Annotated in this window: 57 protein-coding genes (2 of these 57 only partly in view); 27 read left to right on the top strand and 30 right to left on the bottom strand. The window is 62.3% G+C overall.

What is annotated here, in order from left to right; genetic code table 11:
* The 11 genes from MOP87_RS09715 to MOP87_RS09665 form a co-directional block, all read right to left on the bottom strand.
* Window positions 1-529: the 5' portion of a WecB/TagA/CpsF family glycosyltransferase gene (locus MOP87_RS09715; RefSeq protein ID WP_027916335.1), read on the bottom strand. It extends 230 nt beyond the left edge of the window; only the first 529 of its 759 coding nucleotides appear in the window; its start codon is at window positions 527-529; the stop codon falls past the left edge of the window.
* Window positions 529-1716 carry a glycosyltransferase family 2 protein gene (locus tag MOP87_RS09710; RefSeq protein ID WP_242810460.1) on the bottom strand — a complete coding sequence of 396 codons (1188 nt, stop codon included), beginning with the start codon at window positions 1714-1716 and terminating at the stop codon, window positions 529-531. Before MOP87_RS09710 ends, MOP87_RS09715 begins: the two co-directional genes overlap by 1 nt.
* On the bottom strand, window positions 1713-2915 hold the full coding sequence (locus MOP87_RS09705; RefSeq protein WP_027916337.1) for a glycosyltransferase: 1203 nt from the start codon (window positions 2913-2915) through the stop codon (window positions 1713-1715). Before MOP87_RS09705 ends, MOP87_RS09710 begins: the two co-directional genes overlap by 4 nt.
* A 49-nt stretch (window positions 2916-2964) precedes the next feature.
* Complete coding sequence (locus tag MOP87_RS09700) at window positions 2965-3969, bottom strand: DUF535 family protein (protein WP_027916338.1); 1005 nt, start codon at window positions 3967-3969, stop codon at window positions 2965-2967.
* 9 nt (window positions 3970-3978) lie between these two features.
* A complete protein-coding gene (locus tag MOP87_RS09695) occupies window positions 3979-4965 on the bottom strand; it encodes a glycosyltransferase (RefSeq protein WP_242810459.1) in 987 nt (328 codons plus the stop codon).
* Window positions 4962-5486: a serine acetyltransferase gene (locus MOP87_RS09690; protein ID WP_027916340.1), complete on the bottom strand. Its 525-nt coding sequence runs from the start codon at window positions 5484-5486 to the stop codon at window positions 4962-4964. Before MOP87_RS09690 ends, MOP87_RS09695 begins: the two co-directional genes overlap by 4 nt.
* A gap of 8 nt (window positions 5487-5494) precedes the next feature.
* Window positions 5495-6448: a glycosyltransferase family 2 protein gene (locus tag MOP87_RS09685; RefSeq protein ID WP_033695182.1), complete on the bottom strand. Its 954-nt coding sequence runs from the start codon at window positions 6446-6448 to the stop codon at window positions 5495-5497.
* The gene (locus MOP87_RS09680; protein ID WP_027916342.1) at window positions 6441-7058 is read right to left on the bottom strand and encodes an acyltransferase; all 618 of its coding nucleotides are present in this window, start codon (window positions 7056-7058) and stop codon (window positions 6441-6443) included. Before MOP87_RS09680 ends, MOP87_RS09685 begins: the two co-directional genes overlap by 8 nt.
* A 104-nt stretch (window positions 7059-7162) precedes the next feature.
* Complete coding sequence (locus MOP87_RS09675) at window positions 7163-8629, bottom strand: GMC family oxidoreductase (RefSeq protein WP_242810458.1); 1467 nt, start codon at window positions 8627-8629, stop codon at window positions 7163-7165.
* Window positions 8626-8838, bottom strand: a complete 213-nt coding sequence (locus MOP87_RS09670) for a twin-arginine translocation signal domain-containing protein (RefSeq protein ID WP_242810457.1) — start codon at window positions 8836-8838, stop codon at window positions 8626-8628. Before MOP87_RS09670 ends, MOP87_RS09675 begins: the two co-directional genes overlap by 4 nt.
* 40 nt (window positions 8839-8878) lie before the next feature.
* A complete protein-coding gene (locus MOP87_RS09665; protein ID WP_028687785.1) occupies window positions 8879-10255 on the bottom strand; it encodes an oligosaccharide flippase family protein in 1377 nt (458 codons plus the stop codon).
* 95 nt (window positions 10256-10350) lie between these two features.
* Between MOP87_RS09665 and MOP87_RS09660 the strand changes: the two genes are divergently transcribed.
* The 3 genes from MOP87_RS09660 to galE all read left to right on the top strand — a co-directional run bounded on the left by MOP87_RS09660 (window position 10351) and on the right by galE (window position 15564).
* The gene (locus MOP87_RS09660) at window positions 10351-11886 is read left to right on the top strand and encodes an O-antigen ligase family protein (RefSeq protein WP_242810456.1); all 1536 of its coding nucleotides are present in this window, start codon (window positions 10351-10353) and stop codon (window positions 11884-11886) included.
* Window positions 11883-14480, top strand: a complete 2598-nt coding sequence (locus MOP87_RS09655; protein WP_242810455.1) for a cellulase family glycosylhydrolase — start codon at window positions 11883-11885, stop codon at window positions 14478-14480. The genes MOP87_RS09660 and MOP87_RS09655 overlap by 4 nt, the downstream gene beginning before the upstream one ends.
* A gap of 106 nt (window positions 14481-14586) precedes the next feature.
* Window positions 14587-15564 (top strand): UDP-glucose 4-epimerase GalE, encoded by a 978-nt coding sequence (gene galE, locus MOP87_RS09650; protein ID WP_028687783.1) that lies wholly within the window; start codon window positions 14587-14589, stop codon window positions 15562-15564.
* Window positions 15565-15604: 40 nt separating this feature from the next.
* Here the strand turns inward: galE and MOP87_RS09645 are convergent, their stop codons facing one another.
* The 8 genes from MOP87_RS09645 to MOP87_RS09610 all read right to left on the bottom strand — a co-directional run bounded on the left by MOP87_RS09645 (window position 15605) and on the right by MOP87_RS09610 (window position 23388).
* Entirely contained in the window at window positions 15605-16411 is an 807-nt protein-coding gene (locus MOP87_RS09645; RefSeq protein WP_027916348.1) for a CpsD/CapB family tyrosine-protein kinase, read from the bottom strand.
* A gap of 10 nt (window positions 16412-16421) precedes the next feature.
* Window positions 16422-17984: a Wzz/FepE/Etk N-terminal domain-containing protein gene (locus MOP87_RS09640; RefSeq protein WP_242810454.1), complete on the bottom strand. Its 1563-nt coding sequence runs from the start codon at window positions 17982-17984 to the stop codon at window positions 16422-16424.
* 19 nt (window positions 17985-18003) lie between these two features.
* Complete coding sequence (locus MOP87_RS09635; RefSeq protein ID WP_027916350.1) at window positions 18004-19119, bottom strand: hypothetical protein; 1116 nt, start codon at window positions 19117-19119, stop codon at window positions 18004-18006.
* A 25-nt stretch (window positions 19120-19144) separates the two neighbouring features.
* Entirely contained in the window at window positions 19145-19702 is a 558-nt protein-coding gene (locus tag MOP87_RS09630) for a polysaccharide biosynthesis/export family protein (protein ID WP_027916351.1), read from the bottom strand.
* Window positions 19703-19931: 229 nt separating this feature from the next.
* Window positions 19932-20108, bottom strand: coding sequence for a hypothetical protein (locus MOP87_RS09625; protein ID WP_165919238.1), 177 nt, complete (start codon window positions 20106-20108; stop codon window positions 19932-19934).
* Window positions 20109-20428: 320 nt separating this feature from the next.
* On the bottom strand, window positions 20429-21847 hold the full coding sequence (locus tag MOP87_RS09620) for a TIGR00366 family protein (RefSeq protein ID WP_242810453.1): 1419 nt from the start codon (window positions 21845-21847) through the stop codon (window positions 20429-20431).
* A gap of 152 nt (window positions 21848-21999) precedes the next feature.
* A complete protein-coding gene (locus tag MOP87_RS09615) occupies window positions 22000-22656 on the bottom strand; it encodes a CoA transferase subunit B (protein WP_027916352.1) in 657 nt (218 codons plus the stop codon).
* Window positions 22657-22689: 33 nt separating this feature from the next.
* A complete protein-coding gene (locus tag MOP87_RS09610) occupies window positions 22690-23388 on the bottom strand; it encodes a CoA transferase subunit A (RefSeq protein ID WP_023535422.1) in 699 nt (232 codons plus the stop codon).
* Window positions 23389-23529: 141 nt separating this feature from the next.
* Between MOP87_RS09610 and MOP87_RS09605 the strand changes: the two genes are divergently transcribed.
* Complete coding sequence (locus MOP87_RS09605; RefSeq protein ID WP_028687781.1) at window positions 23530-24435, top strand: LysR family transcriptional regulator; 906 nt, start codon at window positions 23530-23532, stop codon at window positions 24433-24435.
* Entirely contained in the window at window positions 24423-25244 is an 822-nt protein-coding gene (locus MOP87_RS09600; protein ID WP_028687780.1) for an aldo/keto reductase, read from the top strand. Before MOP87_RS09605 ends, MOP87_RS09600 begins: the two co-directional genes overlap by 13 nt.
* 21 nt (window positions 25245-25265) lie before the next feature.
* Here the strand turns inward: MOP87_RS09600 and MOP87_RS09595 are convergent, their stop codons facing one another.
* From MOP87_RS09595 to lexA, 4 genes are read right to left on the bottom strand one after another with little or no spacing between them, the layout of a single operon-like run.
* On the bottom strand, window positions 25266-28346 hold the full coding sequence (locus MOP87_RS09595) for an error-prone DNA polymerase (protein WP_278187640.1): 3081 nt from the start codon (window positions 28344-28346) through the stop codon (window positions 25266-25268).
* Window positions 28343-29761: a DNA polymerase Y family protein gene (locus MOP87_RS09590; RefSeq protein WP_242810451.1), complete on the bottom strand. Its 1419-nt coding sequence runs from the start codon at window positions 29759-29761 to the stop codon at window positions 28343-28345. The genes MOP87_RS09595 and MOP87_RS09590 overlap by 4 nt, the downstream gene beginning before the upstream one ends.
* Before the next feature lie 6 nt (window positions 29762-29767).
* Complete coding sequence (imuA, locus tag MOP87_RS09585) at window positions 29768-30388, bottom strand: translesion DNA synthesis-associated protein ImuA (RefSeq protein WP_027916357.1); 621 nt, start codon at window positions 30386-30388, stop codon at window positions 29768-29770.
* On the bottom strand, window positions 30388-31005 hold the full coding sequence (lexA, locus tag MOP87_RS09580; protein ID WP_027916358.1) for a transcriptional repressor LexA: 618 nt from the start codon (window positions 31003-31005) through the stop codon (window positions 30388-30390). Before lexA ends, imuA begins: the two co-directional genes overlap by 1 nt.
* A 93-nt stretch (window positions 31006-31098) precedes the next feature.
* Between lexA and MOP87_RS09575 the strand changes: the two genes are divergently transcribed.
* The 5 genes from MOP87_RS09575 (at window position 31099) to MOP87_RS09555 (ending at window position 37849) form a co-directional block, all read left to right on the top strand.
* Window positions 31099-31785: an HAD-IA family hydrolase gene (locus tag MOP87_RS09575; protein WP_242810450.1), complete on the top strand. Its 687-nt coding sequence runs from the start codon at window positions 31099-31101 to the stop codon at window positions 31783-31785.
* Window positions 31769-32347: a hypothetical protein gene (locus MOP87_RS09570; protein ID WP_242810449.1), complete on the top strand. Its 579-nt coding sequence runs from the start codon at window positions 31769-31771 to the stop codon at window positions 32345-32347. Before MOP87_RS09575 ends, MOP87_RS09570 begins: the two co-directional genes overlap by 17 nt.
* 112 nt (window positions 32348-32459) lie before the next feature.
* Window positions 32460-34973 (top strand): excinuclease ABC subunit UvrA, encoded by a 2514-nt coding sequence (gene uvrA / locus MOP87_RS09565; RefSeq protein WP_028687775.1) that lies wholly within the window; start codon window positions 32460-32462, stop codon window positions 34971-34973.
* 75 nt (window positions 34974-35048) lie between these two features.
* Entirely contained in the window at window positions 35049-36698 is a 1650-nt protein-coding gene (locus MOP87_RS09560) for an MFS transporter (RefSeq protein ID WP_027916362.1), read from the top strand.
* Window positions 36695-37849: an HlyD family secretion protein gene (locus MOP87_RS09555; protein ID WP_242810448.1), complete on the top strand. Its 1155-nt coding sequence runs from the start codon at window positions 36695-36697 to the stop codon at window positions 37847-37849. The genes MOP87_RS09560 and MOP87_RS09555 overlap by 4 nt, the downstream gene beginning before the upstream one ends.
* Before the next feature lie 278 nt (window positions 37850-38127).
* On the opposite strand, the gene MOP87_RS09550 is transcribed toward MOP87_RS09555, so the two are convergent.
* A complete protein-coding gene (locus MOP87_RS09550; protein ID WP_242810447.1) occupies window positions 38128-38439 on the bottom strand; it encodes a hypothetical protein in 312 nt (103 codons plus the stop codon).
* Between the two features lie 970 nt (window positions 38440-39409).
* On the opposite strand from MOP87_RS09550, the gene MOP87_RS09545 reads away from it, so the two are divergent.
* The 7 genes from MOP87_RS09545 (at window position 39410) to MOP87_RS09515 (ending at window position 47017) form a co-directional block, all read left to right on the top strand.
* Window positions 39410-40705 (top strand): MFS transporter, encoded by a 1296-nt coding sequence (locus tag MOP87_RS09545; RefSeq protein WP_028687876.1) that lies wholly within the window; start codon window positions 39410-39412, stop codon window positions 40703-40705.
* Between the two features lie 98 nt (window positions 40706-40803).
* Window positions 40804-41112 carry a hypothetical protein gene (locus MOP87_RS09540; RefSeq protein ID WP_027916365.1) on the top strand — a complete coding sequence of 103 codons (309 nt, stop codon included), beginning with the start codon at window positions 40804-40806 and terminating at the stop codon, window positions 41110-41112.
* A gap of 570 nt (window positions 41113-41682) precedes the next feature.
* A complete protein-coding gene (locus MOP87_RS09535; protein WP_042139876.1) occupies window positions 41683-42792 on the top strand; it encodes a 3-deoxy-7-phosphoheptulonate synthase in 1110 nt (369 codons plus the stop codon).
* 36 nt (window positions 42793-42828) lie between these two features.
* A complete protein-coding gene (locus MOP87_RS09530; RefSeq protein WP_027916366.1) occupies window positions 42829-43110 on the top strand; it encodes a peptidylprolyl isomerase in 282 nt (93 codons plus the stop codon).
* Between the two features lie 178 nt (window positions 43111-43288).
* Window positions 43289-44059: a 3-hydroxybutyrate dehydrogenase gene (hbdH, locus tag MOP87_RS09525; RefSeq protein ID WP_028687875.1), complete on the top strand. Its 771-nt coding sequence runs from the start codon at window positions 43289-43291 to the stop codon at window positions 44057-44059.
* A gap of 75 nt (window positions 44060-44134) precedes the next feature.
* The gene (locus tag MOP87_RS09520; protein ID WP_027916368.1) at window positions 44135-44410 is read left to right on the top strand and encodes a peptidylprolyl isomerase; all 276 of its coding nucleotides are present in this window, start codon (window positions 44135-44137) and stop codon (window positions 44408-44410) included.
* A 132-nt stretch (window positions 44411-44542) separates the two neighbouring features.
* On the top strand, window positions 44543-47017 hold the full coding sequence (locus MOP87_RS09515) for an autotransporter outer membrane beta-barrel domain-containing protein (RefSeq protein WP_088523774.1): 2475 nt from the start codon (window positions 44543-44545) through the stop codon (window positions 47015-47017).
* Between the two features lie 42 nt (window positions 47018-47059).
* On the opposite strand, the gene MOP87_RS09510 is transcribed toward MOP87_RS09515, so the two are convergent.
* Window positions 47060-47683: a LysE family translocator gene (locus MOP87_RS09510; protein ID WP_242810446.1), complete on the bottom strand. Its 624-nt coding sequence runs from the start codon at window positions 47681-47683 to the stop codon at window positions 47060-47062.
* A 128-nt stretch (window positions 47684-47811) separates the two neighbouring features.
* Between MOP87_RS09510 and MOP87_RS09505 the strand changes: the two genes are divergently transcribed.
* Window positions 47812-48633, top strand: a complete 822-nt coding sequence (locus MOP87_RS09505; RefSeq protein WP_027916371.1) for an AraC family transcriptional regulator — start codon at window positions 47812-47814, stop codon at window positions 48631-48633.
* 97 nt (window positions 48634-48730) lie between these two features.
* Window positions 48731-49342 (top strand): LysE family translocator, encoded by a 612-nt coding sequence (locus MOP87_RS09500; RefSeq protein WP_242810445.1) that lies wholly within the window; start codon window positions 48731-48733, stop codon window positions 49340-49342.
* On the opposite strand, the gene MOP87_RS09495 is transcribed toward MOP87_RS09500, so the two are convergent.
* Window positions 49323-50015 carry a metallophosphoesterase gene (locus MOP87_RS09495; RefSeq protein WP_242810444.1) on the bottom strand — a complete coding sequence of 231 codons (693 nt, stop codon included), beginning with the start codon at window positions 50013-50015 and terminating at the stop codon, window positions 49323-49325. The two genes, MOP87_RS09500 and MOP87_RS09495, sit on opposite strands and share 20 nt — an antisense overlap.
* A 114-nt stretch (window positions 50016-50129) precedes the next feature.
* On the opposite strand from MOP87_RS09495, the gene MOP87_RS09490 reads away from it, so the two are divergent.
* Both MOP87_RS09490 and MOP87_RS09485 read left to right on the top strand, forming a co-directional pair.
* A complete protein-coding gene (locus MOP87_RS09490) occupies window positions 50130-50870 on the top strand; it encodes a carbon-nitrogen hydrolase family protein (RefSeq protein WP_110607418.1) in 741 nt (246 codons plus the stop codon).
* Window positions 50867-51109, top strand: coding sequence for a hypothetical protein (locus MOP87_RS09485; RefSeq protein ID WP_027916375.1), 243 nt, complete (start codon window positions 50867-50869; stop codon window positions 51107-51109). The genes MOP87_RS09490 and MOP87_RS09485 overlap by 4 nt, the downstream gene beginning before the upstream one ends.
* Here MOP87_RS09485 and MOP87_RS09480 read toward each other — a convergent pair.
* A complete protein-coding gene (locus MOP87_RS09480; protein WP_059184048.1) occupies window positions 51094-51612 on the bottom strand; it encodes a methylated-DNA--[protein]-cysteine S-methyltransferase in 519 nt (172 codons plus the stop codon). The genes MOP87_RS09485 and MOP87_RS09480 overlap by 16 nt on opposite strands.
* 135 nt (window positions 51613-51747) lie before the next feature.
* Between MOP87_RS09480 and MOP87_RS09475 the strand changes: the two genes are divergently transcribed.
* Window positions 51748-51918, top strand: a complete 171-nt coding sequence (locus MOP87_RS09475; RefSeq protein WP_023533860.1) for a hypothetical protein — start codon at window positions 51748-51750, stop codon at window positions 51916-51918.
* Between the two features lie 93 nt (window positions 51919-52011).
* On the opposite strand, the gene MOP87_RS09470 is transcribed toward MOP87_RS09475, so the two are convergent.
* A complete protein-coding gene (locus MOP87_RS09470; protein ID WP_027916377.1) occupies window positions 52012-52338 on the bottom strand; it encodes a hypothetical protein in 327 nt (108 codons plus the stop codon).
* A 214-nt stretch (window positions 52339-52552) separates the two neighbouring features.
* Here MOP87_RS09470 and MOP87_RS09465 point away from each other — a divergent pair, with 214 nt between their 5' ends.
* From MOP87_RS09465 to MOP87_RS09455, 3 genes are all read left to right on the top strand, one after another.
* Window positions 52553-52861 (top strand): hypothetical protein, encoded by a 309-nt coding sequence (locus MOP87_RS09465; RefSeq protein WP_023533881.1) that lies wholly within the window; start codon window positions 52553-52555, stop codon window positions 52859-52861.
* A 117-nt stretch (window positions 52862-52978) separates the two neighbouring features.
* A complete protein-coding gene (locus MOP87_RS09460) occupies window positions 52979-53185 on the top strand; it encodes a hypothetical protein (RefSeq protein ID WP_028687870.1) in 207 nt (68 codons plus the stop codon).
* A 124-nt stretch (window positions 53186-53309) separates the two neighbouring features.
* Window positions 53310-53546 (top strand): hypothetical protein, encoded by a 237-nt coding sequence (locus MOP87_RS09455; protein WP_347402995.1) that lies wholly within the window; start codon window positions 53310-53312, stop codon window positions 53544-53546.
* A 35-nt stretch (window positions 53547-53581) separates the two neighbouring features.
* Here MOP87_RS09455 and MOP87_RS09450 read toward each other — a convergent pair whose 3' ends face one another.
* On the bottom strand, window positions 53582-53890 hold the full coding sequence (locus tag MOP87_RS09450) for a hypothetical protein (RefSeq protein ID WP_027916379.1): 309 nt from the start codon (window positions 53888-53890) through the stop codon (window positions 53582-53584).
* 314 nt (window positions 53891-54204) lie between these two features.
* Here MOP87_RS09450 and MOP87_RS09445 point away from each other — a divergent pair, with 314 nt between their 5' ends.
* Entirely contained in the window at window positions 54205-54462 is a 258-nt protein-coding gene (locus MOP87_RS09445; RefSeq protein WP_242810443.1) for a hypothetical protein, read from the top strand.
* 464 nt (window positions 54463-54926) lie between these two features.
* Here the strand turns inward: MOP87_RS09445 and MOP87_RS09440 are convergent, their stop codons facing one another.
* Window positions 54927-55226, bottom strand: coding sequence for a hypothetical protein (locus MOP87_RS09440; protein ID WP_242810442.1), 300 nt, complete (start codon window positions 55224-55226; stop codon window positions 54927-54929).
* A gap of 196 nt (window positions 55227-55422) precedes the next feature.
* Here MOP87_RS09440 and MOP87_RS09435 point away from each other — a divergent pair, with 196 nt between their 5' ends.
* Window positions 55423-55578: the 5' portion of a hypothetical protein gene (locus MOP87_RS09435; protein WP_242810441.1), read on the top strand. Its footprint extends 21 nt past the window's final position; 156 of the gene's 177 nt are visible here — the first part of the coding sequence; its start codon is at window positions 55423-55425; its stop codon lies beyond the right edge, outside the window.

The raw sequence follows: 55578 nt of genomic DNA, 5'->3' as shown, positions 1-55578 counted from the left end.
GTTTGAGCGCAGCCGCCACCGCCTCCTGCTTGGGCATGCCCATGCCCAGCACGATGAGATCCGGCCGGTGCTTGGTCGCCAGGCGCAGATAGGTCGGCACGTCGGCGAAGCCGTCATGCACCGAAACCGGCGTGACGCCATAGGTGGCAACGCAGCACTGAACAGCCTGCTCCAGGAAGGGCTGGCGGGTGCCCCAGAAGGCCACGCGGCGCCCACCATAGGCGTGCACCAACCGAGGAATGAAATCGGTCCCATTCATGTTCAACCCTGGCGCCAACCCAAGCTGCCGGTACAGCATCGCCATGCCCGAGCCATCGCGCAGCAGCACATCGGCCCCCAGCAGCGCCTCACCATAGGCGTCATCGCTAACGATCAGGTTCATGGCATGGGCATTGACGAAGCCCAGCACGGTCGGGGCTACAGGGGCAGCCAAGCCTTGCAGCAGGCGCTCGGCAGCCTCGTCGTCCTGGATCACCTGCAACTGGTCGATGACCGCGTGCCATCGTGCTCGCCACTGCTCACCGGCCATCAATCCTCCTCCCGGCGGGAGCGCACCCACTCCACCTGGCGTTTGATCAGAAAACCCACGTACACCGGGACCTTGCGCAAGGCGTAGAACGGCGCGTAAAGCAGCACCGAGAACGGAATCACGTCGCGGCAGAACCGCGCCCAGGCCAGCAGCACCGCAAGCGCCAGTAACAGCAACGCACTTAGCGCCATCCAGGCAGGTATCGCAATGCCTGCCACGGCGTAGGCCAACCAGGTAAGGGCGTTGAGCCCCAACAGCATCAGGACCAGCAAGGCCAGCGGAGGCACCAGCACGTCCAGCGTCAAACCGGCCAAGGCCAGGTTGCGCTGGCGCACGGCAGCCCAGGCGCGACGGGGCGCATCGGCCAGCATCAGCCCCAGGTGCCCGTGCTCCCAACGCGTGCGTTGGCTGTTCAGGCCCTGCTCGCTGGTCGGGAACTGACTGGTGACCAGCGCCTGCGGGCAGAACACTGGCGGCGTGCCACGCTGGCAGAGGTCCAGGCCCAACTTCACATCTTCGACCAGATGCCCATTGGCCAAGTCCATGGCGGCCAAATCCTGCCAAGGGAACGCCATGCCTGAGCCCATCAACTGGCACGGCAGGCCCACCCGTGCCCAGCCCCGGGGCCGAACCAGGTTCTTGACCCGCCAGGCGAACTCGGCCACCTGCACCTTGAGACCGGCACCAGCCGGCGCCTTCATGAGGTACAGCGCCTGCACGGGTCGGCCGCTCTGTGCGCAGCGACGGGCCAACTGCTCGAGCGCACCTTCCTCTGCACGGCAATCGGCATCGACGATGATCACCACCTGGCGTGGGTCGGCGGCCAGGTGACGCATGCCGAAGTCCAGCGCATAGCCTTTGCCCCGGCGCAAGGCATCCTGACGCACGACCACCTCGGCGCCGCCCTCCTCGGCCCGCCGCGCCGTGTCGTCGCTGCAGTTGTCGGCCACAACCAGCAGGCGGTCACCGGCTTGCAGTTGCGGCACGAGGCTCGCGAGCGTTGCGCCGATGATGCTCGCCTCGTCATGGGCCGGCACCAGCACGGCCACCTGCGGGCGCGCCCGGGCAGCGGCAGGTTGTGCACGAGCGGGCAGGTACGCCAGCAACACCTGCCCCAGCAGTACCAGCACCGGAACCGATACCAGGAACGCCAGTGCCCCCAGCAAGAACGTCAATACAGTGATCATGCCGTTGCCTTGAAATACTCGGCCAACCGGGCCGCCTCAGTGTCGACATCATGCCGTTCCAATACCCGAGCATGGCCGGCTGCGCCCATGCGCTGCAGCGCCTCGACGGGCTGCTGGAGGCACTCGGCGATGGCTTCGGTCAATTGTTCGACGTCGCCCGCCGGCACCAGCCAGCCGTTCTCGCCGGGGCGCACCAGCTCGGGGATACCTGCCACGTAGGTGCTCAGCACTGGACGGCGCAGCGCCATGGCTTCCATCAAGACCACGGGTAGCCCTTCGGCGAAACTGGGCAGCACCAGGGCACGCGCCGCCAGGATGTGCTCGCGCACTTGCGCACTGCCAATCCAGCCAGTGATGCGCACCTGGTGCTGCAAGCCATGATGGGCGATCAACCGTTCTATCTCCCCACGCAGCTCGCCATCACCGGCCAGCACCAGTTCGAAGGCGATGGCACGCGCCGCCAACCGGGAGGCTGCTTCGAGCAACAGCAACTGGCCTTTCTGCTCGCACAGGCGACCCACGCAAACCAGTCTCGGCGCCTGGGGTATCGCCACGCTAGGCACTTCATGAAACGCACGCTCCAGACCGCAATGCACTACCTTGACCTTTGGCCAGTGGGCATGCGCCACCCAGCGATACAGTTGACTGCGTCCGTAGGCACTGACCGCTGCCACGAAAGCGGCTCGGTCGACCTTTTCGCCCAGGTGCAGGAACTGCGGTTTGTCGAACTCCTCCGGTCCGTGAACAGTGAAGCTGAAAGGCGGCCCACCCAGTGCATGGACGAGCATGACGACCTCAGCGGAGTTGGTGCCAAAGTGGGCATGGACGTGGGAGGCCCCGCTTTGCTGCAGCCAGAGCAGTACCTGACAGGCTTCGGCCAGGTACACCAAATGATACGGCCAGGCGCGGTCCGCCCTGTATCCCATGCGCAAGGCCAGGTTCAGGGTGTGCAGGAACCGCCGTGGCTGTGCCCGCAGCACGTGCCAGAGGGGTTTGAGCAAACCCGACAGCCCTTGCTGCAGCACATAAACCGTTTTGGCTTTCTCGCAGGCATCCTCGGGATCCTGCACCTCGGCGTCCCATCCGCGCAGGGCAATGCGCTGTACCGTAATGCCCAGGCGTTCAAGCGCCAGGATTTCGCGCCGTATGAAACTGTGACTCACTTTCGGGTACTGATTGACGAAGTAAGCAATACGCATACAAATCCAGATCCAAACCCGCTTGATGACCCCCCGCGCCCGACAAGCCTTATGAACGGCCTTCTGTCAGGGGCGGAGCGTCCACTGCCGATGCATGCCCAGCGCATGCATCCCCTTGTAGTTCTTGTAGTTCATGGTTCCCGGCAGCGCCTGCCAAAGCCTCGTGCATGCGCGTGAAAACATCGTCGAGCAACGCCTGCCGGCGGCGGTACATGGCCCGTTTCTTGGCGGGAATATCCGAATCGGCGCGCTGTGCAGCCACCAGGGGCAGCTCGAAGAAACCGTTGCAGGGCGTCGGTTGGCCGCCGTGCTCCTGCCAGATAGCATCGTAGTCGGCCGCCAGTTCCCGGGCGGTGTCGGCGCCAAAATAAGGATGACGGTGGTGCCTGCAACGGTCGCTGACGGCCAGTATGCGATCGACCGAAAGCGAGCGCGCCAGGCATTTGAGCGCTTCGAGCACCAGGCTGCGCGGGCGCAGGCCTTCGAAATGCTTGGTCAGGTCGCGATAGATGGACAGGGATGTTTCGCTGTCGATGCCTTTGTGGATGCCTTGCACCGCGCCAATGAACAGCGTCAACGTGTTTGCGTCCCTGCACAGGGTGAAGGCGAGTGACGCGACCCGCAGGTCGCCCTGAAACAGGTTCAGGACCAACTCGCCTTCGCGTTTGAACCAGATCGGCCGGTCCAGTACCAGGCTGCAAGCGGGTGAATGATCCCCCAGGTCGCACAACACACGGCGTTCATCGCGGCCTGTGACCAGAAGCCCCGGCGCTTGTGCAGTCACCACTTCGAAATGCGAGGCCACGGCATCTAACCGTTGGGCCACGCTCCAGGCACTACTGATGTAGGGCCATTGCACCATGCCCAGCGCGTCGTCGCCCATGCGCTGGCGCCATTGTGGGCCCAGTGCAGTCGTCATGCGTCCCATGAAGCGCACAAGCGCGTGGCGATGGCTCATCATCAGCAGGGCAAGCGCGCACTTGCTCTTCACGGCGCGCGGGGTGAAACCGGGTTGCAACGTCGATACGCGGGTCACGAGGCGGACAAGCATCATGGGGTCATCTCACTTGTACTCGATCAGCGCTGATTTGCCGGGCAACAGCCGCTGGCGCCAGAATTTGAGTTGGCCCACTGCCTCTGGGAACTTGCCCAGCACCAGAAACAAGGCCTGCAACCTGCGTTGCCGGGGCGCCAGCGCGCCACGCCTGGCCAGCCGCAGGATTTGCAGTGGGTACAGCAGCAAGAGCGCCAGCCCCTCAGCCCCGAACACCAGACAAGCCAACAGTGTCAGCAGCGGAATCCCCAGCCCCCAGACCCAGGCACGGCGGGACTCACGCACCCAGTGCCGCTCGGGTGCAGCACCGTGCAACCAAGCGCCTTCGGCATAGGCGTAGCCGGCGCGCATGCTGCGTCGCCACCATTGGCTGAAGCGCGTCATGGCCGCATCGTGCAGGGTCATTTCGGCGTCCAGGCGCCAGACTTTCCAGCCCGCGGCTCGCAAACGCACGCACAGCTCCGGCTCTTCGCCGGCAATCAGCCCCGCCCGGAAGCCCCCTACGCTGACGAACGCCTGGGCGCGCATCAACGCGTCACCGCCACAGGCCTTGGCTTGTCCAACCGGGGTGTCCCACTCTAGGTCGCACAACTGGTTGTACACGCTTTGCTGGGCAAACCGCTCGCGCCGCCGCCCACAGACCACCGCCACCTGCGCGTGCCGTTGCAGGAAGGCGTGGGCAGTGGGCAACCACTGGGGGTCGATCTCGCAGTCGCCATCAACGAACTGCACCATGTTCAGGCCAGGCTGCAGCTGGTGCAGCCGGGCGAAACCTTCGTTGCGCGCGCGGGCGGCGGTGAATGGAATGCTCAAGTCCAAGGCCAGGACGTGCACACCCAACTGATGCGCGAGCTGAACCGAACCATCGGTCGAACCGGAATCCACGTACACCACCGTATCGACACGGGCCACCAGCGCACGCAGGCAGCGCTCCAGGCGCTGGCCCTCGTTGCGACCGATCACCACGACGCCGACCGCCTCCAGTTGTGTGCTCACGGCATCACCTGCGTCGCGGGGCTGTGCCTGGGCTTGATCACGGCCGGCACGCCGACCGCAATGCAGTTGTCCGGCACATCCACCAGCACGACCGCATTGGCGCCGATCACCACATTGTTACCAATGCGTATATCGCCCAGGATCTTGGCGCCGGTGCCAATGTCGACATTGTTGCCGAACACGGGCGCCACAGGCCGATCGACCTGCTTGAGCCCCACCACCACACCGTTGCGAATGCGGCAGTCGTCACCGAACCGGGCATAGCCGCTGACGATGATGCCGCCGAAATGATCGATGACGAAATGCCGGCCCACTACCGCCTCGCAGGGCAGTTCGACCCCGGTCAGGATCTGTACCAGCTTGAACAACACCTTGTAGACCAGCGAACAGAGCTTGCGCAGCGGCGCGGGCCTCACGCCATAGCGCCAGCGGCCAAATCGGTAGACCAGCATCACCCAGAACCCCTGGGCTCCCCAATCGCCCCCATGGGCCCGCAAATCGGCACGAATATTCTCGAACATGGTGCGCACTACCTTGTCGGCTGGGTGGCATAGCGGGTTTTGAACAGCAATGCCCACGTGGTGCGGCTGTGCAGCCAGCAGGCCCGCAAGGCCGCCCGCCCGCGCCGCTTGATCAAGGCCTTGAGCGCCAGTATCAGGTCACCCAGGCTCACCAGCAGCATATGCAGGGCAAGGCCGGCCCGACCGTGGTGCTTGCGAAAGTACAGAAGCTCGCTTTCTATCTGGTAAGCGGATATCTGCCGGCTCGCGGCTTCGAGCTGGGCCACCGACTTGGAGCTCTCGCCGCCGATGTGCACCACCGTGGTGTGCGGGTAGAACACCACCTTCCAGCCCGCTGCCTTGACGCGCTTGCAGTGGTCGACTTCTTCGTAATACAGAAAGAAACGGGGGTCGAACAGCCCGACCTGGTCGAGGACCTCACGGCGCACCAGGTAGAAACACCCAGGCAGCCAATCGCATTCGCGCACCGACCCATGGTCCCAGCTCATGTCATCGACGCGCTGTACGCCGGGGACGAAGCGTTCCAGGCCAGTGCGGGCAAGAAACACGTTGAGCGGTGTCGGAAAATACCGGCAGCTCGGTTGCAGGCTGCCATCGCGACCTTCGAGCCGAACACCCAGCACGCCACACTCCGGGTGCGCCTGCATGTAGTCCAGGGTCTTGTGCAACGCGTCCTGGGCCACGAAAGCGTCGGTGTTGAGCAGCAGGGCGTATTGACCTTGCAGGTGGGTCAGCAACTGATTGTTGGCACGGCCAAACCCTACGTTCTGCCGATTGCTCAGCACCAGCGCCTGAGGGCAGACCTGGGTCAAGCGGGCAAGTGAGTCGTCGGCCGAAGCGTTGTCCACCACCAGGTAGCGCGCCAGGTGCTCGCTGTCGGCGCTGCGCAAGGCATCGAACATGGGCTGCAGCAAACCGGCCGTATTGAAATTGACCACCATCACGTCCACCGGCTTAGCCATTGTCGCTGTCCCCGAAGAAGTACTGGCGCCGCTGGGCCATCAGCATGGGCTCCACCTGGGGGTCAAAAGCGCCCTTGCGCTGCTTGACGATGTCGATCCAGGGATAGGCTTCGCAGCGGGCTTCCACCCGTTTGATCAGCGCATCGGTGGTGCAGATGAAGGCCGCCGGGTTACCGCCATAGACGGTGCCGGGCGGCACGTCCTTGGTCACCACGGCCCCGGCGGCCACGACGGAGTCCGGCCCGATGGTCACGCGCGGCATGACGATTGCGCCGTGACCGATGAAGCAGTTGTCCTTGATGTCGATGAAGCCGACCGAGTCCAGGTGCTTGCCGAAGCGGTGCTCGATCAGCAGCACGACGCCGTCATGGCCGATGAGGGTGCAATCGGACAGGCCCACGCTGTTGCCAATGCGCACCAGCGATGGGTCGGTCACGTTGCAACCCTGGTTGATGTAGACGTTGGTGCCCACCGAGTGAAAACCGCCCCAACGGGCCAGGTAGGTGCCCCATTCCAGCCCCGCTGGGTTGCACATTTTCTTGTACAAACCGCGTGCCCGTCCCGTGCGGTGGGCATACTGCATTACGGCTCTGCGTATCCATCCCATCATGCTGCCTGGCCTCGCAATCGATGCAACCTGAGTTATCCCTGGGCGGCGCCGGTCTCATTCTTGTGTGTGCTGACCGCCGCACCCCTTGTCCTAAAGCCGGTGAATCACGCCGCGGCGCTCCTCTGGGCGCTCATGCGGGCATCGAGGTGTTCAGCCAGGCGCACGGCGAATTGCAACAGTGGCATGGTCGGGTTGGAGGCACCGCCGGTGGCGAAGATGCTGCTGCCGGCTGCATACAGGTTGTCGGTGCCGAACACTTTGCAGTCGCGGTCCACCACCCCATGACGGGCGTCGGCGGCCATGCGCGTGGTGCCCATGTGGTGGGCGTGCGGCGACAGCCTGAGCGGTATCGAGGTGTCGTAGACGAAGTCGTTGAGTTTGACGAACCCAAGGTTCTCCTTGGCCCACTGGGTCGCAAGTTCGGTGCCGATGCACTTGATCGTATGCCGGTCCTGCTCGTCGAGTACCCAGTTGACGTTGACCTTGGCCACGCCCAGCGCATCCTTCTCGTCGAGCAACGAGATCCGGCTGTGCAGGCTTGGGAATTGTTCGATCATGGTGCTGATGATGCCATCGCCCGGGCAACTGAAGCTGGCGACGAAGGCCACCTTGCTGGCCACGCCCATGTCACAGGCCAGGGTTTCCAGGAAGTACTTGACCTCGGCGGTACGGCCGTAGGTTTGCACGTCGGCCAGCAGGGCCGCGCGCACATTGCCCTTGCCGATCTTGAAGTGCTCGATGAAGGCATCGGTGGTGTAGTACTCGCGCGGGTCGGGATCCAGCCCTGACTTGAGGATGAACGTGCCCATATCGATGTTCAGGTGCTCCATGAAACAACGGCCCACCAGGCCGTCCTGGCTGATCACACCGGCCGCTGCCAGGGAGCTGCTGTTGAGCAGTTGCCGGGCGTTCTCGATGGCGCCTGCGGCGAGGATGAAATGCCGTGCGACCTGACGCTGGCGGTTGCCAGCGTAGTCCGACAACAGCACTGCTGCCAGCCGGCCAGAGGCAGGGTCGAATTCGAGGTCCACGCAGTTGCAGTTGATGAATACGTCCAGCCCTGGGGTTTGTTCCAGGGCGGTGGCGTACTTCTGGGCAAATCGGGTTGGGGTGCTGAGCAGGAAGCGGTCTGGTTCGAACTCGTCGCCGTCCAGCCCCGTGTTGATGGCATGAAAGTCGGCACCGACGGGCAAGTCGACGATGTCCATGGCGGCGGGCAGGTAGCGCGCGATTTCGGCGTACTCAATGGGCCAGCCCGGCAGTTCACCTGGCGGTGCGATGGAAAAGTCGGACGGGCTGAAGGGTCGGCACCGACCTGCCCAATGGTTTGAAGTGCCGCCCAAATAACGCAGCCGAGTCTGCTCGGCATACAGCTGCAGCCCGCTGGAAGTGCAGGCATACAGCTCCTGAGAGCGAGGTGCGTAGTCATGGCCGCCCCCCTCGGCCAGCAGCACGCTCCAGCCTGCGGCCGCCAGGCGCAGCCCCAGCGTGATGCCGGCCGGGCCGGCGCCGATGATGCACACGTCGTAACTGTCGCGCAGCGTCTTGTGTTCCTGAAAATCGGTGATCATGCCGACGGGCTCTTGAAATACTGGGACGGCAATACCCAGCCATTGATGACCACGAACGCCTCATTGGCCTCGGCGGTGGGTCGGGGCAGCGTTTGGCCGGCGACCGCTGTCACTGGGCCCAGCACAGCGCCTGCCGCCCCCACCACCGCGCACCCCTTCAGAAAGCCCCTACGCCCTACCTGTGACGCACACACGCTCTGCTTGCCCATGATTACCTGGCCATCCTCACGAAATTCCTACAGGTCGCGCTCAGATCCACTCGAATAAAGCGGTCAATCCAGCCCCGCACAGCGCCCCGGCCAACAGGGCCGGCAGCACTACAAGCTCGCGCTTGAGGCTGAACATTCCCAATTTGCTATTCACGTAAACGATCAACACCAGTGTGGGCAGCGTGTGCAGGGCAACGCCCCAGATCGCCCAGTCCACCCCACCGAAATACAGCAGTACCGGCAGTAACCCCCACAACGAGACCAGGCGAATGATGTTGTCCATGGCCTGGTACTTGGTCAGCCCCAAGGCGATCCAGACCTGATGGGCCAATGTATAGCGCAATGTAAGGAATGACAGCGAGAGAATTGCGAGCATCGGCCCTGCTTCACGGTACCGCTCGTCGTACATCCAGCCAATGAGCAGCGGGCTGGCGGTCAGAAACCCTCCGCAGATGAACAGCACCAGCAGGTCCACCAATAGCCGAAAACGGTGATACAGGGCTACCAGACGCTCGCGATCGTCAGCACGAGCCGCTTCGCTGAACGCCGGCAGCGCAACGGCGCCGACCACCTTCATGATGGCCATCTGCACTGCCCCCAGAATCAGCACGGCGATGGAGTACACGCCCAGCTGCGCCGCCGTCATGCTGGCACCGAACCAGATGCGGTCGCCATACATGGCCAGGACCCCGACCATCGAAGACAGCAGGATCCAGCGCCCGAACACGATCAGCTCGTTCAGGGCGGCGCGGTCCCAGTGCAGACGATTGCCAGGGCCCTCCAGCGCAGTGTGGCCCAGTACCGTCCAGGCCAGGGCAGACACCAGGCCAGCGCTGACCAGCGCCCAGATGGAATGGGTCAGGTAGCCCACCACGAGCATCACCAGCAGGCCCGCGACTTGCGACGCCAGGTCGACCAGCACCACGCGCTTTTGTTGGAAGGTTCGCACTGCCACGTCTATCTTGGTGGACTGAAAACCCCAGATCACGGCAGATAGGCCGGTGATGGCCAGTACCGCCGGCAAAACCGGGGCCGCGTAGGTCGCGTCCGCAGGCCACAGCTCAGCCACCTGCGCCAGCCACGCGCCCAGGGCCAGCAGCAAGGTCAAGGCGAACAGGATGAAGCCGCGAATGATCTGGACAGTCCAGGCCGTGTTAAGGAAAACGGGGTCGTCACCTCGATGGCTCTGGATGATGTTCTGGCGCAAGCCAACATCGGAGAGCAAGTGAAGCAGTACCGAAACCGTGGTGGCGATGACCATGACCCCGAACATCTCGGGGACCAGGATACGCGCCATGATCAGGTTGCCGCCCAGGCGCATCAGTTGGGAAGCCACTTGCGAGACCAGGTTCCATGACCCCGCCCGCAAGGCCCGCGAGCGCAAGCTTGCGGTGGCTGACACCTCAATCGACGGCATGGGTTCTATCTCTGACTAGATGGCTAAAAGTCACTATAGTTTCAATCAGCCATGATGCTAGCCGTGGCCCACCGAAAGGAAGGTGTAAATAGCTGATGCCTGAACATTTTCGCGCGTTGATCGTCATCCTGTTCCTGGCCAGCGTGGTATTCGTGCTGGCTCGGCGTCCTGCCACCGACCTGATCCCGCTGCGCGATTTCAAGCGCCGGCGCAACCTCTGGTTCCTGCTGACGGTGCTGGCATTCGTCTCCCACAGTTTCTGGCTGTACCTGGCGGCAGGCGGGCTCATCCTGTACCTGGCCGGGCGTCGTGAACACAACCCCATGGCGCTGTTCTACCTGCTGTTGTTTCTGATCCCACCGGCGGCGGCGCAGGTGCCGGGGTTCGGTGTGGTCAACTACCTGGTCGACCTCAACCACATCCGCCTGTTGACACTGTGCGTGCTGCTACCAGCCGCCCTGGCCTTGCGTCGGCAGCCGGACACGCTGCGCTTTGGCCGCACCTGGCCAGATCGCCTGCTGGCGGCAAGCCTGGTGCTGATGAGTGTGCTCTATCTGCGCGAAACCACGCCCACCGATACCCTGCGCCAGGCCCTGTACCTGTATGTCGATGTATTTCTGCCCTACTACGTGGCCAGCCGTGGGTTGCGCCAGGTCAGCGACTTCAAGGACGCCATGCTGGCCTTCGTCCTGGTCGGCTTCCTGCTGGCGTTGATCGGGGTCGCCGAGTATGTACGCCACTGGTTGCTGTACAGCGCCCTGATCGACGCCATGGGTGTGCCGTGGAGCTTGTCGGGCTACCTGAGCCGGGGCGGCGCCCTGCGGGCCAGCGTCACCACGGGCCAGGCCATCGTGCTGGGTTATGTCATGAGTGTCGCCATCGGCCTGTTCCTGTTCGTGCAAGGCTATCTGCGCGGGCCGTTGCATCGCTGGATGGGCGCGCTTTTGCTGGCTGCCGGTCTGTTCGCGCCGCTCTCACGCGGGCCCTGGATTGGCGCTGCGGTGATCGTGGTGGTGTTCGTGGCGCTGGGCAGGGGGGCCGTGCGGCGCCTGGCCCTGCTGGCAACGGCGGGGGTGCTCGCCCTGCCGCTGCTCGGTGTGATACCGGGTGGCGATAAGGTGCTGGACCTGCTGCCGTTCATTGGCAACCTTGAAAAAGAGAACATCACTTACCGCGAGCGGCTCATGGACAATGCGTGGATCGTCATCCAGCGCAATCCGCTGTTCGGCTCGTTCGATTTTCGCAACACGCCCGAAATGCAGTCGATGATCCAGGGCGAAGGCATCATCGATATCGTCAACTCCTACATCAACCTGGCCCTGCACGTCGGCTTGGTCGGGCTCGGGCTGTTCGTGGCCTTCTTCGCCATGGTACTGCGCGGCATCTACAAGGCCATGCGCAGCTTCGACGACAAGGACGACGAACGTCGTCAGCTTGGCCGGGTGCTGCTGGCGACATTGATCGGCATCCTGGTGATCATCTTCACCGTCAGCAGCATCACGTTCATCCCGGTGGTGTACTGGTCCATCGCAGGGTTAGGGGTGGCCTATACCCACATGGTCCGCCGGCAGCACTCGCTCGCTACGCCCTCTTACGACATCCCCTCTGCGCAACCCAGGAGCCTTTCATGACCCTGTCTGCCTTGCGTGCCGTGCTGTGCCTGACCGCCCTTTGCTCCCTGGGCTTACCCACGAGCGTTCGGTCCGAGGCGTGGCAGGTCAGCATCGATGAGCAAAACGGCCTGCCGGTGGTGACGCAGGGCGGCGGGCCAGTGATGAGCGCCAAGTTCGACTTCTGGGCGCAGGACTGGAGCTGGACGGGTTTCCAGACCGCCCTGAGCGTCGATGGCCCCGGGCGCTACACCTTGCAGGGGCTGAACAAGGCCCTGGATTTCGAGCTGAAGGCGGCGATCACCCAGGTGCAACCGCAAACCCTGGCGTGGGACTTCGACCTTGACGCCCATAGCCGCCAGCGCGATGTGATTGGCGGCGGCATGGTGTTCCAGTTCGATCCTGCGCAGATCGCGGGGGCCATGGGTGCCCCGCAACTGTTGGCCGACAACCGCGGGTGGTCCTGGGGCGGTACCGAGCAGGGCAGGCGTGTAGAAATGCGTTTCGACCCACCCTTGGCCAAGGTCTACTTCGAGCGCGGCAATCCTTCGGAGCTGCGCGCCTTCTTCTACAAGGACGCCATCGCTGCCGGCAAGCAACAGGTCAAGGCGGTGCTGAACGTAACCGGGGACATCGCCCTCGCGCCCACCCCTACCGAGCGCTTCGGTCTGGTGGACACTACTGCCTGGCCAGAGGACCAGTTGGACTGGCGCACATCCCCCGTTGACCTTTCGTTTCTCAATGCGCGGCAAAAGCCCGCCGGCAAGCACGGCTTTGTGCAGGCGCGCGGGGAACAACTGGTGTTCGAGGACAATACCCCCGTGCGTTTCTGGGGCACCAACCTGTCGGCTTACGCCCTGTTCAAGAGCCCTGACGAGGAGATTGCCCAGCAGGCAAAACGCCTGTCGGCGCTGGGCTTCAACCTTGTACGGCTGCACCATCACGACTCCCCCTGGGTGAGCCCCAATGTGTTTGGTGACGGCACGCAGGTTCGCGACACCCAGCAGTTGGACGCCGAGTCCATGCGCAAGCTTGACCTCTGGATCAAGGCGCTCAAGGACGAGGGCATCTACATCTGGCTGGACTTGCATGTGCAGCGCGCTCTAACCGCCCAGGACGGTATCGATGACTTTGGCGAACTGGCCAAGGGCCAAGCGCGGGTCGACCTCAAGGGCTACGCCTACGTCAACGCCAGCATCCAGCAGGCGATGAAAAACTTCGCCGCTCAGTACCTGGGCCATGTAAATCCTCTGACAGGCCTGGCCTACAAAGATGACCCCGCCATCGCGGCCATCCTGCTCACCAACGAGAACGACATCACCCAGCACTACGGCAACGCCCTGCTGCCGGACAAGGACGTCCCCCGTCACAGTCAGCGTTACATGGCCGCTGCCAAGGCGTTCGCCAGCCAGCACGACCTGCCAGCGGACCTGACCTGGCGGGCCTGGCAACCTGGGCCCTCCAAGCTGTTTCTCAACGACCTGGAGCAGCGCTTCAATGCCGACATGATCGCGCACCTGCGCGCCCTGGGGGTACGGGTGCCGATCGCCACCACCAGCACCTGGGGCGGCAACGGCCTGAGTGCCCTGCCCGCCCTCACGGTGGGTGATGTCATCGATGCCCACAGCTACGGCGCCAGTGGCCAGCTGGAGAAGAACCCGTTGACCAGCGACGGCTTGATCGACTGGCTGGCCGCCGCTCAGGTCGTGGGCAAACCGTTGACGGTCAGCGAATGGAACGCCGAGCCTTTCCCGTTGCCTGACCGGCATTCCCTGCCGTTGTACATCGCCGGAACCGCCAGCCACCAAGGTTGGGACGCCATGCTGCAGTACGCCTACAGTCAACAGGCGTTCAACCCCGGCTGGCGCACGGCAGACAACTGGCATGCCTACAATGATCCGGCATTGCTTGCCACGATGCCGGCTGCCGCACTGATGTACAGGCGTGGGGACGTTCAACCCGCCAGTACCCGCTACGTGTTCGCGCCGAGCCCCGAAACCCTGTACAACCAGGACATCACCCCACGTACCTCGGCGCTGCTGCGCACGGCGGTAGGCCTGGGCCAACTGCAGATCGCCTTGCCTGTCACGCCCCAGCTGCCATGGCTCAAACCTGCTGCCACCGCTGACGGAGCTACCGTGCTGCACGACCCTGCCCAGGCGTTGCTGCCGGCAGACGCGACCGAGTCGGTGAGCGATACCGGCGAGCTCAAGCGCAACTGGCAGTCAGGCCTCTACACCATCGACACGCCCCTCACCCAAGCGGCAACGGGCTGGCTGGGCGGGCGTACGATTACCCTGGGTGATGTCCAGGTTCAGGCGAGCACGCCCTACGCCAGTATCGCCGTGCAGAGTCTCGACGGTGTGGTGCTGGGCCAATCGCGCAGCCTGCTGGTCTCCCTGGGCACGCGAGCGGTGCCCCAGCCTGAGGAAAACACGCGCTTTCACGTCGAACCGCTCAAGGCTCAGCTGAGCATCAAGGCGCCTGCCGGGTTGAAGCTGTTCGCCCGCGATGCCCAGGCGCAGCTCAAGCCCCTGCCCGCCAGCTACCGTGATGGGCGTTATCACATCACCCTGGATGGCACCTACATGTCCAATTGGCTGTTCTTGAAATAGGGCAGATGGCCATCTACGCTCATGGCACCTGTTAGCCGAGCATCCCGCCTGCATGTCCCAGGGACGGTTCACGGTGTCTGTCGACAGCGGCTTCGTGGAGGTGTGGATGAGGTACCTGGTGGTGGGGGGCTCGGGCTATATTGGCTCGCACATGGTCGGCTATCTGTTGGCTGCCGGGCATGAAGTGGTGGTAGCGGACCTGGTATCTCCAGGGCCGGGCATTCAGTGGGCCAGGTTGGACATCGCCGATGAAGCCGCGCTCAACGTGCTGTTCGGCATGTGCACGTTCGACGCGGTCTTTCATTTTGCCTCGTTCATCCAGGTGGGCGAATCGGTCAGCGCTCCGGGCAAGTATTACCAGAACAACGTCGCCGCTACCCTGTCGCTGCTCCAGGCGATGGTCAGCGCAAGAATCAAGTGCCTGATTTTCTCCTCCACGGCGGCTGTGTATGGGGATCCGCAGTACGTGCCTATCGACGAGGCCCATCCCAAGGCGCCGATCAACCCGTATGGGTTGAGCAAGTGGATGGTGGAACAGATCCTTGAGGATTTCGATCGGGCTTACGGGCTCAAGTCGGTATGCCTGCGCTATTTCAATGCCGCAGGCGCCGACCCGGCGGGGTTGCTCGGCGAGCGTCATGAGCCGGAGACACATCTGATTCCCCTTATTCTCCAGGCCGCCTCTGGCCGGCGCGAGGCAGTGACGGTATTCGGCCGGGACTACCCCACCCCCGACGGCACGTGCATCCGCGATTACGTACATGTGACCGATCTGGCCTGCGCCCATGCGCTGGCCGTGGACTACCTGCTCGACGGCGGCGAGCGTGCAGTGTTCAACCTGGGCAATGGCCTGGGCTTCTCGGTGCAGGAGGTCATCGATGCGGCCAGGTCCGTGACGGGCCAACCCATCACTGTGCTGGACGCACCGCGCCGCGCAGGCGACCCGCCCCGATTGGTGGCCGATGCCAGCAAGGCCATGCAGGTGCTGGGCTGGCGGCCTGTGCACGCAGACCTGGAAGTGATCGTGGCGCACGCCTGGCAATGGGAGCGGCAGTACCCATGGCCGGCAATGACATGGCGTTGAGCGTCCATCGGGGCTGCCCGACTGCGCCCCTTGAAAACGCTCAATAATAGGGCTGCGGTTTTTCGTCGGCCTTATTCAGTACGGTGCCAATCAGGTTCGCCGTGCCCAGGTGGTGCAGGCAGTCCTCGATCTCTTTCTTGGTGTTCATGCCGTTGGCCACCACCAACAGCACGCAGTCAAACGTGGGTAGCACGGTGATCGCATCGTCGGAGCTGAGCAGCGGTGGCAGGTCGAAGATGCAGATGCGCGAGGCATAGCGATTACGCAGGTCGCTGACCAGGTGAGTGACCTTGGGTGAGCACAACACTTCGGTCGACATGGGTACCGGCACCCGCGTCGGCAGTACGACGAAACGAGGCAATGTGGGGTTCACCAGGCATTCCTGCAGCGGCGCCTGATCATCGAGAAACTCGTTCAGCGAGCAGTCCATGGGCAGCCCCAGGCTCCTGCCGACGCGAGGACGGCGCAGGTCGAAATCCACCAGCAAGGCGGTGCGGGTGGTGTAGTGGGCAATGCTCATGGCCAGGTTGATGGCCAGTACCGTCTTGCCCGCTTCGGGCGTGGGGGAGGTAATGGCCAGGGTACGCCAGCCGTTTTCCTCCATGGTCCTGAGCACCTGGGTGCGCAACAGGTCAATGGGCCCGTTCATGCTGGAGTTTTTGTTATAGGCGACAATGCGGTGACGTTCCAGGTGATCAGCCTTGAGCGCCACCACCTTGGTATTGACGTAGTCGAACTGCCCCGGGACCTCCGCAAGCGCGGTACCCGGTGCCGGGTTCACGGCCTGGGGCGTACCTGGAGTGACCGGGTGAAGGGTATTGCCATGAGCCGGTGTATTCCTGTCCATCACTGCTTTCCTATGCAAACCTGGAGGTGAGCTTGAGCAACAGCACATCCAGCGGCATGTAGAAGAGGTGTACCAGCCCTACCAGGATAGCCACCAGGCACAACGCTGCCAGGATCAGCCCGTTGCGCCAGCGCTTGCGCCTGGCCACGTCGGCGCGGGTGTCGATATAAGGCAGCGCCACCAGCACGCGCCTGCCAAGCAGGTTCTCCAGGGCGCCAACGCCACGCACGCGCTGGTTGAGCATCTCCAGCAACATGACCAGCGCCCCACCACCTGCCGGCGCCAGCACCAGGCCCAGTGCCGCGATTTTCTTGCGGTTGGGCTTGATCGGCTTCTCAGGCATCAAGGGCGGTTCGAGCAGCACGAAACGCTCGGCCTTGTTTTCCTGCTCAAGGCTCTCGGTAATCTTGGCGCCCATTTCCTTGGCCCGGATTTCCTCGTACTTCTTGCGCGCGTTGTCATGGTCGCGCATCAGCGTAACCAGGCCGCGCTCGACCTGCGGCGCTTCGAGAATCTCGGCTTCGTAACCTTCCATCTTGCGGGTCAGCTCGCGCTTCTGCTCGGCCAGCGAGGCAATGCGTACCTGTGCCGCGCTCATCTTGGCCCGTACGCGTGCCGCATCCAGGCTCACCGTCGAGGCCACGCTACCGGTCTGGCCACTGGCCTCCAGCGCTTGAATCTTGCGTTTGACCGCCGCCACGTCGGGGTGCGCTTCTTTGTAGCGGGTCAGCAAGCGGGCATATTCGGCCTTCAGGCTCGCCAGGTCCTGGGGCTGGTCGGCGCCCGCTGGGCGCGCGCCCTCGCCGGTTTTGGTACCTAGGCCGGCATTGGCGGCGGACAGTTCAAGCTCCAGGTAGCGCAGCTCCTCCTGGGCCGCCTTGTAATCGCGGTCGACCTCCCGGAACTCGAGCTCTGCCCGCGAAAGCATGTTCATGCGCAGCGTCTGATGCTCAGGCAACGCATTGGCATGGGCCTGCTTGAAGTCGGCCAACTGGTTCTCCAGGCTGGCCAGTTCTGCCCCCAGCTTGTTCGCCTCCTGGGTCAGAAACTCGGTGGTCTCGTTGGCCCGTTCGGTGCGCTGCTTGAGGTTTTCGTTGAGAAACAGCGTGACCAGTTCATCGGCGACTTCTTTGGCCACCTCTGCCTGACGATGCTCGAAAGACACGTTGAAGGCGATCGTCGCCTCGCCGCGCCCACGCACGAAGGTGGTCAGCGTCTGGACCGCGATGGCGTTGCGCATTTGGTCGATCTTGTCGCTTTCGCTCAAGCGCTTGTCGGCAAACAGTCCGTACTTGTCGATGATGCGCAGCAGGTTCTCGCGCGTCATCACCCGCTGGCGAATGACCTCGATGCGCTCGTCGGCAAAGCTGGTGGTGTTGGTCGACACCAGCTCGGGAGATATCTGCTGCGACTCCACCAGGATCGTGCCGGTGGACTGATAGATCGGTGGCACCGTCAGCGCCACGGCGACGGTGGCAGCCAGGATAACGGCTGCGCTGACCCCCAACACCACGGCCCGGTCCTTGATAATGGCGATGTAATCTCTGAGAGAGAGCTCGTAATCGGACTTCATGGGGCCACCTGCAAGCGGTTCAGATGTCGGGATAGCGGTATGTCAGGGTCAAGCCAACGATCGTGGCGGTCGCATCGCCGTCGAGGTCCTGCTTGCGCTCCTTGTACGTCAGCGCCAGGCGCAGGTCCCAGTAGGGGGACAATTGGCGGCTGGCCCAGAGGCTGTAGATCTGCAAGGTATTGGGTATCTGGCCCTTGCTGTCCTGCCAGGCGGCGTCGGCGCCGACCCGGGTCAAGGGGTCGAGCGCATAACTCCAGACCCCACGCACCTGATCGAGCTGGGCGAACCCGCCTTGGGCACTGGCTACCGTACTGCGCTCGACCGTCAGGCTGGCATCGCTGCGTGCGCCGGTGTACAGCAGCGCCACGCCGCCCTCCCCGCGCCGCCCTCCCTGGCTGCCCGATACCTTGTTGACGCCCAAGTGCGCATCGGCGCTGAATGACTCGGAGAACTGGTACTTGATTCCCACCGCCGGGCTGTAGCTGTTGGAGGCCGTGGCGGTCAGGTCGTCCTCGGGTTCATAACGCCGGGCACCGAAGCGGGTATAGGCATCGGCGCGCTCGCTCAAGGCGTAGGTCCAGGTCAGGGTATTGGCCAGCTCGTCGTAGCCAGTCAGGCTGTTGATATCGTAACGGGCGCGGTTGTAGGTGGTTTCGTTGCTCAGGGTGCTGCGTTCGGTGATCGCCTGGCGCCAGTTACCCGTCAAGGTGTACAGCTTCTGCGTCCCATCGGTAGTAACAACGCCGGTATCGAGCACGGTACCCGACAGCGTAGAGGTTTCGTTGTAGCGTGCCAGCAGCCCGAACTGCCCGCGTTCGGTGGTACGTTGCCAGCCCAGGCTGATGTCTGGGTCTTCGCGGTCATCGACGACGTTGGTGTCGGAGGAGCGCAGAATATCCAGGCCCAGACCTAACCGCAGTTCATCTCGGCCGAAACTGCCGATCAGGGTGTAGTCAGGTGCAATCAGGGTACGTGTCACGCCTTTTTCGCCCGACGATAGCAACAGCGGGTTGCTGTCGTGTTCGACCGACGTCGGTACCACCACCGTCGACTGCCAGGTAGCGGCCTGGGTTGAGTGCGCAAGCGGCAAGGCCACAATTGCCGCGGCAATGCGTGTTGTTCTTGGAAGAGGCATCAAGTCTACTTATTAAAAGGCATGATCAAGGAACGACCAGCGTGTCACCGGCCTGAAGTTGAATATTGGTCGACATGTCGCGGCCCGTCACCAAGTCCTTGTATCGCACGGGCAGGATTCTCTGGGACGTGCCGGTGCCACGCACGACCATTATTTCGCTTTCATCGGCAAACTTGTCCAGGCCACCCGACATGCTCAACGCCTGCAGCACGGCCGTAGGGCCTGACATTTGTACGGGGCCGGGCTTTATGACCTTGCCTTGGACATACACCAAGTTGCCCGCGTTACTCTTGACTACCACGCTGACGTTCGGGTCAGGCAGAAACTTTTCCAGTTTGCTGGCCACTTGTTTTTCAACCGAGGCAACATCCAGCCCTGCCACGTCTATGCGGCCGGCCAGAGGGAACGTGATGCTGCCATCGGGGAGCACGGTGGCCTCCTGCTTGAGGCTGTCTTCCTGCCACACCGAGACCATCACCACATCGCCGGGGTTGAGGCGGTAGGCCGGTTCCGAGGGCGCGGCAGCGCAATGACCCGACCACATTGCAACCAGGCCAACGACGGCGAACAATGAACGCACCATGAGGGTCCCTCCGGCCAAATGGCCCGACTAGAGCACTGAAGAGAACAACACACCAACTCTCGCTCCACTTCGCTGTCACCACCGCGAGCGCCATGCTCTGCCGGCCGCCTGAGCGGCACGTCGAACCCTGCTGACCAGGCTTCGAGAGGGTAATGGCAATATAGCAACGGTTGACGAATTCACAAGCCAACTCAAGCGGTCTAGCCTGAGTGACTGTAACTGCGGTATTTCAAATCTTTCTGCGATTGGCCACGGCGACAAAACCCACGACCGCAAATGCGAAGAACCAACCCGCGGTTGCAACGGGAATGATACTGGTCTGATTGATATACGAGTCAGCCGCACGGGCAGCACCGCTCAACAGCACCAACAAAAAGATCGATTTCACAATCAGAGTCGAGCGCATACGCCGTCCTTTCAACCAAGATAATCAATGAGTAAGTGGCGCGATGATGCGGGGTGTGTTGCGGTATTGACTTGAGCTTATGGGCACTCTGACACTACGTCAATGAACCGACACCATAATAAATCTCAATGGGCTTAGCCGTAATAAGTCAAAATACCGTCGCATAAATTATGCGAAAGGGAAATTTACGTGGCTGGGCGAGTCTGGATGTCAGGAGCAAGTTGCCTTCTTCACCCTGAGGTTGGCGGAGAAAGCACACTGACTCACAGACCTGCACCTCACTCCAAGGCAAGGCACAGTTCTGTAGCCAGGAGCAGCCGCTACGGCATGACCGGTGGCGTGTATTGCAACGTGGTGCCCAAGGCCCACAACAGGAACAGCACCAGAGGAACGTGCACGAGCAACTGCACGAAGGAAAACCCGATCAGGTCCCGCGCCTTCAGGCCCAGCACGCCCAGCAGCGGCAACATGTAGAACGGGTTGATCAGGTTGGGCAACGCTTCGGCTGCGTTGTAGATCTGCACAGCCCAGCCGAGGTGGTATTGCAGGTCATTGGCCACCAGCATCACATAGGGCGCCTCGATGATCCACTTGCCGCCACCTGACGGAATGAAGAAGCCCAGTACCGCCGAATACACACCCATCAACAGGGCATAGGAATCGTGGGTGGCAATTTGGGTGAAGAACAGCGAGATGTGATGGGCAAGCGTCTGTTCGTCGACCCCTTTGACCTGGGTGAGGATTGCGGCGATGGAGCCGTACAACGGGAACTGGATCAGCACGCCAGTGGTAGTGGGCACGGCCCGGGCCACAGCGTCGAGGAAGCTGCGCGGCCGCCAGTGCAGCAACGCGCCGAGCATGATGAACAGCAGGTTGTAGGTGTTCAGGCCAGAGATGGCCGTGATGGCGGGTTTACTCGCGAACTCCTGATACAGCCAGCCTGCGGCCAGCGCAACGAGCAGCAGGATCAGCACAGGGCTGTGCTCGAGCCACTCCCCCGGGCGTGTACGCGCAGGTGCCGGCGGAGCGCTGAAGCTTGGGTCCACGCCACACGCTTGAGCGCTGCGCGCACTGTTGGCGCCGGGGGCTGTAGCATAGGCGATGACCAGCGATACCACGACCAAGGCTGCCAACATCACGCCTGACTGCCAGAGAAAGATGGTTTCGGTGAAAGGAATCACGCCAGTGATCGACAGAATCGAGGGTGGAAGGCTGGCCGGATTGGCCTGCAACTGAGCCGCCGATGAGGACAGCCCCAGCGCCCACACTGCGCCCAGGCCCAGGTAGGCCGCCGCACCGGCAGCCCTGTAGTCCATCTTGAGGTCGGTACGACGCGCCAATGCACGCACCAGCAGGCCACCAAAGACCAGGGACAAGCCCCAGTTGAGCAATGACGCCAGCATCGAGATCAGGGCTACCCATGCAACGGCCGAGCGACCGTTGCGGGGAATGCGGGCCAGGCGATCGATCAGCCGCGCGGCAGGCGGCGAACTGGCGACCACATAGCCGCCGATGACCACGAACGCCATCTGCATGGTGAAGGGGATCAAGCTCCAGAATCCATCCCCGAAGGCCTTTGCGGTGTCCAGGGGCTTGGCGCCCATGGCCAACGCGCCCAAGCACACCAGCAGCACCGCCAAGGCGGCGAATACCCAGGAATCGGGGAACCAGCGCTCTGCCCAGTTGGAGCAGCGCAGGGCAAAGCGTGCAGAGCGGCTGTCTTGTAGTTCAGCGGCCACGGAAGCGTCCTTTTATTGGTTTTATAGGTAGATGAAAGGCTGCGCAGAAATGCGCGAACCCTGCGCCAACGAACCCGCCAGCCCAGATGCCGTGGTGAAAACGGCTACCTGAACGGGCGGGTTCGCCGCAGCAGGGCGAAAGTGCATGTGGGTTAGAAGGTCATTTCCTTCACATCGTCGGCAACGATGAGCTTGCCGGCTGTCTTGGCGATGATTTCTTCGACGCTCACACCGGGGGCGGTTTCGCGCAGGATGAACGCGCCATCCTCGATCTCAAGATAAGCCAGGTCGGTTAGTACCTTGCGGATGCAGCCCGCGCCGGTCAAAGGAAGGCTGCACTGGGGCAGCAGCTTGGACTCCCCGTCCTTGGAGGCGTGGGTCATGGTGACGATGATGTTTTCCGCACCGGCCACCAGGTCCATGGCGCCCCCCATGCCCTTGACCAGCTTGCCAGGGATCATCCAGGAGGCGATGTTGCCCTGCACGTCCACTTCGAAGGCACCGAGCACGGTCAGGTCGACGTGACCGCCACGGATCATGGCGAACGACTGTGCCGAGTCGAAGATCGATGCGCCGATGCGGGCGGTAACGGTCTGTTTGCCTGCGTTGATCATGTCAGCGTCAAGGGTCGCTTCGGTGGGGAATTCCCCCATGCCCAACAGGCCGTTTTCCGACTGGAGCATCACGTCCATGTCGGCCGGCACATAGTTGGCCACCAGGGTGGGAATACCGATACCCAAGTTGACGTAGTAGCCGTCCTTGAGTTCACGTGCAACGCGTTGGGCCATCTGTTCGCGGGTCAGTGCCATGGTGAGAGTCTCTTTGTTGTTCTGTGGGGGCGCTCAGGCCTTGACGGTGCGTTTTTCGATGCGCTTTTCGAAGGTGCCGACGATGACGCGGTCCACGAAGATGCCAGGGGTATGGATTTCGCTGGGCAGCAGCACGCCAGGTTCGACGATTTCCTCGACTTCGACCACGGTGATCTTGCCGGCGGTGGCGGCCAGCGGATTGAAGTTCTGGGCAGTGTTGCGGTAGATCACATTGCCGTAATGATCAGCCTTCCAGCCCTTGACGATGGCAAAGTCGCCGGTAATGGCCTCTTCGAGGATGTACTTGCGACCCTTGAATTCACGCACTTCCTTGCCCTCGGCCACCGGGGTGCCATAGCCGGTGGCAGTGAAGAAGGCGGGAATGCCCGCTCCGCCAGCGCGCATCTTTTCGGCCAGGGTACCCTGGGGCGTGAGTTCGACCTCAAGCTCACCGCTGAGCAGCTGGCGTTCGAATTCAGCGTTTTCCCCCACGTAGGACGCGACCATCTTGCGAATCTGATGGTCCTCGAGCAGTACGCCAAGGCCGAAGCCATCGACGCCGCAGTTATTGGAGACCACGGTCAGGCCCTTGACGCCGCGACGCTTGATCTCGGCGATCAGGTTTTCAGGTATGCCGCACAGGCCGAACCCTCCGGCCAGTACGGTCATGCCGTCGGTCAGCCCTTCCAGGGCCTGTTCGTACGTAGCTACGCGTTTGTCCAATCCGGCCATGCTGGTTCGCCTTTTGTAGTTGTTGAGCCGACGGGGCGTCGGTGAGCGTGTGGGGGTATCTTCTCGCTTGCTCACTGATTTGTTAATTTTGTTTTTATGATCGATTGATAAGCACTCCAAATCAAAGCATAGGCGGGTCCCATGAATGTGAAGCAACTGCGCGCCTTCGTCGCCGTGGCCAAGTTCCAGAGCTTTGCCCAGGCCGGTGAGCACCTGCACATCTCGCAGCCCGCCCTGAGCCTGACCATCAAGGCGCTGGAGGAGAACTTGGGCGGCGCACTGCTCAGCCGTACCACGCGTAGCGTCAGCCTGACTGCCGAAGGTGAGGTACTGCTGCCCTTGGCACGTCGCCTGTTGGCTGACTGGGACGACACCGAAGAAGTGCTGCGCCAGCGCTTCACCCTGCAACTGGGCCGGGTGGCCATTGCGGCAATGCCCTCTTTTGCTGGCAACCTGTTGCCAGGTGCCCTCAAGCTTTTTCGCCAGTGCTACCCCAAGGTCAACGTGACCGTGCACGACGTCATCAATGAACAGGTGCAGGAACTGGTCAGGCACAGGCGCGTCGAACTGGGCATCGGCTTTGAGCCAGACAATGTCGAGGGCTTGCACTTTCACCCGCTGTACCTTGACCGGTTCGTTGCGGTCGTGCCGGTTGACTCGCCCTTGGCCCGGCTCGCGCAAATCAGTTGGGCGCAGCTTCTGGCCGAGGATTTCGTGGCACTGCAGCGTCCTTCTGCCGTGCGCCTGTTGCTCGAGCAGAACGTGGCGGTGCAGCACGGCAAGCTGGCGGTGGCTTTCGAAAGCCATCAGCTTGCAACCGTAGGCCGCATGGTCGCCAGTGGTCTGGGCGTCAGCGCGGTGCCGGCGCTGTGTATCACACAAATGCAGGAGCTGGGGGCCCGCTGCATCCCCCTGGTCGAACCTGCCGTCGAGCGGCGCATTGGCGTAATGGCCCTGCGCGAGCATACGTTGTCAACGGCAGCCCAGGCGCTGCTGGATGTTCTACTGAATAATACCCATCCACCGGAGGTGACATGCGTGACGTGAAATTGGCAGGCGCCAACGTGCCGATCATCGGCCAGGGCACATGGTACATGGGCGAAGACCCGAGCCGTCGGGCGGCCGAAGTCGCTGCCTTGCAACAAGGCATCGACCTGGGCATGCGCCTGATCGACACCGCCGAGATGTATGCCGAGGGCGGTGCGGAACAGGTGGTGGGCCAGGCCATCGCCGGGCGTCGGGACGAGGTATTTTTGGTGAGCAAGGTCTACCCGCACAACGCCAGCCAGCGCGGCACGCAGGCCGCCTGCGAGCGCAGCCTCAAGCGCCTGGGTACCGACTGCATTGATCTGTACCTGCTGCACTGGCGCGGTCAGTACCCATTGCAGGAAACCGTGGACGCTTTCGAGCGCCTGCGCGAGGCAGGCAAGATCAAGCGTTGGGGCGTGTCCAACTTCGACGTGGATGACCTTCAAGAACTGGACAACCCCGATTGTGCAACCAACCAGGTGCTCTACAACCCTGCGCAACGAGGTATCGAATTCGACCTGCTGCCCTGGTCGATACAGCAGGGACTGCCCATCATGGCCTACTGCCCCCTTGCTCAGGCAGGGCGTTTGCTGCAACACCCAGTGCTCAAGCAGATCGCCCACGACCATGGTGCTACCCCGGCCCAGGTCTGCCTGGCTTGGGTCACGCGGCACAATGGCATGATCGCGATTCCAAAAGCCGTGACACCCGAGCATGTCAGGCTCAATGCCGAGGCAGCGCGTTTGAACTTGACCGCCGATGACCTGAACGCCATCGACCAGGCATTCGAAGCACCCACCCGCAAGCAGCGCCTAGCGATGGTGTAAGCAAAGCCGTGCTGCAGGGGTTCAGTGGAAATCCCGGCTGCGTACGTCCAGCCCCTGCAGCAGCACGCTGACATCCTCCAGCCGCCTGGCCACCAAATGGCGTACGCCATTTTCCTGTTCCAGGCGGCCACTGACCTTCATCAGCCGAGCGCCGACCAACGCGCGCCGCTGCCGTTCGGCGAGGTCCCGCCATACGACCACGTTGACCATGCCGAACTCGTCCTCGAGCGTTACGAAGGTCACGCCACTGGCGGTCTGTGGCCGCTGCCTGCCCACCACCAGCCCTGCCATGGCAATGGCGTCGCCATGTTCGACGCCGTGCAGTTCACCGGAACTGCGACAGCCCAGGGCACGCAGACGGGATCGGAGCAAGGTCAATGGGTGGGGCCCCAAGGTCGTGCCCATGGCATGATAGTCGGCCACCAAGTCTTCGCCGACGGTGGGTGCCGGCAGGTCGACGCGTTCCTCCGGGGGCGCCTGCACGTCGGCGAACAAAGGCAATTGCGCCTGCACCGCCGCCACCTCCCAGCGCGCCTGGTGCCGGTGCCTGGCCAGCGCGACCAGGGCCCCTGCGTCCGCCAGACGAGCCCGGGCGCGCTCATCCAGGGCCGAGCGCAGGCACAGGTCCTCGACGTCCCGCCACGGCTGCACCGCCCTTGCCTGTTCGAGCCGGCGCACATCGGCTTCGGCCAGGCCGCGGACCAAGCGCAAGCCCATGCGAATGGCCAGTTCTCCCCCGGGCCCAGGCTCGAGCGTGCAGTCCCACTGGCTGTGACACACGTCCACCGGCCTTACCTCGATACCCTGGCGGCGGGCCTCCTGGAGCAGTTGGTCGGGGCTGTAGAACCCCATCGGCCAGCTATTGACAAGCGCGCAGGTGAAGATGGCCGGCTCGTGGCATTTCAACCAACTGCTGGCATAACACAGCAGTGCGAAACTGGCGGCGTGGGATTCGGGAAATCCGTAGCTGCCAAAGCCCTTGATCTGTTCGAAGATGCGTTCGGCGAACGCCAGTTCGTAGCCATTGCGCTGCATCCCTTCGAGCAAGCGCTTGCGGTGCGGCTCCAGCCCGCCGTGGCGTTTCCAGGCGGCCATGCTGCGACGCAGCTGGTCGGCCTCACCGGGGCTGTAGTCAGCCGCCACCATGGCCAACTCCATCACCTGCTCCTGGAACAGCGGAACGCCAAGGGTACGCTCGAACACCGCTTTTAGCTTGGGCGATGGGTAGGTCACCGGTTCCTGCTTGAGCCGCCTGCGCAAGTAGGGATGGACCATGTCGCCCTGGATGGGGCCAGGGCGCACGATGGCGACCTCGATGACCAGGTCGTAGAAGGTTCTGGGCTGCAGGCGCGGCAACATGGCCATTTGCGCCCTGGACTCAATCTGGAACACGCCCATGGTCTCGGCGCGGCTGATCATGGCATAGGTGGCCGGGTCTTCGGCAGGGACGGTGGCCAGCGTCAAATGTCGCCCACGGTGCTGCTGCACCAGCGCGAAGCAGCGACGCAGTGCACTAAGCATGCCCAGCGCCAGCACATCGACCTTGAGCAGGCCGACCATGTCCAGGTCATCCTTGTCCCATTGGATCACGGTGCGTTCGGCCATGGCCGCGTTTTCCACGGGCACCAGCTGGTCGAGGGGTTGTTGCGAGATGACGAAGCCACCTGGGTGTTGTGACAGGTGCCGGGGAAAACCGATCAGCTCACCGGCCAGCACCAGGATACGCCGCAACATCAGGTTGCCTGCATCAAACCCCGCCTCGGCCAAACGCTGTGCATCGGGGATGCGGTCGCTCCAACGGCCGCAGCATTTGGCCAGGGCGTCCACCTGGTCGGCCGGCAGGCCCAATGCGCGAGCGACATCGCGTACCGCCCCGCTGGCGTGATAGGTGTTGACGACCGCCGTCAACGCCGCGCGGTGTCGACCATAGCGCCTGAACACGTACTGGATGACTTCCTCGCGCCGGTCGTGCTCGAAGTCCACATCGATGTCCGGCGGCTCGTTGCGCTCGCGTGACAGAAAGCGCTCGAACAGCAACCGATGTTTCATGGGGTCCAGCTCGGTGATCCCCAGCACGAAGCACACCACCGAGTTGGCGGCAGAGCCGCGCCCCTGGCACAGGATGTGCTGCTCGCGGGCAAAGGCCACGATGTCGTGAACGGTGAGGAAGTAACTCTCGTAGCTCAGCTCGCTGATCAGCGCCAGCTCCCGATCAAGGGCTTGGCGAACTTGATCGCTCGGGCCTTGGGGCCAGCGCAGCGGCAACCCTTGTTCGCACAGCTCACGCAACCAACTGGCAGCGGTATGCCCAGCGGGTACCAGTTCTTCAGGGTAACGATAGCGCAGCTCACCAAGGTCGAAACGGCATTGCTCGGCAATCACCAAGGTCTGGGCCAGCAGGTCGGCGGGATACAACTCGGCCAATTGGGCAGGGGTACGCAAATGACGCTCGCCGTTGGCGTACAGAAAGCGCCCTGCCTCAGCCACTTGGCAGCGCCGGCCAATTGCCGTCATGCAGTCTTGCAGGGCGCGCCGACCGCGCACGTGCATGTGAACATCCCCGCACGCCACCGCATTCACACCCAAGGTTGCCGCCAATGCGCGCAGACGCGCCAGACGCTGGTCGTCATCGACACCGCGGTGCAAATGCACGGCCAGCCAGAGGCGGGCCGCGAAGACCTCCCTCAACCAGTCGCCCACAGCTTGATCGGCAACATCATCAGGCACCCATAATGCCAACAGGCCCTTGCTGTGCGCAGGCAGGTCCTCGCGCAACAGCTGGTAGTCCCCTTTGGGCGCCCGACGCCGCGCACGGGTGATCAGGGCGCAAAGGTTCTGGTAGCCCTGCAGGTCTTGCACCAGCAGCACTAGCTTGGGCCCATCCTGCAGTTGCACTTCGCTGCCGACGATCAGCCGTACACCCTGCTCTTTCGCCGCTTGCCAGGCGCGCACAATGCCAGCCAAGGTGCATTCGTCGGTAATGGCCAGGGCTTGGTAGCCTTGCTCGCGAGCCCGGCGGAACAACTCATCCGCGCTTGACGCTCCGCGCTGGAAGCTGAAATTGCTCAGGCAATGCAACTCCGCGTAGCCAAAGCCGCTCATGAAAACCAGCCCTGCAACCATAGCGGCCCGCCTTGGCCGAGGTCACGGTAGGCCCACCCACGCAGGCCCTCACGGGTTTCGATGCGGTAGTAATCACGGCGTACGTCCGCGCCGTCCCACCAACCGGACTCGATGCGCTCGGCCTGCCCGTGAACCTGATAGGCCTGTTCGTTGAGCACCGTGGGGGTGGCCAGCAGCCAGCCAGGACGGCTGCCCGGTGTGACGCACAGGCTGGACCACTGGCCGACTTCATTGGCCTGCCATGCCTGTTCAGGACGGTGATCGGCCACGGCGCTGAGCCCCGTCACGGCCTGGTCACCCAGACGTGCACGCAAGCGTTCGCGCAGTTGTTCCCACGGTTGGGCCTGCTGGGCGCGTGGATCGAACAACGCCTTGTGCTGAGGCACGAATGGCGGCAAGTCCTCGGCCACCAGGCGCAGGTTGCGCACCGGCGCCTTCAGACGCACCAATTCCAGCCTGCCACGGGCCAGTTCAAGCAACATGGCCGGGTCGCGTTCTGCGGCCAGCAATCCAACGTCAAGCTGGGTGTCATGGCCCTGCGCGTGCTCCATGTACACCTTGAATCGCTGGACGCCACAGTCGCGCCCAGCCAGGAAAGCGGCCAGGTCTGTCAGCATGCGACGTAATGGGAACAATAGCGCCTGGTGCGACTCCACATCGAAGTTCAGCTCCAACCGCGCCTCGAAACGGTCCGGCGGTTCGAAGAATGCAAGGCCCAGGTTGCGCATGCCCAGTAACTGGTCCAGGTGCAACTGCACCTGGGCAGCAAAGCGCCTTGCCAATGCGTCGCGCGGTAGCGCCAGTACCTGTTTCAGCTGGCGCAACCCCATGCGGCCGAAGGCCTGGGCATCTTCCGGGCGCAGGCCGATCCGGTCGATGGGCATTTCGGCCAGTGCCGCACGGGTCGAAGCGGCATCCTCCAACGCCAACCCGTCGTGAGTATTGGCCAGCATGCGCGCAGCCACCGGATTGCTGGCCAGGACGATGCGTTGACGCAAGCCCAGCGCAGACAATTCCTGGCGCAAGCGCGCCTCCAGTACCGGCCATGGCCCGAACAGCTGCAGGCTCGACCCTACTTCCAGCAACAAGGTTCGCGGGTAGTGCAAGCTGACCTGGGCACTGAAGCGATATGCCCAGGCGGCCAGCAACTGCTGCAAAGCATCGATGCGCTTGGGATCGACTTCGAGGCAGGAGAAGCCATCGGCCAGCGCACGGGCGGCCGTCAGGGTTTGGCCGGCGCGAAGCCCCAGAGCGGCTGCCGCAGGGTTGACCGATTGCAGGACCCGGCGCTGACTGGGACCACCCAGCAGCACCAGCGGTGCGTCACGGTCGTCGCGCTCGCGCAGCAGGCTGTCCAGCGCCAACTGCGGAAATAGAATGCAGGCCCACAACATGTTCCATCATCCCTGCCTTGAACACGCGATCGGTAAGGCCGGCGGCATGCCGCCACGGCATTTGAGTACCCGCCACTGGGGTGGGCGTGCGTCGATGGCGATGCGCAATGCCGCAGGCGACGGATTATGCATGGCCGCTTGCCCACGGCAGGCGAACGCCAGGGCCTGCCCGGTTTCCGCCGCGACCTGCAAGCGGCGCAAGGCGCGGTCGTCGGCGCGTTCTGGCCAACACACCACCGCGGCACAACTGCCCGAACGCAGGCACTGTTCGGCGGCCCACAGGGTGTCGGTAGTGCCCGCGTCGACCTGGAACAGCCAGCGCAGGTCGATACCCGCCGCCTGCCAGGCTGGCGCAAAAGGAATGAAGGGAGGTGATACCAACACAACGCGTCCGCCCTCGCCGCTCAGGCGCGCCAGCGTGGGCCAAAGCAATTGCAGTTCGCCGCTACCAGGGCGCACGAGCAACAATTCGCTGAGCGCCGCCGCCGGCCAGCCGCCTTCGGGCAGGCGTTCGTCCAGGCTGGCATGCCCGGTCGGTTGCAGACCCTGTGGCCGGGCCTGGGCTTGACGGCCACGCCATACCCGACGCTGGTCGAGCAGCCTGTCCAGATCGATGACCGCGCCCATCAGTCGCGCCGCACCAGGCCACAGAAGATGCCTTCGATGAACAGCTCCTGATCCGGCCCTACGTCAATTGGTGCGTACGCCGGATTGCGCGGCACCAGCCGATAGCCCTCGCCGTGGCGCTGGAGGCGCTTGATGGTCACCTCGCCGTCCAGCCGAGCGACCACGATCTGCCCTTCCCGTACATCGCCCTGCTGGCGGATGCCGACCAGGTCACCGTCGAGGATGCCGTCACCTATCATCGAGTCCCCGCGCACCTTGAGCAGGTAATCGGGGGTACGGCGAAACAGGCTGGGGTCGAGCATCAATTGCTCGTGGATGTCGAGGTCCGGCCCGATCGGCGCACCCGCGGCCACCTGTCCGAGCACCGGCAGTTCGAGCATTTCAGGCCGGCGTAGCGGCCTTGCCAGGCGAATACTGCGGGCCTGATTGGGGGTGACGTCGATGTAGCCTGCCTGGCACAGCGCGGTGATGTGCTTGCGGGCCACGCTGCGTGAGGCAAAGCCAAAGCGCGTGGCGATATCGGCCAGGCTGGGGGGCTGGCCTTGTTCGGTGATGCGCTCGCGAATGAAATCGAAAATGGCGCGGCGCTTGGGGGTTAGATTATCCATGGAGCACATTTGTACTCTTTCCGGAGCACGCTGACCAGCCCCCTTCGTCGTCGTCATTGGTTATGATCCTATGGCCACCCTGTACCTGCTTTGGAAATCCCCATGCTCAATGCATTGCTGTTCGACCTAGATGGCACCCTCACCGACACCGATACCCTCCATTTACAGGCGTTTCGCCAGCTCTTGCGTGAATACGACGGCCGAGCATTGAGCCAGGGCCAGTTCGATGCTCAGATCAGCGGCCGGGCCAATGGCGAACTGTTCGCCGAGTTGTTCGAGGGTGCCACTGCCTTGCAGTGCCAGGCACTTGCCGAACGCAAGGAAGCGCTTTTTCGTGAAATGTCACCAAAGCTCGAGCCCCTGCCTGGGCTGATCCGTTTGCTCGATCACGCCAGCACCCACGGCTTTGGCATGTGCGTAGTGACCAACGCCCCGCGGCTCAATCCCGAACACATGCTCGCAGGCCTGAAGTTGAGCGACAGGTTCGACCACGTGGTGATTGCCGATGAATTGGCCAAGCCCAAGCCCGACCCGCTTCCCTACCTGACCGGCCTGCAGCGACTGGATGCCCATGCTGACCAGGCGTTGGCTTTCGAAGACTCGCTACCGGGCGTTCGGGCAGCCAGCGCTGCCGGGATCTTCACGGTCGGCCTTGCCACTACCCAGACGCCACAACGTTTGATCGAGGCAGGTGCGCGCCTGGTCATCGACAACTTCGAAGATGCGCGCCTGTGGGCGCTATTGGGCATGGACAGGGCACCGGCGGGAAGCGATGACACAGCACGCTGAGCTTCACCTGCGCAGCCCCTTGCTGTTTCGCTTCGTAGCGTTGGGTATTGGGCTGGGCATGGTCGCCGTGTGCAGCCTGGCGTTGTATGCCATCTGGGTGGATGTGCTACCAGTCTTCGGGCGCCTGTACCGCGGTGCTCCGGTGGTCGAGACTTCGTTCGGAGCCTTTTTCGTGATAGGGGTGATTCCTTTGACGCCCATTGTGGTCGCCGCCGCCATGATCGGCCTTATTACCGGCCGCAAGTTCGACCCGCCGCGGGCATCCTGGCTTGCTCGATTCCAGCTTCGCTCTTTCCAGGTCACACTCGTGGCGATATGCATCGTGGCCCCGGTGATGATTGCAGTGAGCACGGCCACGCTCCTGATCAAGGACTATCGGCCCTGCACCAAACTGCGCATTTCCGGATCGAGCGGGCACATGTTCTGGGTCAATGATGACCGGGTGTGTTTTACCCCGGATGCTTACATCAATGATCATTGGCCCTGCAAAACGGTGGGTGACCGGACGGTGTGCGTCCAGGTGGATGGCCACGCTCCACTCGGCTCGCAGGCTGCCCGGTAGAACCTCCTGGCCGCTTGGAGCGTCCTACAGCTATTCCTATTCGACCGCAGGCCATACGTGATCGCTGGCCTGCTATGTCTCCTCGACCCGACTGCCAAGCAAGGACAGCAACATGCCAAGCGACAAACCCGCCTTCAGCGGTTTCATTCGTGTACGGGGTGCGCGCGAGCACAACCTCAAGAATGTCGATGTAGAGGTACCGCGCGACGCATTGGTGGTGTTTACCGGAGTGTCGGGTTCCGGCAAGTCTTCCTTGGCTTTTTCGACACTGTACGCCGAGGCCCAGCGCCGCTACTTCGAATCGGTTGCGCCCTACGCTCGGCGGCTGATCGACCAAGTGGGTGTACCGGACGTGGACGCCATCGAAGGCTTGCCTCCCGCGGTGGCGCTGCAGCAGCAGCGTGGCAGCCCCAGTGCGCGGTCTTCGGTAGGCAGCGTCACCACGCTATCGAGCTCCATCCGCATGCTGTACTCGCGTGCAGGCCATTACCCCGCGGACCAGCCAATGCTGTATGCCGAGGATTTCTCGGCCAACACGCCGCAAGGCGCCTGCCCCGCGTGCCATGGGCTCGGCCGGGTCTACGAGGTCACCGAGGCGACCATGGTCCCCGACCCCTCGTTGAGCATCCGGGAGCGCGCAGTGGCTGCCTGGCCCATGGCGTGGCAAGGGCAAAACCTGCGGGACATTCTGGTCACCCTGGGCTACGACGTGGATGTGCCTTGGCGCGATCTGCCCCAGAAGCAGCGTGACTGGATTCTCTACACCGAAGAAACACCCACCGTGCCAGTCTACGCGGGCCTTACGCCGGCCCAGGCACGTGCCGCCCTCAAACGCAAGGCAGAACCCAGCTACCAAGGCACGTTCACCGGCGCTCGGCGCTATGTGCTGCATACGTTCATGCACTCGCAAAGTGCACAGATGCGCAAGCGCGTTTCCCGTTACATGCGCCCGAGCCCCTGCCCCACGTGCCAAGGCAAACGTCTCAAGCGCGAGGCATTGAGTGTCACCTTCGCAGGCCTGGATATCGCAGCGCTTTCGCAACTGCCCCTGCAGGCCTTGGCTGAGGTATTGCGCAAGGTGGCGGCAGCCGAGTACCTGATTCAGGACGATGACCTGACAGTTGAAAAACGCCTGGCCGCGCAACGCATTGCCAGTGAGCTGCTGGTGCGCATCGACACGCTGCTTGAGCTCGGCCTGGGTTACCTGGCACTCGAACGCAGCACCCCTACCCTGTCTTCGGGCGAGCTGCAGCGCCTGCGCCTGGCTACGCAGCTCAATTCGCAGCTGTTTGGCGTGGTCTATGTGCTGGACGAACCCTCCGCCGGCCTGCACCCGGCCGACAGCGAAGCCTTGTTCGATGCCCTGCAGCGCCTCAAGCAGGCGGGCAATTCGGTATACGTGGTCGAACACGACCTGGACACCATGCGCCGTGCGGACTGGCTGGTGGACGTGGGGCCGGCCGCCGGAGAGCACGGGGGCAAGGTTCTCTACAGTGGCCCTCCGGCCGGCCTGGCCCAGGTCGAGCAATCGTGTACGGCCCGCTATCTATTCCAGGCACAGGACAAGACACACCGCCAACATCGCGAGCCCCAGGCCTGGCTACGCCTGGAGGGCATAACCCGCAACAACCTCGACAACCTCAGTGCAGCGTTCCCGCTGGGCTGCTTCACGGCGGTGACCGGCATTTCGGGCTCCGGCAAGTCGAGCCTGGTCAGCCAGGCCCTGCTGGACTTGGTAGGCACACACCTGGGTCACGCCGAGGCTTCACAGGATGCCCAGGTGCCTGACCTGGAAGACGAGCCAGAGCAGGTGAGCACGGGCCGCGTCAGCGCAGGCCTTGAGCACATCAAGCGGCTGGTGCAGGTAGACCAGAAACCGATCGGCCGAACGCCTCGGTCCAACCTGGCCACCTACACCGGCTTGTTCGATCATGTGCGCAAATTATTCGCCAGTACCGAACAGGCCAAGGCCCAGGGCTTCGATGCCGGGCGTTTCTCATTCAACGTCGCGAAAGGTCGATGCCCTACGTGCGAAGGCGAAGGATTCGTCAGTGTCGAGTTGCTGTTCATGCCAAGCGTGTTCGCTCCTTGCCCGACCTGTCACGGGGCCCGCTACAATCCAGAGACCCTTTCGGTGAGCTGGCAAGGCATGAATATCGCCCAGGTGCTGCAACTGACCGTGGAGCAAGCGCTGAGCGTGTTTGAGGATCAGCCCTCGGCGCGGCGTTCGCTTCAGGTGCTGCAAGACATAGGCTTGGGCTATCTGCGTCTGGGCCAGCCGGCAACGGAGCTGTCAGGGGGCGAAGCACAACGGATCAAGTTGGCCACCGAACTGCAACGCCAGGCCCGCGGCGCCACCTTGTATGTGCTCGATGAGCCCACCAACGGCCTGCACCCACAAGATGTCGACCGGTTGCTGGTGCAGCTCAACCGCCTGGTGGATAACGGCCACAGCGTGGTGGTGGTCGAACATGACATGCGCGTAGTCGCCCAGTGCGATTGGGTGATCGACATCGGCCCTGGGGCTGGCGATGCCGGCGGCAAGGTGGTCGCCAGCGGCAACCCCGGTCAGGTGGCCAAGGCCAAGCACAGCCGCACAGCCGCCTTCCTGGCACGGGCCTTGTAGCAGCGCTGGATAACATCGACGCAGGCGCAAGCGGCCACACAACGGCTGCATCCAACACCTTAGACAGGCTGTTTCATGGACAAGTACGCACCCCGCCAGTGGTTACCTCACGAGAAACCGACCCTGCCAGGTTCGCCGTCCACGCCCCTGCACAGCCCAGCCAAGCGCCTGGCCTATGGTCTGGTTGGTTTGCTGGTCGCCATCACCGGCGGGCTGGGCAACGCGCTGGTGACCGCAAACCTTGTGTTCCTGCAAGGTGCACTGGGCGCGACCACTGCGGAAATGGCCTGGTTGCCGGCTGCCTACGTGATGACCAACGTGTCCATGAACCTGTTGCTGGTCAAGTTTCGCCAGCAATTCGGCCTGCGTGCCTTTACCGAAGTGTTTCTGGTGCTCTATGCCCTGGTGACCTTCGCCCACCTGCTGGTCAACGACCTGAATTCGGCCATTGCCGTGCGGGCCGCCCACGGCATGGTGGGCGCCGCGTTGACCTCGCTTGGCCTGTACTACATGATCCAGGCCTTCCCGGCACAGTGGCGGCTCAAGGCAATGGTCCTGGGCCTTGGCGCTTCCCAGCTGGCCTTGCCGCTGGCACGGATATTTTCTGAAGACCTGCTGTTGATCGCCGAGTGGCGGGGGCTTTACCTGTTCGAACTGGGGCTGGCGCTGACAGCCCTGGGCTGTGTACTTCTGCTCAAACTACCACCCGGTGACCGCTTCAAGACCTTCGAGCCTCTGGATTTTCTCACCTTCGCCCTGATGGCCAGCGGCACGGCGCTGCTCTGCGCGGCCTTGTCGCTTGGGCGCATCGACTGGTGGCTGGATGCGCCGTGGATCGGCATGGCGCTGGCAGGCTCGATCGTCCTGATCCTGAGCGGGCTGGCGATCGAGCACAACCGGGAGAACCCCCTGCTGATGACGCGGTGGCTGGGCAGCGGCGCCATCATCCGCCTGGGGCTGTGCGTGATCCTCATCCGTATGGTCACCTCCGAGCAATCCACCGGCGCAGTCGGCTTTCTGCAGATGCTCAACATGTCCAGTGAACAGATGCGTTCGCTGTACTGGATCATGCTGCTCGGTGCGGTCGCCGGGTTGGCGACCAGCGCCTTGACCATCAACCCTAACCACTTGATCCTACCGCTGCTGATCTCCCTGCTGGCCATGGCAGTAGGCGCCTTCATGGACAGCACGTCGAGCAACCTGACCCGGCCTGCGCAAATGTACCTGAGCCAGTTTTTGTTGGCCTTCGGCAGTACGTTCTTCCTGGGCCCCTCCATGGCCCTGGGCATTGGCCATGTGCGGGCCAACCCGCAGAACCTGGTGAGCTTCTCGGTGCTGTTCGGCATCTGCAACAACCTCGGTGGTCTGATCGGTGCAGCGCTGCTGGGCACGTTCCAGATCTGGCGGGAAAAATTTCACTCAAGTCACCTGATGGACCACCTGAGCAGCGTGGAACCGCTGGTCACCGCCCGGGTTCAAAGTGGGGGTGCAAGCGTCGGGCGCCTGATCGCCGACCCTGCCCTGCGTACTGAAGTGGGCATGCGCCAACTGGCTAGCGCGGCCACCCGAGAAGCCAATGTGCTGGCCTACAACGATGTGTTCATGCTCATTGGCGCTATCGCTATTCTCACCATGATCTGGATCTGCATACGCGGCACCTGGCTCTGGTACAGCAAACGTCAGGCTCGCCTGACCGACTCATCCCTTGGCGCACCGACACGATGACCGAACAATCCCGCACCACCACCACGACTGCCATCGCCGAAGCGCCGGAGGGCACTACGCCACCAAGTGAGCCAACTTCACCCGGACGCACTCGCAAGGTGCGCATACTGTCAGCCATCACCTTCGGCTGTGTCGCCCTGGTCGGCGTACTGGTGGTGCTTTATGCGTGGCGCCTGCCCCCTTTCAGCAGCGCCATCGAAAGTACCGAAAACGCCATGGTGCGCGGGCAGGTCACGATCATCGGACCGCAGTTGAGCGGCTATATCGTCGAGGTGCCAGTGCAGGACTTCCAGTACGTCAAGGCGGGCCAGTTGCTGGTCAAGCTCGATGACCGGATCTACACCCAGCGCCTTGCTCAGGCCATCGCTCAGCAGCAGCAACAAGAGGCGGCGCTGGCCAACAATGCGCAGCAGCGCAAGAGCGCTGAGGCGACCATCGCCCAGCGCCAGGCTGCCATCAATGACGCTGCCGCGCAGTTGACCAAGGCGAAGGCCGATCTGTCGCGCAACCAGGCGCTGGTCACCGATGGATCGGTGTCACGACGTGAACTGGATGTCACCCGCGCCAGCGAGGTGGCGGCGGCGGCGAGCCTTGCGCAGGCAAAGGCTGCGCTGGAGATTGCCCGGCAGGATCGCGAGTCGGTGATCGTCAACCGCGCGGCGCTGCTGGCTGCGGTCGAGAATGCCAAGGCCGCCGTGGCCCTGGCCCGCATCGATCTGGACAACACCCGCGTGACCGCGCCAAGGGACGGGCAGTTGGGGCAGATCGGGACGCGCCTGGGCGCCTATGTCAACTCCGGTGCCCAGCTGATGGCGCTGGTACCCGATACCCTGTGGATCATCGCCAATATGAAGGAAACGCAGATGGCCGACGTGCGCATCGGCCAGCCGGCCAGTTTCACGGTGGATGCCTTGAACCATCTCAAACTGTACGGGCACATCGAACAGATTTCCCCTGCCACTGGCTCGGAGTTCGCGTTACTTCAGGCGGACAATGCGACCGGCAACTTCGTCAAGATCGCCCAGCGCATTCCGGTGCGTATCACAGTGGATGCCGGCCAGCCAGAGGCTGCGCGGCTGCGGCCGGGTATGTCGGTGGTGGTCAGTATCGATACGGGGGAGCAGCCGTCCTGTGGCAGAGCGGGTTGCTAGCGGATTGATGGGGGGTGTGCCCTTGGATGGGTCACGTGTTGGCGAGAGTGGACAATGGGTATTACTCTACACCCCATAGATCAGTCTCTTTAATCAGGGTGTGGCTGCATTCGAACACCTTTGCGAGCCACCACTTCTTGTAGGAGCGAGGTGCCACGATGGCCGTGCAGCGGCCCCAGTTTATTTGCTGTGATTCAAACACTAGGGCCGCTTCAGGGCCGCTTCGCGGCCATCGCGGCACAAAGTCGCTCCTACACGGGATATATGTCGCGGCAAGTTTAGACGTTATCATCCCCACCACAGACGCTGTTGATCTTGATCTTGATCTTGATCTTGATCTTGATCTTGATCTTGATCTTGATCTTGATCTTGATCTTGATCTTGATCTTGATCTTGATCTTGATCTTGATCTTGACCTTGACCTTGACCTTGATCTTGACCTTGATCTTGATCTTGATCTTGATCTTGACCTTGATCTTGATCTTGATCTTGACCTTGACCTTGACCTTGATCTTGATCTTGATCTTGCTTTTGATCTTCGCGACTTCAGAAGGCCGAACGCAGGTCTTGCGGAGGGAGGTGACAGGCATGGATGCCTGTCAAGCGCTGGGCCCCAGGATGGGGCCTACAGCGCGGTCCTCCCGGGAGCAAGACCGGAGTGAGGGAACCCCGAAGCGCAGCGTAGGGGCCGTATGAATGGAGCGCAGCCTTTTTTGGTTACTTTTTGTGGCGTTTGACAAAAAGTAACTCGCCGTAAGGGCGAAAAGGTGATTCAGCGTCGCCATCGCAAATGGACTATGCTCTCTATCGATACCCACACCAACCCAATCAAACTTCAAACTTCAAACTTCAAAGCGTGGGCGCATATATCGAGTTGGTATTCATTGGCGCGGGTGGCGCACAGTCACCCTTCCGCCCTTACGGCGGCTCACTTTTTGTCTTGTCAAAAAGTAAGCAAAAACCGCCTGCTCCTATCATCCGGCCCCTACGCTACGCTCCGGGGTCCCCTCGCTCCGGGCTTGCTCCCGGGAGGACCGCGCTGCAGGCCCCATCCTGGGGCCCAGCGCTTGACAGGCATCCATGCCTGTCACCTCCCTCCGCAAGCCCTACGCTCGGCCTCCTGAAGTCGCGATCTGCGCCGCCTGGGCTACCGCGCGCTTAGAAGCAAAAGCCACAGCAACAGCAAAAGCCACAGCAGTCGCAGCCGCGACTGCGACTGCGAGCGATTTGCCTGGGAAAGACATTGGCATGTCTTTTCGAGACTGCGGCATTGCGCCGCAGGCAGTCAACCCTTGGCAAAACCCTGCAAGCCCGTAGAATCGCGCTTCCTTTTCGCCCGTCGCCTTGAACGGTGGCAACCGGCAACCAAGACCGAGTCCGCGCCTGACCCCATGAACGCTCATGTGAAATAGGCTCAACCCTCCCCGCCCGGCCGTCTTCCTGCATGGCCAAGCGGTTGAGTCTTGCCCAGGTCGCATCCGTGCAGCCTCTACCCTACCCGGGTCGACCAGCGTGCGCGCTCGAAAAGGCCAACCTTCGCCTATCCAACTTGAGGTACCTATGTCTGCGCGTTTGCTGGCCATGGCGCTGGCGCCGCTGCTCGGGCTGTTCATCATTGCCCTGGGCAACGGCTTCATGTCTTCTCTGACCACCCTGCGACTCGGCGAGGCTGGCGAGTCTGCCACCACCATCGGCATCGTCTCGTCCACCTACTTCATCGGTCTGACCCTGGGGGCCATCTTCAATGATCGGCTCATCCTGCGCATCGGCCATATCCGCGCCTACACCAGCTTTGCCTCGCTGATCGGCGTCACCATCCTGCTGCAAGGCCTGTTCTATGACGTGACCTGGTGGTCGGTGCTGCGCCTGATCAATGGCTGGGCGGCCGTGGGGGTGTTCCTGGTCATCGAGAGCTGGTTGTTGCTTGCCGGAGACGCCAAGATCCGCGGTCGCCTGCTGGCCTTGTACATGATCGCCTTCTATGGCGCCGGGGTGCTGGCTCAGGCAGGGCTTGGCGAGATCACCCGCCTGGGCGAGACCGCGCCTTTCATGCTGGCAGGTGTGCTGACCGCCCTGTCGGTGTTGCCGATCGTGATCCTGCCACGGGTTTCGCCACTGCTGGACCAGGTAGAGCCGCTCAAGCCGCGGCAACTGCTGGGCGTGGCACCCTCGGGGCTGGTGGGATGCTTTGGTTCGGGCGTGGCCATTGCCGGGATCTATACGTTGCTGCCGCTGTATCTCCAACGTATCGGGCTGGACGTCGGCGAAGTAGGCAACATGATGGCCTGGGTCATCCTCGGGGCCATGCTGTTGCAATACCCGGTGGGGCGGTGGTCGGACCGCAAGGACCGTCAGGACGTGCTGATTGCCCTGGCGGCAGTGTGCGCTGCGCTGGCATTGGTCACCGTGTTCCTGCCTTCGGATGCATTCCTGCTGCCGGCGATGCTGTTTCTGCTGGGCGGCGGGGTGTTCACCTTGTATCCGGTGGCGGTCAGCCATGCAGCCGACCGTGCCCCATCCGATGCCTTGGTGCCCATGATCCAAGGGCTGCTGCTAATCAACTCGCTGGGCTCGGCGATGGCGCCGATGGCGATATCACCCGTGATGACCGAGTTTGGCGAAGCCGGGCTTTTCTGGGCGTTTGCCGTGGTCAACCTGTTGATGGTGGGCTTTTTCCTGTGGCGGCGCGGCAAGCGCCCGGCCGCGGAACACCCTGCCCCGTTCACGGCCTCCACCACCTTCTCGCCTACTGGCGCCGAACTGCGGGTCACCGAGGACCTGATGCATGCCGCGCAGGAGCATCCTCCGATGGAAACGGCCGAACCCAAGCCTTCGCACCACGGCGAGGCCTGTTGAGGCAAGCGTGCCCTAACCGACCATCCGTCGCCCTCTGGGCACCTCCTGTGCAGGACTATGCCAAAGCAATGACAGAATCCATGCACAGGAGCTTCGCCATGATTCGCATCCGTAGCCTTTCGCTGTCCGTTGCTTTCGCCTTGGCCACCCTGGCCGGTACCAGTCAGGCCGCCACTGACACCACCAACACCGACATGCACCCGAAAACCGACCAGATGGGCGGCAAGACTGCAGGTGAAGGCAGCAGCGTGAATACCCCAGGCAGCAGCCGTGACAATGACAGCAGCAACGCCGGGGCCGCAGGTGCCCATGACGGTGCTGCGGGCGGCTCCAACAGCACCGGCGAAGCCACTGGCTCAGGCGCAGGCGCCACTGGTGGTCAAGCTGAAGATCAAGACAGTCACTAAGACCACGGTCCAGTGACCACCCGGCGTAATCATCCGATCGATTACGCTCATAGCAATTTTCCATTGAATGGCCCGCGCAATGTGCAGTAAGCTCGGGCTCATTCACTGGAGAGCAGCATGCAAGCAACCATCCACACACTCGCTACTACCACTGGCCGCGCCCCGCGCCCGGCAGCGGTCGTGACCGTGTGCGTGAACGCACCTGCCTCCTATTACTTCGGGTATTGGTTTAGCCACTAGGCGCCGATACCCACACGGCGTCCACCTTCGAGGGGCCGCCGAACATGAGAATACTCAAACCCCCGGTCGGCCTCCCGACCGGGGGTTTTGTTTTTTCAGGCCTACACCCAAACGATCCAGAGGACAGATTCATGAAATACGACACCTATTACGTAACCAGCACCTCCACCTGGCGATTTAGCCACGTCCGCTCGGGCCAGCCTGCCGCCTCCGACCGGTTCTGCACAGGTGGCACTGATTCAGCCAATAGCCAAACACCGATCTGTCGAACACCTCGATAGGGCCGACTGCGCAGCCATAGTGCCTGCCGTCCGCCCAAGGAAAACCCTCATGCAAGCCTCCAGCCTCGCCCTGCCCCTGACCCAAGCCCAAGCTGCCAATACCGCTGTCAGCCGCCGCCTTCCCAGCCCGCACCTGCTCAAACAACAGATGCCGTTGTCTGCCTCGCTCGCACACCAAGTCCAGGCGCACCGCCAAGCCATTTGCGACATTCTCGAAGGGCGCGACCCTCGCCTGCTGGTCATCGTAGGGCCATGCTCGCTGCATGATCCGCGCGCGGCGCTGGAATATGCCGATCGCCTGGCCGCGTTGAGCCGACAGGTCGGCGAACGCATGCTGCTGGTGATGCGTGCCTACGTGGAAAAACCGCGCACGACGGTGGGCTGGAAGGGCCTGGCTTACGACCCTCACCTCGATGGCAGCGACGACATGCATGCAGGTCTGGCACTGTCGCGGGGGCTGATGCTGGGCATGATCGAACGGGGCCTGCCGGTTGCGACCGAATTGCTGCAGCCCATGGCCGCTGGCTACTTCGACGATGTACTGGCCTGGGCCGCCATCGGCGCCCGCACCACCGAATCACAGATTCATCGAGAAATGGTTAGCGGGCTGGCGCTGCCGGTAGGCTTCAAGAACGGCACCGATGGCGGCGTTGCCATCGCGACGGACGCCATGCGCAGTGCTGCCCATGCCCACCGGCATTTCGGCATGGATGCACAGGGCTACCCTGCGATCGTCGAAACCCTGGGTAACGCGCATACTCACCTGGTGCTGCGAGGTGGCCATCAAGGTCCGAACTACGACGCCCACAGCCTTGCCCTGGCCCGTCAGGGGCTCGCCAAAGCAGGCCTGCCTGCGCGCATCATGGTCGATTGCAGCCATGCCAACAGTGGCAAGGACCCCGCCCGGCAACCGGCTGTTTTCAACGAGGTGTTGCAACAGCGATTGAGCGGCGACACCTCGATCGTCGGCATGATGATCGAGGGGCACTTGTTCGAGGGTTGTCAGGCCCTGAGCAACGGGGCGCTGAAATACGGCGTGTCCATCACCGATGGCTGCCTTGGCTGGAGCACCACTGAGACCTTGTTGCAGGGTGCGGCACGCCTTTTGGGTGAGCGGCAGGCCGAACCCTGCGAGACACGACCGGTTGAAGTGCGTTAGGCTTTGCCTCTTTACCCTCCCAAGGAGCAGTACCCCATGGCACGTGCAACCGCCCGTCACATCCTGGTCAACAGCGAAGACAAGTGCAACGAACTCAAGGCCCAGATCGAAGCGGGTGCCGACTTCGCTGAAATCGCCAAGGCCAACTCCACCTGCCCGTCCAGCCGTCAGGGTGGTGACCTGGGCTCGTTCGGTCCTGGCCAGATGGTCAAGGAATTCGATACCGTGGTCTTCAGCGCCCCGGTCAACACCGTGCAGGGTCCGGTCAAGACTCAGTTCGGCTACCACCTGCTGGAAGTGACCAGCCGCCAGGACTAAGTCCTGCGAAGCAAGCCCGGTAGGAGGGAGTGGCGCAAAGCCGCTGCTTTGGCCTCACGCGAAGGCCCCTGCGGAACCTTTGATCAGCCGCTCCGCTCCTACGCTCAGCCCATCCCGGGCGATGCCCAACGGCTTTCTTCGTTCCAGTCGGCGCCGGCGCGCTGTTAGGGAGCTTTGCATGACCCTCAAAGGCAAGACAGCAGTGATCACAGGTTCCACCAGCGGCATTGGCCTGGGCATTGCCCATGTGCTGGCGCGAGCGGGGGCCAACATCGTGCTCAACGGTTTTGGTGACCCTTCACCTGCCATCGCCAGCCTTGAGCAATTAGGGGTGCAGGTGCGCCATCACCCCGGTGATCTTGCCGATGCCGCGCAGATCGAGGCCATGCTGGACTTTGCCGAACAGGCATTCGGTGCCGTGGATATCCTGGTCAACAATGCCGGGATCCAGCATGTGGCACCTGTCGAGCACTTCCCGGTGGACAGCTGGGACAAGATCATTGCCTTGAACCTGTCTGCGGTCTTCCACGGCACTCGCCTGGTGCTGCCAGGTATGCGCGCCCGCAACTGGGGCCGCATCATCAACATCGCCTCGGTCCATGGGCTCGTCGGCTCCACCGGCAAGGCCGCATATGTCGCCGCCAAGCATGGGGTGATTGGCCTGACCAAGGTCGTAGGGCTGGAAACCGCCATGAGCGGCGTGACCTGCAATGCCCTGTGCCCAGGCTGGGTGTTGACGCCGCTGGTGCAGCAGCAGATCGACGCACGTGCTGCAACCGGCGTCGATCCGCAGCAGGCAGAACGGGAATTGCTCGCGGAAAAACAGCCTTCACAAGCGTTCGTAGCGCCCGAGCACCTGGGCGAGCTTGTGCTGTTTCTATGCAGCGAGGCTGGCAGCCAGGTGCGCGGTGCGGCCTGGAACATGGACGGTGGATGGCTGGCGCAATAAGCCATGCCGATTCGCGGTGGTAGCGGTGCGTCGGGCATAATGGCTGCTTTCTCTCGCTGCATGCACAGGTAGATCATGAAAGCCCAAGCCCGCCACATCCTGGTCAAGACTGCTGACGAAGCCGAAAAGCTCAAGCAGCGCATCGCCAAGGGTGAGGCGTTCGATGTGCTCGCCAGGAAGTTCTCCCTCTGCCCCTCGGGCAAGCGTGGCGGTGATCTTGGAGAGATTCGCCCTGGGCAGATGGTCGGTGCGATCGACCAGGTCATCTTCAAGAAGCCCCTGCGCGTTGTGCATGGGCCCGTGAAGAGCAAATTCGGCTATCACCTGGTGCAGACGTTCTACCGCGACTGAGTCTCAACACTGCCGTCCAAATACCCAGCAACTAGCAGTTCTGCCAGTTGTCGCTCCCAAGCCTTCCTCTGTAAAAAGTGCCTGACCCCGCGCAATTGACGTTGCGCGCTGGCTTTGAATGGAGGCTTTGCTATGCGTGTACGACTGATTGTGGGCTCACTGAGTTTGCTGGGCGCGGCCCTGCCATCCGCTCAGGCAGCTTGTACATTTTCCCCTGGGGCCGGTAACGACACGTATGTCTGCGACAGCGGGTCAGCGCCTTCGCTGGTGGATACCGAGGGTGACAACCGTCTGGTGTTTCCGGCAGGTGGCACCGGCGCCATCGAGGGCGATGTCACCTTTGGCCCAGGCCGGGACAGTATCGACATGGCCTCCGGCACGATCGCCGGCAACGTCAATCAGGGTGGCGGCATCGATGACTTCGTCATGAGCGGCGGCGTGATCGAGGGTAACGTCAACCAGGGTGACGGGCTGGACACCTTCTACATGTCCGGCGGCTGGATCAAGGGCACCTTCGACAGCGGCGACTACGCCGAAATGGACGGCGGCAGGATCGGAAACGTCAACCTGCGCCTGGACAAGAATACCTTCATCATGCGCGGTGGCAGCGTTGACAGGAATGTCATTGCCGCGTTCGACACCGATTACATCGAGGTCTTCGATGGCACTATTGGCGGCAATATCAGCGTCAGCGGCGGCGACGACAGCGTCCTGATCCATGGCGGCAGCGTCGCAGGGGACGTGCTGCTCAGCACGGGCAACGATCGCTTCGTCTGGGACGGCGGGACGATCGGCGGGAAAGTCGATGCCGGGCCGGGCGACGACACTGCGCTGCTCTCCGGGCTTAATCCGGAAACGCTGATCATCACAATCGATGGCGGCGAAGGCAACGATATCCTCACGTTCGACAATAGCCGCGCGGTGGGCGGTGCTCGCTACCTCAACTGGGAGACGGTGGCGTTGACCAATCTTAGTCAGCTGGCGCTCAACGACACCCTGGTCCTTGGAGACGCCGGCACCGGAACCGGCAGGCTCACCCTCGACAGCAACAGCGTCCTTGCCTCAAGCGAGGGCGTGATCACAGCGTTTGGCCCAGGGCAACGCGCATCGGTGAGTAACGCCGGAACGCTCAACCTTACCGAGGGTGGCGATGCCCTGGGCCGTCTTACCATCCAAGGCGACTATGTCGGCGAAAACGGCCTGTTGCGCGTGAACAGTGTGCTGGCCGGTGACAATGCGCCCTCCGATCGCCTGGTGGTCAGCGCCGGGTCCATAACGGGGACGACCGGCCTGATCGTCAACAATCTGGGGGGAGCCGGCGCGTCGACACCCCAGAACGGCATTCAGGTCGTGGAGGCACGCGACGGTGCCACCAGTACGGCTACCGCCTTCGTGCAAACGCAAACCCTTTCGGCGGGTGCCTACGACTATCGATTGTTCAAAGGTGGTGTTACCGCTGGCAGCGAGAACAACTGGTACCTGCGCTCGACGCTGGTGGCGCCACCTGTGGTGACGCCGCCGGCTGAGCCCGAACCCGAGGTCCCTGCCGAGCCGGCGCCCGAACAGCCGGCGGTTACCCCGCCGGTTGCCGCTCCAGCCCCAGGGCAACTGGACTTGCCCGCCCCGATCGCCGGCAACCAGAGCCTGCCGCTGTATCGTCCCGAGGTCGCGGTCTACGCCGCCGCCCCCAGGGGGGCAGCCATCGTGGTGCGTCAGGGGCTGGGCACCTTCCATCAGCGTCAGGGCGACCAGCAGTTGCTGGAGGGCCAGGGCGCACTGCCCGCTGCCTGGGGTCAGGCCTACGGCGGCGCACTCCGTCAACAGTGGAGTGGTACGGTCAGCCCCAGCCTCGATGGCGACCTGTATGGCTTCAAGGTTGGTCAGGACGTGTACGCTCATGTGAGTGATAGCGGTGCCCGTCAACACGCTGGGGTATACCTCAGCCAGTCTCGCCTGACGGCCGGTGTCAAGGGCTTCGCGTTGGCCCAGGAGAACCGTAGCGTCGGTGACTTGCGCCTGGATGGAAAAAGCGCAGGTGCGTACTGGAGCTGGGTGGGTGCGCAAGGTGGCTATCTGGATGGCGTGTTGCAATACACCCGTTTGGATGGGCGGGCGCGCTCGGACCGAGGCGACAAGTTGGACTTGGACGGGGACGCCTGGGCCGCTTCGCTGGAAGCCGGCGTGCCCGTAACCTTGTCATCGCACTGGGCAATCGAGCCGCAGGCACAGGTCATCGCCCAGAAGACCAAGTTCGATACCGCAAATGATCGCGTCTCGCGTATCGACCATGACGCGCAGGTTGAACTCACTGGCCGCATCGGGCTGCGCCTGGAGGGACGATTCCAGCCCAACGGTGCCCGGCTGCTGCAGCCCTACGCGCAAGTGAACCTGTGGCATGGGGACGGCGGCAGGGATGCGCTGGTCTTCGACAAGACGGACAAGGTCAAGACTGATTACCGCTACACCGCCCTGCAAGCCGAAGCAGGCGTTGCAGCGCAACTCAATACTTCGTTGAGCGTGCACGGCGGGATTCAGTACACGACGCATCTGGATAGCCGTGAACAAGAGGCCAGCGGCGTCAACCTGGGCGTACGCTGGCAGTTCTGACAAGTAAGCAGGGCGCGCGACCATCGCGCGCCCTGCCCTTGACTAACGCCGAACGACCAACAGCCCTGCCCCTGCGCTTGCCAGCAGCGCGGCACTGGTGCGATTGAACAACCTACGAGGCCGCGGCCGCGAGAACCATCGCTGCAAATAAGCGCCCACTGCAGCGTAGAGCGCGATGGCTGCCCATTCCAGCAGTAGAAACAAAACCCCTAGTAACAGGAACTGTTGGCCTACCGGCACGGGGCTGGCGACCGATACGAACTGTGGCAGAAAGGCTGTAAATATCAGGATGGCTTTCGGGTTGCCTGCTGCAACCATGAACTCCTGACGCGCCAGGCGCCACCCACTGCGCGCCGGGTACCCAGCCTCGACGGCCGCGGCCACTGGCGCACGCCACAGTTGCCACGCCAGATAGAACAGATACACCGCCCCTACCACTTTTATCGCCAGAAACAGGGTTTCGCTGGTATGCAGGACCACGGCCAGGCCCATGGCCGCAAGGCCTATCATGCCGCTGAAAGCAAACAGGCGCCCTACCCCTGCAAGGCAAGCGGCGCGCAACCCATAGCGACTGGCATTGTGCAGCGACAACAGGTTGTTGGGACCTGGTGCCATGTTCAGGGCAAAGCAGGCCGGTATGAAAAGCATCAGGCTGGCAAGGTCCATCCCTCTATCCTCTGAATTTAGGGCTGTATCGCAGGTACCAGGCCGCAGCGTCAAGGTACAGTCACGCGCGACAACTGTACGGGCCAGCAGCGTCTGTTTAAGCTGTCAGCCATCACGAGGACCTTCCGATGCCGCGTTCCAATACCCGCCTGTGGCGAGATCCGCGCTTGCCGCAGGTCGAGAGCCGCCGGGCCTGCAACAGCCGGGCTTGCTACAAAGCCCATAGCCATCCGACCTTCTCCATCGGTGCCGTGGACGCGGGTTCCAGCCTGTTCACAGGTGCAGGTTGCGGGACCGAGCGGCTCACCCCCGGTACGCTGGTGGCGGTCCCCGCGCACCGGGTCCATGCCTGCAACCCCGAGGCAGACCAGTCCTGGAGCTACCAGATGCTGCATGTGGATGCGCGCTGGCTGGCTGAGCTGCGCACTGAGTCCGGCCTGCCCTGCGGCGCGCCTGAACAACCGGCGCGTGTCAGCCGGGATGCCGAAGCGTACCACCGATTCTGCCAACTCAACGACGTGCTGTTTTCCGAGGCGGCCCCGATGCAAAAGGAGGCCGAGCTGATCGCTTTTCTGTGCGACATGGATTTCGACACCTTCTCGCCCTTGGCCGCAGCACCCGTCCTTCAAGCCCCAGCGCTGCAGGATTTGCTGACGACCCTGCACGACCAGGATCCGGCTCGCCTGACCGTGAAGTCATTGGCCCGGGAAGCAGGCCTTGGTCGTTATCAACTGATTCGCGCGTTTCGGGCTGCCACAGGCCTGACGCCGCACGCCTACTTGCTCAACGCCAGGATCAACCGGGGCCGTCAACTGCTCCGGCAGGGTCACCGACTGGTTGAGGTCGCCCACGACCTGGGGTTCGCCGATCAAAGCCATTTTCAGCGGGTATTCAAGGCGCATGTCGGGATCACACCGGGGCATTACCTCAAGGCTCAGACCATGAAGTAAGGCTGCGCGGTCACCACCTGCAATATTGTTCAATACGCAGCGTGCCTGCACTCGCACACTCAGGCAACTGATCTCAAGCGCCGAGCCACCTGCGACCATGCAAGCATTTATCCTGATTGCCCTTGCCCACTTCCTGGCGCTGTTGTCGCCCGGGCCGGATTTCTTCCTGATTGCCCGAACCGCAATTGCCAGTGGCTGGCGCGTGGCCAGCGGCGCATGTGTGGGCATTGCCCTGGGCAACGGGGTATTCATCGTGCTGGCCTTCACCGGGGTGTCCATACTGCACGAGGGCAGCGCGCTGTTCGAGCTGTTGCAACTGGCCGGTGCGGTTTACCTGGTCTATCTGGGTATTGCGTTTCTGCGTCATGCCGGCAGTACCAGCATGTCCCCGACTTCGGCCAGCAGCGCACCCACCTGGTGGCGCAACCTGCAGATGGGCCTGCTGTCCGGCCTGCTCAATCCAAAAAATGGGTTGTTTTACGCAAGCCTGGCCAGCCTGGTAGCGGGCAGCTCTACTATGTGGCTGTTGTCGTACGGCATCTGGATGTTCTGCGCGGTGCTTGCCTGGGACCTGCTGGTCGCTGTCAGCATAGGCCACCCGCGGGTACTGCGGCGATTCAGCAGTGCCCTGCCCTTACTCGAACGGCTGTCAGGCCTCGTGTTGCTACTGCTCGGCATCGGTTTGCTGATCACGCTGGCCTGGCGTTGACCAGCATCAGTGTACGCAGGTCCATCAGGCTGAAATGCCCACTGGTCCATCCCCCGGTATCCAAGTGCCACACATTGCCCAGCTGCCTGACAGACTGGACAGTGGTATGACCGACCAGCAGGGCGCGCAACCCTTTTACGGGCGTGGTATCGGCCTGCTTCAAACGTCGCCTTGACCACAGGCAGGTTTCAAGCACGTCTGGGTCATCGTCCAGTTCGAGCCAGGTACGCAGGGTGGACCAGTCGTCGAACGGGCTGTCGGCATGCAACAGGCCAATGGGGCCGCTTGCCGACTCGACCTGCAAGGCGATCGGCATCTGTTCGAAACGCTCGACGAAGCGCAGCTGCTCAGCGGCCGTCGAATCGATGAACCACCCACCCCCTGCTGCACGGTACATCGCCAGGTCCAGCCGGCCGCCACGGACCAGGTTGATCGCCAGCGACTCGTGGTTGCCCTGGACCGCATAAAACCATGGCTGCTCCAGCCAATGCAGGGCTGCCCGGCTAAAAGGCCCGCGATCGACCAGGTCGCCGACGCTGAATAGCCGATCCTTTTCCTTGTTGAAACCGACGGCGTCCAGGCTTTGCTGCAGCCGGTCGAAATGGCCGTGTATGTCTCCAACGGCCAGATCCCGACCTTGAACATTGGCACCGACAAGCTGGAAACGCTGCATGACCTTATTCCTTTGCAAGTAGACAAAGACTTTCTAGGCCTTTGCCTGGGCAGCATGGCACAAGCGGCTGGTCGGGAGTATGCTCGGCGATCACGTGCCAGGGAAGGAAGTGTCATGAATCTGTGCGCTGCACAACTGGGTTCATTCAAGGGCGATGTGGCGGCCAACGTCAGGCGTCATCTGGCCTGCATCGAACAAGCTGCGAGGCTGGGCGCTGCCGTGATCGTCTTTCCCGAGTTGTCGTTGACCGGTTACGAACCCACCATTGCCCGTCAGGCTGCGCTGCCCCTGGGCTCCCCACGCCTGGACCCGCTGCAAGCGGCAAGTGACCGCCTATGCATCCTCGTTGCGGCGGGATTACCGTTGCCAACCCCGAACGGCATCCAGATCGGCATGCCGATCTTCACCCCGGGCGCCCCACGCCAAGCCTATGCAAAACAGCGTCTGCACGAAGATGAACTGCCCTACTTCAACGCAGGGGTGAGCACCTCGCTGATTCAGACGGCGCATCACCAAATTGCGCCCGCCATCTGCTATGAATCGATGTTCATGGCACATGCTGCATCGGCACGAGAACGAGGGGCAGACATCTATCTGGTGAGTGTGGCCAAGACGGCAAAAGGCGTAAGCGAAGGACACATGCATTATCCGCAGGTGGCGCGCGAACTGGGCCTGACCGTGCTGATGGCCAACTGCGTTGGACCCGCCGGCGAGTTCCTGGCGGCCGGTGGTTCTGCGGCGTGGGACAGTGAGGGTCGCCTGCTGGCTTGCCTGGACTCCCACAGCGAAGGCCTGCTGCTGCTGGACACCGAGGCTGGCACTGCCAGCGTGATGCCGCTGGATGCGCCCGCGTGATTTACCTGGTACTGGCACTGGCGAGCTACGGGCTAAGCTACTACGTGATCGGGTTGCTAATCGATGGCCAGGTGGCCGACATTGCCGAGGGCATGCGCCATCGCCGTGATGCGCCTGCCCCAGGTCAATACCTGCGGGCTGTTCAGGCACGATTGCGCCGTGTGCGCTGGGAGTATTCACTCATGGTAGGTACATTTCTGACTGCACTGTCGTGCGTTGGCGCCTACTGGCTGGGCTGAAGCCGCAAGTCCAGTGGCAACGTCTGCCGGCCTTCGAGGGCCAATAGCAGTTGTTTGGCGGCCAGGCCACCGGCAAAGCCGGTGAGCCCACCGCCAGTCCCTATCACACGATGACAGGGCGCAATGATCGAAATCGGATTGCGGCCATTGGCAGCGCCTACCGCCCGCACGGCACTGGGGTTGCCGATCTGCTGGGCGATCTGACCATACGTGCGGGTTTCACCAAAGGGTATGCAGAGCAATGCGTCCCACACTCGACGCTGAAACGCCGTCCCAGAGAATTCCAGGGCCAGATCGAAACACTGACGTGAGCCGGCGAAGTATTCGGTCAGTTGACGTGCGGTTTCGATCAGAACGGGGCAGTGATCGTCACGCTGCAACGGACCAAGACGCACTCTGTTTTCCCGCTCCTGCTCCCACAGCACGGCGATCAGCCTTTGATCCCGAGAGACAAGGGTCAGCGTGCCAACCATCGATGGCATGAGGGTGTACAGGCTAGGCATACCGCTACTCGGAAATGAAAAGGCAGCGTGCGGGGGGTGCTTATGACAAAGCGACTAACCGTAATGGAACTGAATTACTGCGAATCGGCACCGGTCAACACTTGTGAACGCTGCAAGAAACTGACGAGGTGAATCATGACTATCGAAGCTGAGACGCTCGCACAACTCGCACAAGCCCTGAAGGCACAAGGGGCCAGGTTGATCGCTGACCTGACGTTCATCCGCGCGCCTTACCGGTGTGGCAAGCGCTGGGTATGCAATGTAGTACGCCGCAAAACCGCACGCAAGCCTGCACTGCTTCAATGAACGGCGCGCCGCAACTACCACGCTCTTGAATAGGCGAAGGACCGCCCTTTTTCCTGCGATCACGCCCGCCTGCAAACCCGCCTGACGCACCTGTCACTCAAGGCATTCGCGTGCCGCCACCCTTAGCTTGTCGCCCGACAGAAAGCTGCCTTTATAGAATGTCGCGCGGCTACCCTCCCCCGACTCGATCACCTCCAGCACATCATCGGTCGTCACCGCACTAGGCGCCGTCATGCGTACGCCATGGGGGATGGATTTCTGCGTTGAATTGGGTGCCAAGGCCTGCCATTGCGGCATAACGCAGGCGGCATATTGCTGGGGCGTTTTGGATGTGAGCTTGCTTGCAGTGGGCTTGCCGGGTGAAGCGCAGCCCACGAGTGCTACACACAGCGCCGCCACGACATACAGGAAGTTAGGCATTTCTTTGGCCTCGATCAGTCGCGGGCATTCTAGCAAGTGAAAGGGCCAAGGAGGAATGGACCATCGTCGAATTCCGGAAACATCACGGTTGCCCTTTTTTACCGGCGTGCGGAACGAATGCAGCCTGTCTTGTTTCTGATGAGCAATCATGCACAGCCACACAAATGTGGGCACTGCTTGACTGATTTAATTGGGCGATTCGCTGGAGTCCTACATGGTGTGGTGGCTAGAAGTGCTTGCACAATTTGCAACATCGACCGGTCTGGCCGTGGTGTGCATCCTGGTGTTCTGGACCTACGGGCTGGCGTTCGGCAGGTTGTACATGAAGCTGCTCGCTTGCCTGCTGGCCAGCGTGCTGCTGATGGTCGCTGCATTCCCGCATGGGGTGAATTTTGCTACAGGCCTGGGCGCAACAGTAGGCAACAGTCACTCATTGTCGTTGTTCCTGGCTGACGCCAGCGGGGTTATCGCCGCAGTTCTGATCGCCTCTTTTTTCTTCAACCCGGAACGCTTGATAGAGTAGACGGCGCTGTGCAGGTTGTCGCCTGACAGTTCTGCCAGTAGCAAGGGCAGGTATAGGGTGGCAATGTCATCAGGCCAATCCCGGCACGCGAACCCTTCAGCCAAGGATGCCGAGCCCATGAACGAGTCGTCTAAACAAACGCGGTTGTTTTACCAGAACGGTAAGCTGATAACCCTCGTGAGCCCCGAGCAGCGTCAGCAGATCTTTCGCTCCCCTGATACAGCGCTTGCCGAAACGCGTGTTGATAGTGGCCCGGCCTTGCTGGGTACTGACGCTCAGGGATCGGTTCTAATGGTGCAATCCGAAGATCAAGCACCCTCCTGATTGGGGTCGTGGCCAGGTGGAGAAAGAGCGTGGGCACAGGCGTTCCCTTCCGTTGCTGGAAGCCGGGCCAAGCGCAGCGGCTGACAAACATGCTAACGTTGAACGCATCGCCCATCGAGTCAACATGTTCATGGAATCACTTGACTGCATCAAATCGGACTTGGTCAAAACCGCAGATCATCTAGAAGAACTTGGCAAAGCCATGAACGGCCATGCGCGCTTCATACAGGCGCGGGGTGCTCATCCGGATCAGATCGACGTGAACGCACACATTGAAGCCCTTGCACAGGTAACCGAAGCCCTGCGGGAGGTGGCAACCAAGATGCAGAGCTCACTTAGCCCTGCCGTGCGTAACAAGTGACGCATTGAGTACAATCCCATCCCCCGAAGATCGTCTCAATGAAACCTGAGCTTGACCACCTTGCTCAGCGCCCAGCCGCCGAATACGTAGAACAGGTCCAGGTAGAAGCGGCCGGCATAGTTGGGCATAGGGTGGTTGTCGATGAGTTGCTCAGGACCGGGGGCAGGCGGCATGAGCGCGTAAAGTGCGTTCGGGATCAAGGCCAGGGCGATCAGCAGCAAGTAGGCTGCCCCTTTTATCCAGTGCGCGCGTGGTGTAGGCCTGGCTGACCATTTGACGCCGTAATACGCGATCAGGCCTGCCACGGGCAATACCCAGAAATGTGTTGGGATGCCAATGAACATTTCAGCTACAGCACTTCTTGTTTCCACGCACTTTCCTCCGATTGAATACGCGAAGTATTGCGGTTGGGTGCGTCAAAAGCAAAGTGCTCATGACGCCTCTACGCGCTTGGCTGCTACTTCAGTATTCAGTTAGCTGTCGTGGGGAAAAGCAACGGGCACTCCCAGTGCCGGTCATGTCGCTGGGTTTGCATCCAGCGTGGATGCAAACCCAGTACACGTCTCGTACCAAGCGTAGTAGCGTTCGCCTTTCGACGAACTGCCAAGGTCCGTTGCTTATGTCCATGGACCGGGCCACTCACGAACTGGGAAGTCAAATGGAACACGTTCATTCCATCAGCCAAGACGTCATCGATTCAGCACTCATTGCGTTTTCACGTTTCAAGATTGGTGAGATCAAGGTTTACGATCTGGAAAATGCAATGAGTTATGAAGCCGGACAAGCGCTTGCCCGCAGCGGGCTGGTGCGATTCTCGATTCACAAGCTGCCATCGGGACGGTACCGCATCAGTGACGAGGGCGAGAACGCGATTACCGAAGCAGGCCGCGAACGGCTGGAGATGATCAGGGGTTGAGCTGATAGTTGGCTGAAATAAATCCCCAGAGATGCAGCTGCAGACGGCACAGGATTGACCCGTGCCGTCTCGCACCCTCAAGTACCCTGACTCCAATGAGCAGCGATCGCCAGCACGACGAAAGCCACCACCGCCTCCACAACAAGGTAGATACCGTAGAAGTCCTCTGAAAACATACGCAACTTTCCGCTTGAGAAACGACTGTCCTGAGCCGAATGACCCGGCGCCTGAATCAGATAAGCGGTGGCATTCAGAAGTTCATGCCCGGTAAAAACTGTCAGGCGACTCCAGGCGGAATGCCATCCTTGTTCTTGTCCTTGAGTCGCGCTTTTTCCTCCTCGGTGGCGTGAGCCGGTACCTGATCTTTTTTGGGTTCAGGTTGCTGTTCAGTCATGTTCAAACTCCTCAACGTGTGAAACGTTGGGCATTTGTTGCGCTCAGCAGTTCAGACGTATCGGCAGCCATCATGGTCCATGACCGCTCTTGGGGATGCTCTGGGAATTGAAAGAAGCCACTTCGCGGGCTCTCATGACGCCCCAGGCCAATGCCCGGGACATGGACTCCTTTGGGCGGTCGTCGAACGCCTCCTCATAGACAGGCACGCCGCCAGGAGCATAGACACCTATGAACAGCTGAACGAGGCCTTTTCGGGACAGACGAACCTGTACATTAATCGACGTCTTGTCGCTTAATGTCTCTTCGTGCGCGCGATGGTGCAACGTAGGGTCAGCCCAGGACCAGAACACACTGCCGCGTATCCGCATCGCGCCTCCTAATACTTTAGTCTAATGGCCGCTAAGAGGGACATTAGCCGCCTGCCGCTTGGGCTACTAGCGAAATATGGCATCGAACCTCATCGATCAGACGAGCGGGAACGTCGGTGCCATAATGCTGGGCTGTCGCGGTAGAGCGCCATTAGCGATGCCTGGACGCACTGCACATCTACCGCGAGCATCAATCATGAATTCGTTACTGACCTTCTTCGCAGCTGCGGTGTTGCCACTGTTGGCGATCGCCCTGACGGTCATGGCGCACCGGCACGTCATGCAGAAATGGCGAGCGAAAATCGATACCGAAGTTGCACAGGCCTTGAGCACCTTGGTGTCACGACTTACA

It is taken from the genome of Pseudomonas sp. I3-I5 (assembly GCF_022699445.1).
GTDB lineage: Bacteria > Pseudomonadota > Gammaproteobacteria > Pseudomonadales > Pseudomonadaceae > Aquipseudomonas > Aquipseudomonas fulva.
The sequence above is the reverse complement of the archived record's forward strand: the minus strand, read 5'-3'. Positions and strand labels throughout refer to the sequence as shown.

Coding starts and splice junctions, on each gene's coding strand:
- MOP87_RS09710 (WP_242810460.1), bottom strand. CDS start 1,716: ATGATCACTGTATTGACGTTCTTGCTGGGGGCACTGGCGTTCCTGGTA.
- MOP87_RS09705 (WP_027916337.1), bottom strand. CDS start 2,915: ATGCGTATTGCTTACTTCGTCAATCAGTACCCGAAAGTGAGTCACAGT.
- MOP87_RS09700 (WP_027916338.1), bottom strand. CDS start 3,969: ATGATGCTTGTCCGCCTCGTGACCCGCGTATCGACGTTGCAACCCGGT.
- MOP87_RS09690 (WP_027916340.1), bottom strand. CDS start 5,486: ATGTTCGAGAATATTCGTGCCGATTTGCGGGCCCATGGGGGCGATTGG.
- MOP87_RS09685 (WP_033695182.1), bottom strand. CDS start 6,448: ATGGCTAAGCCGGTGGACGTGATGGTGGTCAATTTCAATACGGCCGGT.
- MOP87_RS09680 (WP_027916342.1), bottom strand. CDS start 7,058: ATGATGGGATGGATACGCAGAGCCGTAATGCAGTATGCCCACCGCACG.
- MOP87_RS09675 (WP_242810458.1), bottom strand. CDS start 8,629: ATGATCACCGATTTTCAGGAACACAAGACGCTGCGCGACAGTTACGAC.
- MOP87_RS09670 (WP_242810457.1), bottom strand. CDS start 8,838: ATGGGCAAGCAGAGCGTGTGTGCGTCACAGGTAGGGCGTAGGGGCTTT.
- MOP87_RS09665 (WP_028687785.1), bottom strand. CDS start 10,255: ATGCCGTCGATTGAGGTGTCAGCCACCGCAAGCTTGCGCTCGCGGGCC.
- MOP87_RS09660 (WP_242810456.1), top strand. CDS start 10,351: ATGCCTGAACATTTTCGCGCGTTGATCGTCATCCTGTTCCTGGCCAGC.
- MOP87_RS09655 (WP_242810455.1), top strand. CDS start 11,883: ATGACCCTGTCTGCCTTGCGTGCCGTGCTGTGCCTGACCGCCCTTTGC.
- galE (WP_028687783.1), top strand. CDS start 14,587: ATGAGGTACCTGGTGGTGGGGGGCTCGGGCTATATTGGCTCGCACATG.
- MOP87_RS09645 (WP_027916348.1), bottom strand. CDS start 16,411: ATGGACAGGAATACACCGGCTCATGGCAATACCCTTCACCCGGTCACT.
- MOP87_RS09640 (WP_242810454.1), bottom strand. CDS start 17,984: ATGAAGTCCGATTACGAGCTCTCTCTCAGAGATTACATCGCCATTATC.
- MOP87_RS09635 (WP_027916350.1), bottom strand. CDS start 19,119: ATGCCTCTTCCAAGAACAACACGCATTGCCGCGGCAATTGTGGCCTTG.
- MOP87_RS09630 (WP_027916351.1), bottom strand. CDS start 19,702: ATGGTGCGTTCATTGTTCGCCGTCGTTGGCCTGGTTGCAATGTGGTCG.
- MOP87_RS09625 (WP_165919238.1), bottom strand. CDS start 20,108: ATGCGCTCGACTCTGATTGTGAAATCGATCTTTTTGTTGGTGCTGTTG.
- MOP87_RS09615 (WP_027916352.1), bottom strand. CDS start 22,656: ATGGCACTGACCCGCGAACAGATGGCCCAACGCGTTGCACGTGAACTC.
- MOP87_RS09610 (WP_023535422.1), bottom strand. CDS start 23,388: ATGGCCGGATTGGACAAACGCGTAGCTACGTACGAACAGGCCCTGGAA.
- MOP87_RS09605 (WP_028687781.1), top strand. CDS start 23,530: ATGAATGTGAAGCAACTGCGCGCCTTCGTCGCCGTGGCCAAGTTCCAG.
- MOP87_RS09600 (WP_028687780.1), top strand. CDS start 24,423: ATGCGTGACGTGAAATTGGCAGGCGCCAACGTGCCGATCATCGGCCAG.
- MOP87_RS09595 (WP_278187640.1), bottom strand. CDS start 28,346: ATGAGCGGCTTTGGCTACGCGGAGTTGCATTGCCTGAGCAATTTCAGC.
- MOP87_RS09590 (WP_242810451.1), bottom strand. CDS start 29,761: ATGTTGTGGGCCTGCATTCTATTTCCGCAGTTGGCGCTGGACAGCCTG.
- imuA (WP_027916357.1), bottom strand. CDS start 30,388: ATGGGCGCGGTCATCGATCTGGACAGGCTGCTCGACCAGCGTCGGGTA.
- lexA (WP_027916358.1), bottom strand. CDS start 31,005: ATGTGCTCCATGGATAATCTAACCCCCAAGCGCCGCGCCATTTTCGAT.
- MOP87_RS09575 (WP_242810450.1), top strand. CDS start 31,099: ATGCTCAATGCATTGCTGTTCGACCTAGATGGCACCCTCACCGACACC.
- MOP87_RS09570 (WP_242810449.1), top strand. CDS start 31,769: ATGACACAGCACGCTGAGCTTCACCTGCGCAGCCCCTTGCTGTTTCGC.
- uvrA (WP_028687775.1), top strand. CDS start 32,460: ATGCCAAGCGACAAACCCGCCTTCAGCGGTTTCATTCGTGTACGGGGT.
- MOP87_RS09560 (WP_027916362.1), top strand. CDS start 35,049: ATGGACAAGTACGCACCCCGCCAGTGGTTACCTCACGAGAAACCGACC.
- MOP87_RS09555 (WP_242810448.1), top strand. CDS start 36,695: ATGACCGAACAATCCCGCACCACCACCACGACTGCCATCGCCGAAGCG.
- MOP87_RS09550 (WP_242810447.1), bottom strand. CDS start 38,439: ATGCCTGTCACCTCCCTCCGCAAGACCTGCGTTCGGCCTTCTGAAGTC.
- MOP87_RS09545 (WP_028687876.1), top strand. CDS start 39,410: ATGTCTGCGCGTTTGCTGGCCATGGCGCTGGCGCCGCTGCTCGGGCTG.
- MOP87_RS09540 (WP_027916365.1), top strand. CDS start 40,804: ATGATTCGCATCCGTAGCCTTTCGCTGTCCGTTGCTTTCGCCTTGGCC.
- MOP87_RS09535 (WP_042139876.1), top strand. CDS start 41,683: ATGCAAGCCTCCAGCCTCGCCCTGCCCCTGACCCAAGCCCAAGCTGCC.
- MOP87_RS09530 (WP_027916366.1), top strand. CDS start 42,829: ATGGCACGTGCAACCGCCCGTCACATCCTGGTCAACAGCGAAGACAAG.
- hbdH (WP_028687875.1), top strand. CDS start 43,289: ATGACCCTCAAAGGCAAGACAGCAGTGATCACAGGTTCCACCAGCGGC.
- MOP87_RS09520 (WP_027916368.1), top strand. CDS start 44,135: ATGAAAGCCCAAGCCCGCCACATCCTGGTCAAGACTGCTGACGAAGCC.
- MOP87_RS09515 (WP_088523774.1), top strand. CDS start 44,543: ATGCGTGTACGACTGATTGTGGGCTCACTGAGTTTGCTGGGCGCGGCC.
- MOP87_RS09510 (WP_242810446.1), bottom strand. CDS start 47,683: ATGGACCTTGCCAGCCTGATGCTTTTCATACCGGCCTGCTTTGCCCTG.
- MOP87_RS09505 (WP_027916371.1), top strand. CDS start 47,812: ATGCCGCGTTCCAATACCCGCCTGTGGCGAGATCCGCGCTTGCCGCAG.
- MOP87_RS09500 (WP_242810445.1), top strand. CDS start 48,731: ATGCAAGCATTTATCCTGATTGCCCTTGCCCACTTCCTGGCGCTGTTG.
- MOP87_RS09495 (WP_242810444.1), bottom strand. CDS start 50,015: ATGCAGCGTTTCCAGCTTGTCGGTGCCAATGTTCAAGGTCGGGATCTG.
- MOP87_RS09490 (WP_110607418.1), top strand. CDS start 50,130: ATGAATCTGTGCGCTGCACAACTGGGTTCATTCAAGGGCGATGTGGCG.
- MOP87_RS09480 (WP_059184048.1), bottom strand. CDS start 51,612: ATGCCTAGCCTGTACACCCTCATGCCATCGATGGTTGGCACGCTGACC.
- MOP87_RS09475 (WP_023533860.1), top strand. CDS start 51,748: ATGACTATCGAAGCTGAGACGCTCGCACAACTCGCACAAGCCCTGAAG.
- MOP87_RS09470 (WP_027916377.1), bottom strand. CDS start 52,338: ATGCCTAACTTCCTGTATGTCGTGGCGGCGCTGTGTGTAGCACTCGTG.
- MOP87_RS09465 (WP_023533881.1), top strand. CDS start 52,553: ATGGTGTGGTGGCTAGAAGTGCTTGCACAATTTGCAACATCGACCGGT.
- MOP87_RS09460 (WP_028687870.1), top strand. CDS start 52,979: ATGAACGAGTCGTCTAAACAAACGCGGTTGTTTTACCAGAACGGTAAG.
- MOP87_RS09455 (WP_347402995.1), top strand. CDS start 53,310: ATGTTCATGGAATCACTTGACTGCATCAAATCGGACTTGGTCAAAACC.
- MOP87_RS09450 (WP_027916379.1), bottom strand. CDS start 53,890: ATGTTCATTGGCATCCCAACACATTTCTGGGTATTGCCCGTGGCAGGC.
- MOP87_RS09445 (WP_242810443.1), top strand. CDS start 54,205: ATGGAACACGTTCATTCCATCAGCCAAGACGTCATCGATTCAGCACTC.
- MOP87_RS09440 (WP_242810442.1), bottom strand. CDS start 55,226: ATGCGGATACGCGGCAGTGTGTTCTGGTCCTGGGCTGACCCTACGTTG.